The organism is Aeromonas sp. FDAARGOS 1414 (assembly GCF_019047065.1).
Classification (GTDB): Bacteria; Pseudomonadota; Gammaproteobacteria; order Enterobacterales; family Aeromonadaceae; genus Aeromonas; species Aeromonas veronii_A.
Window position 1 is genome coordinate 3,827,672 of the sequence record NZ_CP077210.1, and the last position, 56,803, is coordinate 3,884,474.

Genomic DNA, 56,803 nt, shown 5'->3' on the forward strand with positions numbered 1-56,803 from the left:
CGGCGGCCGCCTTGCCGTTGAAGGGGCCCACCATCACTTTGTAGACGGTACCGTTGGCTGTGTTGACCACCTGCAGGCTGGAAGAGAGACCGGCGGTGAAGGCGATACGTGCCTTTAGCGACTCTGCGGAATCCTGCGAGCGCAGAGCCGCGCACTGCATCATATAGCGACCGCTGTCGGCGGCTGCGGTCTGGGCTGGCGGGTTAGCCGCTTTGGCCTTGGCCGCTTCGGCCCGCTCCCGCTCCAGCTCGGCACGGATCTCCCGCTCCATCCGTTCCCGTTCGGCCTGGCGATCGATCACCTGTTCCCGAGCGCTGGCAACGGGCGCACCGTTGTCAGGCGTTGTCGCCGGATTGGTCTGATAGGGTTTGGACTGGCCGATGGGCGTCCCCGGTTGGGGAATCTCGGTCGGTACCGGTTGCGGCAGCTTTTCCGGCTGCAGTGTCAGAGTATCGGCGGGGGGCGGTGGCAGCACGCCCGGCTGGGGCGGTGGCTCGATAACATCGACCTGCTTGTTCTCAAGCCGTTCGATGTAGCTCCACTTCTCCTGTGGCAACCCGTTGTTCTGTGGTTTTGGCTTGTTGGCCTTTACCTGCTCTTCGATGGTGGGGGCGTCGCTGCCCTTGCCATTGATCATGTAAAGGAAGCCACCAAAGCCTGCCAGCAGTGCCACGACCAGCAGCACTGGAATAACAGGAAAGCGGCGAGGGGCCGCTTTCTTGGTATTGCGGCCACCCGCCCGACGTCGCGGGCGGCTGCCGACATAATCCCGGGTTGCCATCTATTACATGCGCTCCAGGGTATGGATGCCCAGTACGCCGAGGCCCAGTTTCAGTACCTTGGCGGTGGCGGCGCACAGCAGCAGACGGCTCTGACGGGTTGCCTCGTCCACGCCATCCTTGTTGATCGGGCAGGCTTCATAGAAGGTCATGAAGTTGCCTGACAACTCGTACAGGTAGGTACAGAGCAGGTGTGGCATGCCTTTGTCGGCCACGCCGTTGACCGCGTCGGAGAACTGGATCAGCTTCTGGGCCAGCACCTCTTCGGCCTCTTCGTTCAGGGTCACGTTGCCGGTCAGCGTCTCGGCATCGATGTTGGCCTTGCGGAAGATGGACTGGATACGGGTGTAGGCGTACTGCAGGTAAGGGGCAGTGTTGCCTTCAAACGACAGCATCAGATCCCAGTCGAAGATGTAGTCGGTAGTACGGTTCTTGGAGAGATCCGCATACTTGACCGCGCCCATGGCGATGGCGTTGACCACATTGGCCTTCTCTTCGGCAGAGAGGTCGCTGTTGCGGCTCTCCAGCAGGGCAGCGGCGCGCTCTTCGGCTTCGTTGAGCAGGTCAACCAGCTTGACGGTGCCACCAGAGCGGGTCTTGTAGGGACGACCATCCTTGCCCAGCATCATGCCGAAGGCGTGGTGCTCAAGCGGCACGGATTCCGGCACATAGCCCGCCTTGCGGGTGATGGTCCAGGCCTGCATCAGGTGCTGGTGCTGACGGGAGTCGATGAAGTACATGACACGGTCGGCACCCAGGGTTTCATAACGGTATTTGGCACAGGCGATGTCGGTGGTGGTGTAGAGGAAACCGCCATCGCTCTTCTGGATGATGACGCCCATGGCCTCGCCATCCTTGTTCTTGAACTCGTCCAGGAAGACAACGGTGGCGCCTTCGCTTTCGACCGCCAGCCCCTTGGCTTTCAGGTCGGCCACGATCTCCGGCAGCATGTCGTTGTACATGGACTCGCCCATGATGTCCTTGTTGGTCAGGGAGACATTCAGGCGGTCATAGTTGATCTGGTTTTGTTCCATGGTCATGTCGACCAGCTTCTTCCACATGGTACGGCAGTACTCGTCGCCGCCCTGCAGCTTGACCACGTAGTTACGGGCGCGCTCGGCGAAGGCTTCGTCTTCGTCGTAGCAACGCTTGGCCTGGGTATAGAAGGCTTCCAGATCCTTGAGCGCCATGTCGCTGGCATGCTCGTTGGACATCTTCTCCAGATAGGCGATCAGCATGCCGAACTGGGTGCCCCAGTCACCGATGTGGTTGGCACGGATCACTTTGTGGCCGAGGAATTCCAGCGCACGCGCAGCCACGTCACCGAGTACGGTGGAGCGGATGTGGTGCACCGCCATCTCTTTGGCCACGTTGGGGGCGGAGTAGTCCACCACCACGGTTTGTGGTGTGGGCAACCGTACGTTGGCGTTGGCAGAGGTCACCATGGCCTCGACCTGACCGGCCAGCCAGCGCTGGTCGAAGAAGAAGTTGATGAAGCCGGGGCCGGCGATCTCGACCTTGGCGATCAGGTCGGAGGCAGGCAGGTGCTCGATGATGGCCGCCGCCAGCTCACGGGGATTCTTGCGGGCCGGCTTGGCCAGCAGCATGGCCAGGTTGGTGGCCAGGTCACCGTGAGCTTTTTCCTTGCATCGGTCTACTTGCACGCGGGCTTCCAGGTCCGCCGGCAGGACGCCTGCTGACTTGAGATTGGCTACCGTTTGTTCAAGTAGATGATGAATATGCTCTTTCATAACTGACCACCAAGGTTGCGCGTCGAAAAATGACTGATATATAAGGGCGTGAATTTTACCCGCATCGGCTCGAGAAAACTATAGGGATGACCCGCCGCTCGCTGTCGGGCGGATATTTCACTGCGTTTGGCGCCATATTCCAGAATATTGGACGGAAATTATGGTGCTTATCCATTTCTACTGCATATCGAAGCGCCTTGTCCAGGCTATTTTCCCCTGATTGTTAAGGGTTTTTCCTTTCCGCTGACGGGAATGATCTCCTCCCTCTGGCCCGGCGTATCAACAGAGGTTCCCAACCGAGGAGTTTGCGATGCGACTGGCGCTGTTTCCCCTATCTGCCCACCTGCTGCCCGGCGGCGTCATGCCGCTGCGGATCTTCGAACCGAGATACCAGCGGATGATCGCCGAGGCGGGGGAGTCCGGCTTTGCCCTCTGCATGGTGGACCCTCGCCAGCCCGACGCCCTGCGCAACATGCTGCCCATCGCCACCCGGGTCACCATCATCGATTTCGACCGGCTGCCGGACGGCATGCTGGGGATCACGGTGCAGGGGATGGAGCGGGTGCAGATAGAGGATCTGTGGCAGGAGCCCGATGGCCTGCGTATCGGCGAGGTGACGCCGCTGACGGCCTGGCCGCCCCGCCGGCTCCATCCCGATCAGCAGCCGCTGGTCGAGGCGCTGCGGGAGGTGTTTGCCGACTATCCCGACTACGCCGCCCTCTATCCCGCCCCCCGCTGGGATGATGGCAACTGGGTGGCCCAGCGCTGGCTGGAGGTGCTGCCGATCCCCCCCGAGCAGAAGCAGCTGCTGCTAGCCGCCGCCGACAATCAGCCCGCCATCGCCCTGCTCAAGGGGGTACTGGTGGCCAGCCACTGATTTTATCCTGACCCGCTGATCCGCCACTGCCGCAGCGCCGTACAAGTCATCACCACAGCATGTTCGACAGCACACCAAAGGGATGGCGCAATGGCATATACTGGCCAACCACACTCGACCATACGCAGGACCTCGCCCGTGATGGATAACCCGGATGGCGACCTCAAATCTCTGCTGATCAGGGTGGCAGAGCAGGCCGACAAGGCTGCTTTTGCCCGCCTGTTCCAACACTTTGCGCCGCGCATTCGCAGCTACGGCCTGCGCCACCTCGGCAGCGAAGCCAACGCCATGGAGCTGGTGCAGGAGACCATGCTGCTGGTATGGCAAAAGGCGCGTCTCTACCACCCCGAGAAGGGGGCGCCGACCACCTGGATCTACACCGTGATGCGCAACCAGTGCTTCGACATGCTGCGTCGTCGTCGTGCCAGCAAGGAGGATCTCTGTGCCGAGGAGCTGTGGCCCGTGCTGGAGTTTCAGGCCGAAGAGGAGCATCTGAGCGGCGGGGAAGATGCGGTGCTGACCCGTCAGATGGCCCACTATCTGGGCACCCTGCCGGAGCCGCAACAGCAGGTGGTGCGTGGCATCTATCTGCAGGAGTTCTCCCAGCAGGAGCTGGCGGAGCGCCTTGGCGTGCCGCTCGGTACCATCAAGTCCCGCCTCCGGCTGGCGTTACAGAAATTGAAAGAGCAAGTGGAGCAAGGCCATGATTAAAGCCCATCCGACCGACCCTATGCTGCGTGCCTTCGCCGCCGACGAGCTCCCTCTGCCGCTGGCGGTGGGGCTCTCCGCTCACTGTGAACTCTGCCCCGATTGTGCTGCCCGACTGAAGACATTCGAAGAGGAGCTGGCGCAGCAATATCTTGCTTCGCCAGCAGAGCCCGAGCTGGACTCCCGCGATGAAGCGGGACTGGACGCCGGATTCGACGCCATGCTGGCGGATATTCTGGCGCAGCCGCTGGCAGAGCCCCTCTCCGAGCCCCTGTCCGAGCCAACATATGACCAGCCCCGAGCCCAGCCCGGCGAGCTGGAGGTGGCCGGTCACGCCTATCGTTTGCCACGGGTGTTGGCCCGCTACCGTTCGCCCAAGTGGCGCCATATCGGGGCCATTCGTCAGCAGAGTTTGCCGCTGGACGAGATGGGGACGCGCGCCAGCCTGCTCCATATCGAAGCGGGCGGTCGCATCCCCGAGCACACCCATCAGGGCTATGAGCTGACCCTGCTGCTGGCGGGCAATATTCAGGATGGCGATACCCTTTACAAGGCGGGTGATTTCATCTGGCGCGATGCCAGCCATTCCCACAGTCCGCATACGCCGGACGGTTGCCTCTGCTACACGGTGCAGGATGCGCCGGTGCAGTTCACCAAGGGGCTGTCACGGCTGCTCAATGGCATCAGTCAGCACCTCTACTAAACGGTGTGAGCCAATAGAAAAAGGGACCAGTTTGGTCCCTTTTGTCATTTCATTGCTGGTGGCCGGTCAGGCGACAAACACCAGATAGACGGCGAATGCCACGACAAAGCGGTAGATGGCGAACGGGATAAAGTCGATGCGGCGGATCAATGTCAGGAAGGTCTTGATCGCAAACATCGCTACCACGAAGGCGGTGATAAAGCCCACGGCAAACATCGGGAAGTCGGCCATCGAGAGAAAATCGCGGCTCTTGTAGAGATCAAGCCCGCTGGCCGCCACCATCATGGGCACCGCCATGATGAAGGAGAACTCGGCGGCGGCGTGACGGCTGATCCCCATCAGCATGCCACCACTGATGGTGGCGCCGGAGCGGGAGAAGCCGGGCCACAGGGCCAGACACTGGAACAGACCGATGCCGAACGCCTGCTTGTAGCTGATGTCATCCAGGGTTTCAGCAGTGACGGCCGGGCGGAACTTCTCGGCGATGATGAGCAGGATGCCCCCCGCGACCAGCGCGTACATCACGGTCTGTGGACCAAACAGGTTGGCCTTGATCCAGCTGTGGATGGCCAGACCGACCACGATGGCGGGCAGCATGCCGAGGATGACGTGGATCAGCGACAGGGTGGCGTGATCCCGGGACGGCTTCTGGCCGAAGTGGATGCCAATCAGGCCAAACAGGCGTCGCCAGAAGACGGCGACCACGGCGAGAATGGAGCCAAGCTGGATCACCACTTCGAAAGTGGCAGCCTTGAGCCCTTCAAAGCCCAGCAGATGGCCGACGATAATCATGTGGCCGGTGGAGGAGACGGGGAGGAACTCGGTCAGCCCCTCGACGACGCCCAGAATAAAGGCGACCAGCAGGCTATAAATGTCAGTCATCGAACAAACAATCCTTAACTTCGTTGATGTAAAAACGCCCCGGGAGGGTCTCGGGGCGGCTTATCTTGCTCGATAGTGACTGCTGAGGCTATGTAAAAATCATGAAACCTTTAAGTCAGTCGCGGATAAAACGGTAGCGGGTCTGGTGGTGATAACGCCCGCCCGGCAGCAGCCAGGGGTTGCCCAGCTCGGGCCGATTGGGGCTGTCCGGCAGCTGTTGTGTCTCAAGACAGAAGCCGTCGTGATCCCCGAGTGCCAGCCCCAGGTTGTATGAATGCTCATCAGTTCCTTTCGTTACGCAGCTTGAGCATCAGGACGGCGCAGGCCAGAGCGAGAGTGATGCTGTTTGCTATGGTGATGGGCATGTCGTTAGTGCGCAGGCCGTAGATCAACCATAGAAGTACGCCACAGCTGAAGACCAGATACATATTGGTTGAGATGGCCCTGGTTTCTTCGGTCTTTATTATGTGTATAACTTGCAAGGCAAAAGATCCTGTGGTCAGAAAGGCTGCACAGAGACCGAGGTTGGCGGTGTCGAGCCAGAAAACCAGAACGCAGAGAGCGATTGGCACAATAACGATATTGTGCCAGAAATAAACCGACAAATTTGAACTCCTCAAAGACCAATGGAGGCAATGGATATTTATTATCGTGTAATATACTTCAGCAAAAGTTTACCCAGTGGCTTTCGATGATTCATGTAACTTATGTTGATTGCTTTTCCTATGCGCAATGCAACGAAAAAATAATTTATCAATCATTGTAGTTTTCATGTTCTTGAATGGAATTTGCCAGTCAAGTTGAATGGATAGAGGCGCTCAATTCGACTGGCGTATATTTTATGGTAAAGCATTCATTTTTTTATGTTAAAGAGACGAAATGGATCGCCATTTATTTAGAGCATGACGTACTTTGGCGTGCTTATCTTCGGTGAAATTGTAGCGGGTCATGATCATCACCCGTAATATGCTACCCAATATCGGCACAAGTGATATACAGATAAATAGTCCGTCCATCGTAGCCTGAGTCTGTGCCGCATTCGGTTGATAGCCAAGCCAGATCAGCAGGGTACCGGAAATACCACCTGCGATGGCCCAAGCCAGTTTGCCGGTAAAGGTCTGCCCCGAGAACGCGATGGCAGCGCAACGGCGGCCAGACTTTAGTTCTGCATATTCGATGGTCTCACTCAACATGGCCGAGATAAGCGGATTGGTGATGACGTTGGCCGCATGGATCAAGGCGAGGAAGCCGAACACCATTATCAGACTGTCGTAGCCTGTCGTATAGAAACCGATGCGTAATGCAATCTCCAGCAGAGTGAGTAGCAGGAAGAGATCACGTTTCCTGAGCTTGCTGGTCAATATCGGCATCAGCATACAGGCCATAGAGGTTGCCACACCGATAGAGCCCATCACCGAGAGCAGCCCGGCATCACCCATGTTGTAGGTGAAGAAGAAAATGTAGAGCCCGGTGGCCAGATTAAAGAACACGTTACAGAAGAAGGCGCCAAGTACATACGCCAACGGTTTGTTGGAACGCAGGACGCGGAAAGAGTCCCTAATGGTGATCTTGTCATTCGGATTGGGCTTGATGCGCTCTTTCATCTGGCTTGCTCCGAGCACCATCAGTGGCAGGGCGATCAGCATCAGGCAGATGGCACCTTCCATGTAGCCCTTGGTGCTGCTGGTTGCAGCAAACAGTTCGGTGAGCTTCGGGAATATGATGGAAGCACTGCCAATGCCGATATTGACGCCCAACATGGCGACGGTTACGGCCTTGGCTCGCTCCTGTGGCTCTTGGCTCATGACCGATGACATGGTCCAGAAAGGTACATCAGACAAGGTGTATATCATCCCCCACGCGATATAGGTGACTGCTGCATAAGCTACCTTGGTGGTCATGGGTAAATCCATGCCAATGAAGCTGAGAGAGGTGATCCCGGCAATCAAGAAGGGAACGAAAAGCATATATGGCGTGAATTTGCCACGTTTGAAATTAAGAGTGTCCATATAACCAGCGATAATAGGATCGTTGATGGCATCCCATACTCTGGCAATGAGGAAAATAGCCCCAGCTGCAGCGGGCGATATTCCAAGGATATCGGTGTAAAAATAGAGGATAAATGATCCCACCAGGCCGAAACTGAGGCATTGCCCGACGGCATAGCTGAAATATCCCACCAGCTCTCTATTGTGTATCTTTTGATCTGTCATCTGCCAACCTTTCCCAACATGAATGTGTTGTGAGGGGCGCCACTAGGGTGGCGTCCTCTTTTGCGTTATGAACGGGTCAATGTGCGGAGCAGTTCTATTTCACTGGCAGAGTAGGGGGTACCATCCTCCTCCAGCAGGTCGTGAAACCAGACCCTGCGGAAATCGGGGTCGATATTGCGAACGAAAGGCCATGGCAAGTGAGTTTGCGTCTTCCCTTTTACCAGACCCCATTGATAGGCACCTATTTTTAACTCTTTGAAGAGTGGCAGTTGTTGTTCCATCACGCTGCCGACATGCCTGGCCAGCCACTCTGTGCAGAGGAGCGGGCGGCGATATTTGCTGACCACATCCAGAGAGATTTTCAGCCCCTCCATACGCTGATAGGAGTGGAAAGTGATGACATCCGATAGCTCCATAGCGCGCAGGTCGGTCGGATGAGTAAAGGTGTTTTCCGGAGTAAATTCCGAATCCCCCTGACCGATGCTGTAGGGTGCATGCCACGCGCCGACGGTGAGTGGCTGGGAGGGGTTCTCTTCTCGGGCCCAGACAAAAGCCAACTCCATCAGATAGTGGGCATATGTCTCCAGCGACTCATCGAAACGCACCTCGACATCGCCTTCCGAAAAGATGCCCCGGTTGGTCGGCTCATTGTACAGATCCCAGATAAAGATCCGCTCATCCTGTGCAAATGTACGTATCAGGTCGCGAATATAGTGTTCCACTTCGCGCCATTGGGTCGGGTCAATGACGACATTCCGACCGGGACTGGCCGCCGCCTGGCTATTGTGTACATCTTCCCGAGGTGGTTGCTGGCGGCCCAGATAGGGGTGATCGCCGGAGAAGCCACAGTCATCCATCAAGGTCATCATCACGCGGATATTGTGCTTGCTACACAGGCCAAGGAACTGCTCAATGCGCGCGAGCAGGCCATCCCGATCATGCTGCCAGACGATAAAGGGCAGATTGGTTCGCAGGGTGTTGTAGCCCAGTTTGTTGGCCCAACCCAGTTCCTGGTCAATGGTGACTGGGTCGAAGGTTTCTCCCTGCCACATTTCGGTCCAGTTGACCGCTGTGCGGGGGAGATAGTTGAAGCCCAATAGCCAAGGTTGTTTGTTCCACCATTGCCAAGCTCGTTCTGTTGACCACTGTTGTATCGCCATCGGATATCCTTGCAACTAATTATTTAAACTTATAGCAATTAATATTAGCTAATATATTTAGTTGCAAATCATGAAGGACAGAATTCAGGGATTAGTCACAAAATGAACAAATTTAGGGGGTTAACAGGCATAGCTGGCGAGCCATCTGTACTCGGGACGATAACCGAAACCCCTCTATCGTCCTTGCGGGCTGTTGTGCTGCTTGCTCATGTCCGTAATCATGAGTCATGATAAAAGATAAATAATTAATATTATTATCTGGGCGGTACTGCTCAAACTATGGCCATATCAATGAATAGTAAACGCATCACCATGAGCGCCATCGCTGCAGCTGCAGGTGTTTCCCAATCAACGGTTTCACTGGTGCTCAATGGTTCAACCACCATCAAACTGGCGGAGGAAACGCGGCGTAGAGTGCTTGAAAAAGCGGCCGAACTGGGTTACCAGCATAAGCGAGCTGAACATCTACCCAAGGGACCATCTGCTAGAAAAATAGCTTTTGTTTTCAATGGCCTGACTCCATATGACCCTTTTCTGGATGCGATCAATGCTTGCAATGAACGCGCTTGGGAGGCAGATCGCATGCTGGTTACATTCGATTATCGCAACAGCGCGGAGCTCACCAAGTTGATCGAGCAGGAGATCAATCAGGGGGATTATCTGGGGATGATTTTTGCCTCTTCCATGACACGACAACTTGCCGAGATGGAGCTCTCCCCACAGGTGCCTACCGTTTTGCTCAACTGCTACCTGGAGGGCAGTGGCTCGTCCGAGAGTTATTCCATCCTGCCTGCCGATAAGCTGGCGGGTTACAAGGTGACGGCGCACCTGTTGGAGCAAGGCTGCAAACGAGTGGCTCTTATTCAGGGGGAGCCATGGATGGAGGCAAATAGTCTGCGGCTGGAGGGGTATCGTCAGGCGTTGATCAACCACGATTTGATACCGGATCCACAATGGGTGCGTGTGGGCAACTGGTCGCTACATGAGGCTTATGAACAGACTCGGCAACTGCTGGCGCTGCCTCAGCCGCCTGATGGTATCTTCTGTTGCAGTGATTACATGGCTCAGGGTTGTTACCAGGCGATAGCCGAGGCGGGATTGCGCATCCCGGAAGACATTCTGGTGGCGGGCCATGATAACCAGATGCTGGCCTGCGAAATGGAGCCCCCTTTGAGTTCTATCGAACTACCTTACGACGAGATGGGTAAACTGGCGGTGGATACCTTGTTGCAACTGGCCCAAGGAGAGAAGCCCATCGCTTTACTGATGAAGCTGGAAGGGGAGTTGCTGATCCGTGCCTCGACCAGGGGTCAGCCAGTTAACAAAATTTGATCCTCTCTCGATGACCTGCTGCGTAGTGGTTCCTTGTGCCACAGGGCGTGCCGATATGCTCCCGTCATGCCTGCCAAGTTGTGTGGTTGGCGGTAAGAATGTAAAGCACATAATGGGTACTCAATGACTTTACCCGACACGAGCAGGTCAACGCCACTCTGAAAGCCATACACCCATCAGCACTGCACGCGGTGGCTGATATCGTAATGATGCCAAGCCGTAGCATGCTTCTTTCTTGGTTGTGTTGAATAAGCCGGGCGGGAGAGATGCGACAAAGGGGCGCCTTGACGCGCCCCTTCAATGGGTCAAGCCATAACCGGAATGAGCCGATAACGGGTTATGTGCTGATAGCGTTCTCCTGGCTCCAACCATGGGTTACCTAATTCTGGACGGTTCGGACTGTCTGGCACTTGCTGTGCTTCCAGGCAGAGCCCCTGATAGTTGCCCCAATGTCCCCCCCCGCGTTTTGGGGTGCCAGCCAACCAGTTGCCGGTGTAGAGCTGGACGCCTGGCTGATTGGTGTACATCTCCATACACAGGCTGCCATCCCCTGCCATCAGGGTGGCTTGTGGTGAGGGCGAGGCATCAACAAACAAGAAACAGTGGTCGAATCCCAGACATTTTTTTTGCTGCGCATGGGCCATCCACTGTTCTCCGACCCGCTTGCCATGGCGTAGATCGAATACTCCTTCGACCGGCGCAATACCAAGCGGCAGCGAGTGTTCATCGGTTGGCAGATAGCGGTCTGCATTAATGGTGACACGGTGATCACGCACATCACCGCCATCCAGGTTGAAATAGGCATGGCTGGTGAGGTTGACCGGGGTCGGAGCATCTGTGGTGGCGCTCAGTTCGATCACCAGATCGGTCTGCTCCAGCCGGTATTCTACGGTCACGTCCAGATTACCAGGGAAGCCCTGTTCGCCGTCGGCCAGCCGAGTTTGCAGACAGATGCGATCTTCCGCCAGCCCGTCCAGTTGCCACTCCCGGTTGTGCAGAGAGTCACTGCCCCCGTGCAGGCAGGTGGTGCCCTCGTTGGCGTCTAGTTGCCACTCTTGCCCTGCTCGCTCTAGGCGGGCGTTGCCGATGCGATTGGCAAAGCGTCCTACTATCGCCCCTAAATAAGAGCGTTGATTGGGGTAATCCAGCGGATCACAAGACAGCAGCACATTGCGATAGGTGCCATTGATCGGGATCTCGAGGGCGGTGAGCGTAGCCCCGAAATCGAGCACGCTCAACCGCAGGCCGGCTGCATTCTGCAGATGGAACTCTTTCATGCGATGCCCCCTGCACCGGCGCTGGCGCGGCAGACGTAGCAGTTAGCCTTGAGGCCGAAGCGGGTCGGATACTCCGCCTCGACGGCGGCAATCACCTCGGCCACCTTCTCCGGGCGCAGCAGGGCGACCACGCAGCCGCCGAAGCCGCCGCCGGTCATCCGCACGCCGCCATCTGTGCCGATTTTAGCCTTGATGATCTCCACCAGACCATCGATGGCGGGCACTGTGATCTCGAAGTCATCGCGCATGGCGGCGTGCGACTCGGCCATCAGCTCGCCGAGGCGGGTCAGGTCGTGGCTCGCCAGCGCATCGGCGGCCGCCAGGGTGCGGGCGTTTTCACCGACGATGTGGCGGGCACGGCGATAGCAGGCCTCATCCAGCCCGGCTTTGCCCGCTTCCAGTCCGGCCAGATCGAGGTCGCGCAGCGCCTTGACCCCGTAGTGGCGGGCGGCCGCTTCGCACTGCTGGCGGCGGGTGTTGTATTCGCTATCCACCAGACCGCGGCGCACATTGGAGTTGACGATCAGCACCGCCAGATCGGTGGGCATGGGGATGAGGCGAGTCTCCAGCGAGCGGCAGTCGAGCAGCAGGGCGTGGTCGGTTTTGCCGCTGGCGGAGATCATCTGATCCATGATGCCGCAGTTGCAGCCGACGAACTTGTTCTCCGCCTGCTGGCCATTGAGGGCGATCTCGGCTTGAGTGATGCCGAGCCCCAGCGCCTCTTTGAAGGCCTGACCAATGGCCACTTCCAGCGAGGCGGAGGAGGAGAGCCCCGCCCCCTGCGGCACGTTGCCGGAGACCACCAGATCGAGGCCGCGCAGGGCATAACCGCGCTCCTGCAGATATTTCACCACGCCGCGGATGTAGTCGCTCCAGCGCTGGCTGGGGTGGTGCTCGATGGGCTGGTCGAGGTCGAACAGGTCGCGCTGGTTGTCGTAGTCGGCGGCGATCACCTGCACTTGTCGATCATCGCGCAGGCTGATGGCGACGCAGGTCTCGTAGTCGATGGCGCAGGGCAGCACGAAGCCGTCGTTGTAGTCGGTATGTTCACCGATGAGGTTGACGCGGCCGGGGGCGCGCACCAGCAGATCGGGCGCTTTGGCAAATTGCTCGGCAAAAACGGTGCTGACGCGTTGGCTGGGGGTCATTGGGCCTCCTCATTGGTGTGGCTGGTCTGGTTGTAGTGAATGGGGCTCAGGGCGCGCAGCCGCTGGGCGGCCTGCTCGGGGGTAAGGTCGCGCTGGGTTTCGGCCAGCATCTCGAAGCCCACCATGAATTTGCGCACGGTGGCGGAGCGCAGCAGGGGCGGGTAGAAGTGAGCGTGCAGTTGCCACGCCTCGGGGCACTCCGACTTGGGCGGCGCAAAGTGCCAGCCCATGGAGTAGGGGAAGCTGCACTCGAACAGGTTGTCGTAGCGGCTGGTGAGCTCCTTGAGCGCCACCGCCAGATCCTGCTGCTGGGCCTTGGTCAGGTTCAGCATGGAGGGGACGTGCGCCTTGGGCAGCAACAGGGTTTCGAACGGCCAGGCGGCCCAAAAGGGGACTACGGCAAGCCAGTGTTCGGTCTCCACCACGATGCGCGAGCGATCCGCCAGCTCCCGCTCCACATATTCGAGCAGCATGGGGCGGCCATGCTCGGCCAGCCAGTCTCGCTGGTGCTGTTCTTCGCGGGCGATCTCGTTGGGCAGGAAGTCGCTGCCCCAGATCTGGCCGTGGGGGTGCGGGTTGGAGCAGCCCATGACGGCCCCTTTGTTTTCAAAGACCTGCACCCACTCCCACTGAGCCGACAGCTCGGTGACCTGATCCATCCAGGTGGTGATCACTCCTTCGATGGCGGGCAGCGGCAGCTCGGGCAGGGTCTTGCCGTGATCCGGCGAGAAGCAGATGACCCGGCTGGTGCCGCGGGCGGCTTCCAGCTTCAGCAGGGGGTCGCCTGCGTTGTCGGCGGCCGGGGTATCCTGCATCAGGGCAGCGAAGTCGTTGGTAAAAACGAAGGTGCCCTTGTAGTCGGGGTTGATGTCACCGGTGACCCGGGTGTTGCCCGCGCAGAGGAAGCAGTCGGGATCGTGGGCCTGTTTGGGGGCCTGACTCACCTTCTCCACCTGTCCCTGCCAGGGGCGTTTGGCCCGGTGGGGGGAGACCAGCACATACTGGCCGGTCAGCGGGTTGAAGCGGCGATGGGGATGATCGACGGGGTTGAACATCATCTCTCCTGAATAAGGTATGGAAAACTAAAGTCGTTTATTAACAGGGAGCAGGCAGGCCTACTCCTCGTAACCGTTCGGGTTGGCCGATTGCCAGCGCCAGCTGTCGGCGCACATGGCGTCTATGCCCCGGGTCGCCTGCCAGCCGAGTTCCCGCTCTGCCTTGGCCGGATCGGCCCAGCAGGCGGCGATGTCACCAGGGCGACGCGGTTCGATGCGAAACGGCAGCGGCTTGCCACAGGCGGCGGAGAAAGCGGCGACCAGCTGCAACACACTCTGGCCCTGACCTGTGCCCAGGTTGTAGGTGTGCACGCCACCCTTGTTGGCGCAGTGTTGCAGTGCCTTGACGTGACCTTCGGCGAGATCCATCACATGGATGTAGTCGCGCACGCCAGTGCCGTCCGGGGTAGGGTAATCGTTTCCAAAGACCGAGAGGCAGTCGCGACGGCCAATGGCCACCTGAGTGATATAGGGCATCAGGTTGTTGGGGATGCCCTGCGGGTCTTCCCCCATGGTGCCCGATTCGTGGGCGCCGACCGGATTGAAGTAGCGCAGCAGGGTCATGCTCCAGTGGGGCTCGGCCAGCTGCAGATCCTCGAGGATCTCCTCGATGATCAGCTTGGAGCGACCGTAGGGGTTGGTGGCGCTGCGGGGGAAATCCTCGCGGATCGGCAGATTGGCGGGATCGCCGTAGACGGTGGCCGAGGAGCTGAACACCAGATTGTGCACATTGGCCCGCTTCATCGCCTGCAGCAGGGTGAGGGTGCCGCCGAGGTTGTTCTCGTAGTAATCCAGTGGAATGCGGGTCGACTCACCGACCGCTTTCAGGGCGGCAAAGTGGATCACCGCATCGATCTGCTGTTCGGCGAAGATCCTGTCCAGCAGGGCCGCATCGCGAATATCCCCTTGATAAAACACGGGTTGCTGGCCGCTGATCGCCGCGACTCGGGCCAGCACGCTGCGCTTGCTGTTGCCGAGGTTGTCGACCACCACGGGATTCATGCCTGCCGCTTGCAGGGCCAGACAGGTGTGGCTGCCGATATATCCGCAACCGCCGGTGACCAGAACGTTCATCTTGCTCTCCACTGAAAAAGTGTCTGGAAGCAGTCTAGCCGAGGGTGTGGCGACCAAACTGTGAGCTTGCTTGCAAAACAGTGTAAACGATTACACTGTTTTTGTGATCATCCTGACGGCAGATATGCGTTTCACCCCTGTTTTCAATGGGTTTGCTGGGTATAATGGCGCTCTATTGCACAGTGAAATAAGTGAAAACAGTATGAGCACCATCAAGGATGTCGCCCGTTTGGCCAATGTGTCAGTGGCAACGGTTTCACGGGTGATGAACAACTCCCCCAAGGCCAGCGCCGCGTCTCGCGAAGTGGTGCAGAAGGCCATGGCCGAACTGGGCTATACCCCCAACGCCAACGCGCGGGCACTGGTGAGCCAGACTTGCGACACCATGGGGGTGGTGGTCGGTGACGTGGCCGATCCCTTCTTCGGTGCACTGGTGAAGGGGGTCTCCGGCATCGCCGTCGAGCAGAACCTTCACCTGCTGATGGGTAACGGTTTTCACAAGGCACGTCAGGAGCGTGAGGCGATCGAGCTGCTGATCGGCAAGCGCTGCGAGGCGCTGGTGGTGCACAGCAAGGCGCTGAGCGACGAGGAACTGTACGATTACGCCATGCGGGTGCCCGGTATGGTGCTGATCAACCGCGATATTCCGGCCCTCAAGGGGCGCTGCATCGCCCTCAACAACCGGTTGGGTGCGGCTACGGCGACTCGCCACCTGATCGAACTGGGTCACCGCCATATCGCCTTTATCAGCTCGGATCACGCTATCGAGGATGCCACCTTGCGTTTGCAGGGTTATCAGGATGGGCTGATGGAGGCGGGTCTGGCAGCCGATCCCGAGCTTATCGAGAGCGGCACGCCGAACGAGGAGGGGGGGGAGCGCGCCATGCTCAACCTGCTGGCCAAGGGGCTCAAGGTGACTGCCGTGGTGGCTTATAACGATGCCATGGCGGCGGGCGCCATCTCTGTGCTGGCCGACAACGGCCTGCGAGTGCCGGAGGAGGTATCGGTAGTGGGCTTCGATGACATCATCTATGCCAGATATTTGCGCCCCAAGCTCTCCACCATGCGCTATCCCATCGAGCTGATGGCGGCCCAGGCGGCCAAGCTGGCCATTCAGCTGGCGGCGGGGGAGAGTGACGCGACCCAGAGCCGGATCTATACACCCACCCTGATAAATCGCCACTCGGTGGCACCGGTTCGGGCCGGATAGCTCCCTTTTGCGGCCCTGTTCGGGGTCGTTTCTTGCACGGTTATTGTTTTACCTATTTTTAATCATTTTTACTCCGCTTTACTTAACAAAACAAGTGTAATCGTTTACATCTGTGTGAGCGAGATCGCCGTTCCCTGCGTCATACTTCTCTAGACTGAATAGGTTTTCTAATCAGCAGGGAGAGAGTGAATGCTCAGGGAGATAGTGGCGCGTCAGGATTGGCAGACTCAGGCCATTACGTCGGTAAACCGGCTGGCTGCCCATACCCCCATGTTCAGCTGGCGCAGCGAAACGGATGCCAGGGGTGATCTGGCCTCTTCCTCCCGTCTCTTGCTCGATGGCGAGTGGCGCTTCTCCTTCTTTGCCGCTCCCGAATTGGTGCCCGAGAGCTGGCTGGTGCAGGATCTGGCTGATGCCACTCCCATTACCGTGCCGGGCAACTGGCAGCTGGATGCCGCCTATCCAGCTGCGCGGCCGCTCACCGATGGTCCCATCTACACCAATATCAAGTACCCCTTTCCCTGCGATCCGCCCCGAGTGCCAGCAGAGAATCCTACTGGCTGCTACTCCCGCGAGTTCGAGCTGCCCGCCGACTGGCTGGCAAGCGGACAGAGCCGGATCATCTTCGACGGGGTGAGCAGTGCCTTCCACCTGTTCTGCAACGGCCGCTGGGTCGGTTACTCTCAGGACAGCCGCCTGCCCGCCGAATTCGATCTGACCCCATATCTGCAGAGCGGTCGCAACCGGCTGGCGGTGCTGGTGCTGCGCTGGTCCGACGGCTCCTATCTGGAAGATCAGGATATGTGGTGGCTGTCGGGGAGCTTCCGCTCCGTCACCTTGCTGCACAAACCGACCCGCCATCTGATGGATATGCGGGTGACCCCCGAGCTGGATGCCTGCTATCGGGATGGTCGTCTCAAGATTGCCCTGCAAGTCGCCAATGGGGCTGGGCTGTCGGTAGAGGCCAATCTCTATGACGGTGGCGAGCGGGTCGCGACCCTGCGCCAGCCGATCGGCACCCAAGCCATTGATGAAAAAGGGGCGTATGACGATCGCGCCGAGTGCTGGCTCGACGTGGCTGCGCCGCGCAAGTGGAGCGCCGAGACGCCCCATCTCTATCGCCTGACCCTGACCCTGCTGGACGAACAGGGTCAGGCCATCGAGAGCGAGGCGTGCGATGTGGGCTTTAGGGTGGTGGAGATCCGTGGCGGCCTGCTGCGGGTCAACGGTCAGCCGCTGCTGATCCGTGGTGCCAACCGCCATGAACACCACCCCGCCAGGGGTTATGCCATCGATCGTGCCACCATGGAGCGGGATCTGCTGCTGATGAAGCGGCACAACTTCAATGCGGTGCGCTGCTCCCACTATCCCAACCACCCCGACTTCTATCGCCTCTGCGATCGGCTCGGTCTCTATGTGGTGGACGAGGCGAATCTGGAGACTCACGGCATGACCCCCATGGGGCGGCTGGCGCGGGATCCTGCCTGGAGCAACGCCTTTCTGGAGCGGGCGACCCGCATGGTGGCACGGGATTTCAACCACCCCTCCATCATCATCTGGTCGCTGGGCAATGAGTCGGGGTACGGCCCGGCCCACGATGCCATGTATGGCTGGATCAAGCGCAGCGACCCGAGCCGTCCGGTGCAGTACGAGGGGGGCGGGGCCGATACCCCGGCCACCGACATCATCTGCCCCATGTATGCCAGAACCCATCAGGATCAACCCTTCCCGGCGGTGCCAAAGTGGGCGCTGGCCAAGTGGATCGGCCTGCCCGGCGAGCACCGGCCGTTGATCCTCTGCGAATATGCCCACGCCATGGGCAACAGTCTGGGGGGTTATGCCCACTATTGGCAGGCGTTTCGCGATCATCCACGTCTGCAAGGCGGGTTTGTCTGGGATTGGGTCGATCAGGGGCTCGACAAATACACCGCCGATGGTCGCCACTACTGGGGCTATGGCGGCGATTTTGGTGATGTGCAAAACGATCGCCAGTTCTGCTGCAACGGTCTGCTGTTCCCGGATCGCACCCCCCATCCCGCCCTGTGCGAGGCTAAGCGCGCCCAACAGCCGTTCCGCTTTGCCCTGCTCGAGCACACCCCGCTGCGGGTGCGGATCGAGAGCGAATACCTGTTTCGGGAAACCGACAACGAGCGGCTTTGCTGGCTGTTGTGTGAGAACGGCCATGTGCAGCAGCAGGGGGAGTTCTCCCTTGATCTGGCGCCACAGGGGGTGGTCGAGTTGACCCTGAGCGAGACACTGCCCGCCTTTGCGGCAGGCTCACTGGCCTGGCTCGATCTGGCCATCGTTCAGCCGCAGGCTACCCCCTGGTCGCAGGCGGATCACAAGGTCGCCCGTCAGCAGTTCACCCTGCCGACCCCCCTTGCTCTGCCTGCTCCCGCCGCTGCCGCCACCCTGAGCGAGCAGCCGGATGGCTGGTTGGTCACCACCGCAAACAGTCAGTGGCGGCTCGACAAGCAGAGCGGTCGCATCACCAGTTGGCAAAAATCGGGGCAGGAGCAGTTGCTGGCGCCGATCATGGATCACTTTTACCGCGCGCCGCTCGACAACGACATCGGCACCAGCGAAGCGGATCACGCCGACCCCAACTCCTGGATTGCTCGCTGGCAGGCGTGTGGTCTCGGTCAGTGGCAGCACTGCTGTCTGGGGATCGTGGTCGCCGGAGGGGATATCCGGGTCAGTCATGGCTACTTCCACCACGATGAGCTGCTGCTGGTGAGTCACTGGCATCACCGCTTTACCGACGATGGCGCCATGAGCCTGGAGATAGAGACCGAGCTGGCGCAGGTGCTGCCTTCGCTGCCGCGGATCGGTCTGTTGCTCCATCTGGCCGAGGTACCGGCGCGAGCAGAATGGCTGGGGCGTGGCCCGCACGAGAACTATCCGGATCGCCTGCTGGGCGCCGATCTGGGGCGCTGGAGTTTGCCGCTGGAGGCCATGCACACCCCTTATGTTTTCCCGAGTGACAACGGCTTGCGCTGCGATACCCGCCAGTTGCAGTTGGGTAGCACGACGGTGAGCGGCACCTTCCATTTCAGTGCCAGCCGCTTCAGTCAGCAACAGCTGGCCGCTGCTCGTCACCAGAGTGATCTGGTGGCCGAAGCAGGGCTGTGGGTCTGCCTCGATGGCGCCCACATGGGTGTGGGTGGGGATGATTCCTGGAGCCAGAGCGTGCGTCCCGAGTATCAACTGCTTGAGCGTCGTTACCGTTGGGGCTGTACTCTCTGTTAATCCAGCTATTGAGGCGACTGTCGAGCCAGTGCGCCATTTTGACAACAGACCAGTAACGACTAGCCTCAATGCTGTGGGAAAGATTGAGTCTCAAATCTGATTTTAATTTGTATGTATTTGAAAAATAAAAACAAAGTTTCAATGTAACAGAGTGTAATCGTTTTCATTTTGTCGTCATGATCACAGAAGAAATGACAACAAACTGATTACATTGATTGGCGCTTGCTCAATTGCTCGCCACCCTACAACACAGATAGACACATCGGAGCACACATAATGAAAAAACTGACCACAGTTGCCGCCCTGCTGATGGGCATGATGGCTGGAGCCAATGCCCAGGCTGACACCCGTATCGGGGTAACCGTCTACAAGTACGATGACAACTTCATGGCGGTCGTGCGCAAGGCCATCGAGAAGGAGGCGGCAGCCACTCCGGGGGTGGAACTGCTGATGAACGACTCCCAAAACGACCAGTCCAAGCAGAACGACCAGATCGACGTGCTGCTGGCCAAAGGGGTGAAGGCGCTGGCCATTAACCTGGTTGACCCGGCTGCGGCACCGGTGGTGATTGAGAAAGCCCGTGGCGAAGATATCCCGGTTGTCTTCTACAACAAGGAGCCGAGCGCTACCGATCTGGCCAGCTACGACAAGGCCTACTACGTGGGTACCGACTCCAAGGAGTCAGGGATCATCCAGGGTCAGCTGATTGCCAAACACTGGAAAGCCCATCCGGAGTGGGATCTGAACAAGGATGGCGTGATCCAGTTCGTGCTGCTGAAAGGGGAGCCGGGCCACCCGGATGCCGAAGCGCGCACCTCCTACGTGGTCAAGACCCTGAACGATGGCGGCGTCAAGACTGAACAACTGCATATGGATACCGGTATGTGGGATACCGCCATGGCGAAAGACAAGATGGACGCCTGGATCTCCGGCCCCAACGCCAACAAGATCGAAGTGGTCATCGCCAACAACGACGGCATGGCAATGGGCGCAGTCGAATCACTGAAAGCACAGGGCAAGACTGCCATTCCGGTGTTCGGCGTCGATGCGCTGCCGGAAGCGCTGGCCATGGTCAAGAGCGGTGCCATGGCGGGTACCGTGCTGAACGATGCGGCCAACCAGGCCAAAGCCACCTTCGAGCTGACCAAGAACCTGGCTGAAGGCAAACCGGCCGGTGAAGGCACCAAGTGGAATATCGTCGACAAGGTAGTACGTGTTGCCTACGTCGGTGTGGATAAAGACAACCTGTCCAAATTCGAGTAATTCCCTCCTCCAGGGCAAGGGAGATCCCCTTGCCCTTTTTTCAACCAGATGTGATGGCTGATATGACAACACAGCAACAATCAGAATGGCTGTTGGAGATGATTGACGTCAGTAAGAGCTTTCCCGGCGTCAAGGCACTCGATAATGTCAATTTACGGGTCCGTCCTCATTCTGTGCATGCGTTGATGGGCGAGAACGGAGCGGGAAAATCCACACTGCTCAAGTGCCTGTTCGGCATTTACGAGAAGGATCAGGGCAAGATCTTCTTCAAGGGGCAGGAGATCAACTTCACCTCCTCGAAAGAGGCGCTGGAAAATGGCGTCTCCATGGTGCATCAGGAGCTCAACCTGGTGCTGCAGCGTACCGTGATGGACAACATGTGGCTCGGCCGCTACCCCACCAAGGGGTGGTTTATCGACCACGGCAAGATGTATGACGACACCAAGCGCATCTTCGATGAGCTGGATATCGACATCGACCCCAAGGTGAAGGTCGCGACCCTGTCGGTCTCCCAGATGCAGATGATCGAGATCGCCAAGGCGTTCTCCTACGACGCCAAGATCGTCATCATGGATGAACCCACCTCCTCCCTGACCGAGAAAGAGGTGAACCACCTCTTCAAGATCATCAACAAGTTGAAGGAGAAGGGGTGCGGCATCGTCTACATCTCTCACAAGATGGAGGAGATCTTCCAGCTCTGTGACGAGATCACCATATTGCGGGATGGCCAGTGGGTGGCAACCCAGCCGCTCAAGGGCATGACCATGGATCAGATCATCGGGATGATGGTCGGCCGTGAACTGACCCAGCGTTTCCCGGAAAAGACCAACCAGCCGAAAGAGGTGATCCTCGAGATCGAACACCTGACGGCGAAAAACCAGCCCTCCATTCAGGATGTGACCTTCAACCTGCACAAGGGGGAGATCCTCGGCATCGCCGGACTGGTGGGGGCCAAGCGCACCGATATCGTCGAGACCCTGTTCGGTATTCGCGATCGCAGTCAGGGCAGCATCAAGCTGCACGGCAAAGAGGTGGCCAACCACAACGCCCACGAAGCGATCCGCAACGGCTTTGCGCTGGTGACGGAAGAGCGCCGCTCCACCGGTATCTACTCCCGGCTCGATATCGCCTTCAACTCCCTGATCGCCAACATGGACAGCTACAAGGGCTCCATGGGGCTGCTCAGCGACAACAAGATGAAGAGCGATACCCAGTGGGTGATCGACTCCATGCGGGTCAAGACGCCGACCCAGCAGACCCAGATAGGTTCCCTCTCCGGGGGCAACCAGCAGAAGGTGATCATCGGTCGCTGGCTGCTGACCCAGCCGGAGATCCTGATGCTCGACGAGCCCACCCGCGGCATAGACGTCGGGGCCAAGTTCGAGATCTACCAGCTCATCCTGGAGCTGGCGAAGAAGGACAAGGGGATCATCATCATCTCGTCAGAGATGCCGGAATTGCTGGGGATCACCGACCGCATCATGGTGATGAGCAATGGCCGGGTCGCCGGGATCGTCAATACCAAAGAAACTGACCAGAGCGAGATACTGCGCCTGGCATCTCTGTACCTCTAGAGACAGGAAGACATTTATGGAGTCGGCTAAAAATTTCAATCTGATGCAGGCGCTCAAGGAAAACGCCATCTATCTGGTGCTGCTGGTGCTGCTCATGGTCATCGTGATCCAGGAGCCTTCCTTCCTGAGCCTCACCAACTTCAGCAACATTCTGACCCAGTCCTCGGTGCGGGTCATCATAGCGCTGGGGGTGGCGGGCATCATCATCACTCAGGGGACGGATCTCTCGGCCGGTCGTCAGGTCGGTCTAGCGGCACTCATAGCAGCAACCATGTTGCAGGCGCTGACCAACGTCAACAAGGTGTTCCCGACGTTGGGGGAGGTGCCCATTCCTGCGGTGATCCTGCTGGTCTGTGTGGTGGGGGCGCTGATTGGTCTGGTCAACGGTCTGATCGTGGCCTACCTGAACGTTACCCCGTTCATTACCACCCTGGGCACCATGATCATCGTCTACGGTATCAACTCCCTCTACTTTGACTCGGTAGGGGCTTCGCCGGTGGCCGGGTTTGACCCCCGCTTCTCCAGCTTCGCCCAAGGGTTTATCCGGATAGGAGGATTCAAACTCTCCTATCTCACCTTCTATGCGGCCATCGCCAGCGTCTTTGTCTGGGTGCTGTGGAACAAGACCCGCTTTGGCAAAAACATCTTCGCCATCGGCGGCAACCCCGAGGCAGCCAAGGTCTCCGGCGTCAATGTGGCGGTCAATCTGGTAATGATCTATGCGCTGGCGGGGGTCTTCTACGCCTTCGGCGGCATGCTGGAAGCAGGCCGTATCGGTAGCGCCACCAACAACCTCGGCTTCATGTACGAGCTGGATGCCATCGCGGCGTGCGTGGTGGGCGGCGTGTCGTTTGCCGGCGGGGTGGGAACGGTCGCGGGTGTGATCACCGGCGTACTTATCTTCACCCTGATCAACTATGGTTTGACCTATATCGGGGTCAGCCCTTACTGGCAGTTCATCATCAAGGGCGGCATCATCATTCTGGCGGTGGCATTGGATTCCATGAAGTACGCCAAGAAGAAATAACGATTGGCAGGGAGGGTTGGCGCTGCCAGCCCTCTCTTCTGGAGGGAACCCATGCCATTCAAGGTCAAGATTTACCTCTTGCTGCTACTGGCCATTCTGGTCACCATCGGCACCGCTGGGCTCAGCGTGAATCACTTCATCAGTGGTTACATTCGCACTCAGGCCACCCACAACATCACCGAGCAGATCACCCTGGTCAAAGAGAAGCTGGCCAGCGACATCAATCAGAAAATCCTGTTGGCCGCCAACCTCAACTTCGGGGTGACCAACGTCAAGAAGACCCTGCAAGAGACCGGCTTTCACAACATCGTCAAAGTGATCGGCGACATGGCCTTCGACGTGAGCGGGGTCATCAACGACAGTGCCAAAGTCGATGCCCTGCGCAAGCTGATCCCTGCCGCCAACAACCAGATCACCGTCAGCCCGCTGCAACAGGTGGATGGCAAGCCGGTCATCACCATTCTGGTGCCGCGCGGTGCCGATTCCGCCTATCTCTACTACCTCGACATGAGCGAGTTCAAAAGCCTGCTGGAGAAGATGAGTGGCGATGGCCGCTACTTCTCGTTGGCCGACAGTCAGGGCAACAACCTCTATGACAGCAAACCGCAGGGGGAGAGTGAAGCGCGCCCCAACCAGCTGGATATTCGTGGCAGTAGCTGGACGCTGACCAGCTACATCGACCTCGATTACATCCGGGCCATGACCCGGGCCCTCAACGGCCAGATCATCATGGCGTTGTGCGGCGTGGCGATCGTGGTGATGGTGCTGGCGATGCTGGCGCTCAATGTGGCCTATCGCCCCATCCTCTCGCTGCGGGATCTGGTGCTGGAGCTCTCTCGCGGCAGCGGCGATCTCACCCGCCGACTGGCGGTGACCAGCAAGGATGACCTTGGCCAGATCTCGGCCGGTATCAACCGCTTTATCGAGCGGCTGCAGGAGATGATGGGGGAGGTGCGGCAGGCGAGCGGCCAGCTCAACAGCGGCATCGAGGGGCTGGCCAACCAGACCGGCGCCGCCCAGTCTCTGCTGGCGGACCATGTACGCGAGACCGAGCAGGTGGTGACCGCCATCAACGAGATGAGCCGCACCGCGGTCTCCGTCTCCGAGAGTGCGGCCAGCACCGCCCAACTCACCGGCCAGAGCCAGCAGCTGGCGAGCCAGTCTCGTCAGGTGGTGGATCAGGCGATGGCCAGCGTGATGGCGCTTGTGGATGAAGTGGAAGCCACTGCCCGCTCCATCGAGGCGATGCAGCAGGATGTGCAGCAGATTGGCTCAGTGCTGGGGGTGATCGGCAGCATTGCCGAACAGACCAACCTGCTGGCCCTCAACGCCGCCATCGAGGCAGCCCGCGCCGGTGAACAGGGGCGCGGTTTTGCGGTGGTGGCAGACGAGGTGCGCTCCCTCGCTGCCCGCACCCAGCAGAGCACAGCCGAGATCCAGACCATGCTGGCCAGTCTGCAGCGGGGCACCCGAACTGTGGTGGATGCCATGGGCAATACCAAGCAGAGCTGTCAGGGGGCGGCCGAGAACACCACCAGGGTCAACGAGTCGCTGGATCTGATGGCAGGGGAAGTGGTGGAGATCAATGGTCTCATCAGCCATATCGCCACGGCGGCGGAGCAGCAGAGCGCGGTGGCCGAAGAGATCAACCGCAACATGAGCGCCATCGCCGAGGTGATCCGCCAGCTGACCCACAATGGCGAAGCGACGGTTGCCAGCTCCGCGGCGATGCAGCAGACCTACGACCGGCTGCGGGAGATCGTGGGTCACTTCCGGCTGGAGTGAGGCCGATGTTCAGTCAATAACAAAACAGGGCCATCCGGCCCTGTTGTTGTTTTCCTGTCTGCCTGAATCAACCGGCCTTGCGGCGCAGATAGACCCCGGCTTCCATGTGATGGGTCCAGGGGAACTGGTCGAACAAGGCGAAACGGGCGATCTCGTGGGTTTCGCCCAGCACGGCCATGTTGGCCTGCAGTGTCTCGGGGTTGCAGGAGATGTAGAGGATGTTGTCGTACTCCTGCACCAGCTTGACGGTGGCATCATCGAGACCGGCGCGGGGCGGATCGACGAAGATGGTGTTGCACTGGTAGCTCTTGAGGTCGACCCCCTTGAGGCGGTTGAACTCCCGCTCGCCACGCATCGCCATGGTGAACTCCTCGGCTGACATGCGCAAGATGATCAGGTTGTCGACGCCGTTGGCGGCGATATTGAACTGGGCGGAGTCGACGCTCGGCTTGGCGATCTCGGTGGCCAGCACCTTGCGGAAGTTCTGCGCCAGCGCGATGGAGAAGTTGCCGTTGCCGCAATAGAGCTCCAGCAGGTCCCCTTCGCTCCCCTTGGTCACATCCAGCGCCCAGGCCAACATCTGCTCGTTGATGGCGGCATTGGGCTGGGTGAAGCTGTTCTCCACCTGCTTGTAGATGAGCTGGCGACCCGCCACGTTGAGCTGCTCGATGACGAAGTCATCCCCCAGACAGATCTTCTGCTTGTGGGCGCGGCCAATCAGCTGCAGCTCGAACCCCTTGGCGCGCAGATCGGCCTGCAGCACTTCGGCGGCTTGTTGCCATTCGGCCTCCAGCTTGCGGTGATAGAGCAGGCTGACAATGATCTGGCCGGACTGGGTGGAGAGGTAGTCAATCTGGAACAGCTTGCGACGCAGCACCTGATGGGGACGCAGCCCCTCCAGCAGTACCGGCATCAGCTGGTTGATGAGGCGGCTGGCAGTGGGGAAGTGGTCGACCCGGATAATTTCTTTGGTCGCCGGGGCATACATGCAGTGGAAGAGGTCGTCCCCCTCGTGCCAGATGCGAAATTCGGCGCGCATCCGGTAGTACTCTGCCGGTGAGCTGTGTACTTCCAGCACTGGAAGGGTGAAGCCGGCAAACAGCCCGGTGAGGCGAGCGCGCTTTTCGTCGAGTTGGGCCTGATAATCGGCAGGAGTTCGAGGCGCCGGAGCGTTCGCGGAAGGCTGTTGGGACTGGGTCATAAATACCTCACATGCACACCGGCCGGGCCGGGTCGAAATCGGGGGAAGGCAACAGGCCACCCAAAGGGGCCCGATTTTAAAAGCCAGCGGCAGATTGTCCAGTATTTTGTGGTCAAGAAGTGTTCAGTCAGGCCGATAGCTGATCTACAGGCATGGTGGGAGGACACATTATGCAGATCGAAGGCGTGGGCGCAGCCCAACCCAAGGGAGTGGGTGTTTCTCCCAAATCGCCCCAACAGGCGGAGCCGAAACAGGTCAAGAGCGAGGAAGAGGTCTCCTTGCACAAGCCGCCTAAGTGGGCGCAGGTGCTGATCCAGCAGGCGCTGCAGTTTTCGCTGGAGATTAACGGCCAGGGCTATCAGGCTCCCAAAATGAAGGAGCCCGAAGAGATCACTCCGGAGACCCTGTTCGACTTCCAGTCGGTGGCGGACAACGTGCTGCAGTTTGTGACCGGGCGGCTTGGTGCCGCGCGGGCCGATGGCAAATCCGACGACGACCTGACCGGGATGATGGAGCAGGCCCGCAAGGGGGTCGACAAGGGCTTTGAGGAGGCGAAGAAGCAGCTCGGCAAGTGGGCGACTGACAACGACGATATCAAAACCGGTATCGATCAGAGCTACAAGCTGATCCAGAAAGGGCTCGAGGAGTTCGAGAAGGAGTTCTTCGGCAAGGTCTCTCCAACCGACATGGGACAGGCCGAGATGGCCAGTCGCCAGCAGGGGTATCTGGAGATCCAGACCAAGGATGGCGACAAGGTGGTGCTGCGATTCAACGATAGCTGGCAGACCAAGTCCCAGAAGGATGAGAGCGGCAGTCAGCTCAGCCTCAAATCGAGTCAGAGCTTCAGCTTCTCGCTGGAGGGAGATCTCAGCAGCGACGAGATGGAGTCCATCGGCAAGCTGGTCAAGGGGATCGACGAGCTGGCGGGGAGCTTCTTCTCCGGCAACTTCGAGGATCTGCTGGATAAGGCGAATGAACTGAAGCTGGATGACAGTCAGCTGGCCTCCTACTCCCTCAAGCTCAAGCAGAGCGTCAAGCTGAGCCAGACCTATCAGGGGGCGCACTCCCTGCAGGATCTGATCAAGCCATTTGCCGACTACCTGCCCAAGCTGGATCAGGTGCAGAAACAGGCGGATAGCCTGCTGCCACCATCCCAGCAACAGGCGCTGACCCCGGCCGTGCTGGCGGCGAGAGGAGAAGAGGAACCGGCGCAGGTCGATCGCTTCACCAGCTTCAACCAGCGGATGCTGGAGGCGCTGCGGATGATCAACCAGTTCCAGCCCTCCACCGAGCCTGCCAGCAAGCGCGTCTGAGCCACAGCGCGTCACGCAAGTAATGACCTGCCGTTTGCCAGCCCTTCTCGGGGCTGGCAAACTGGCCTTTTATCCAATCCGGTTGCCCCATGAACCCCAAGAAGCCAAGAGACAAGCGCGAGCTCTGCTACCCCTTTATCTTCGAAACCTCGTTCAAATGTGATTTTGAAATCGCCACGGACGAGCTCTGCTGTCAGGTCGGGGCCGTGCTGTCACATCTTGCGCCGGATGCCGATACCGAGCCCATGCTGGCGGATCTCGCGGCGTTGCAGCGGCTTATCTACAATCTCAACGGCTCGGTGCGCGGCAAGCTGGGGATCTTCGATGCAGATCTTGAGTGGCTCAAGGCCCGTTACGACCACTATAACGAGGCGAGTCGCGGCAGCGTCACAGGTTTTGTGCTGCCACAGGGGCCACAGCCCATTCCCACCCTCCATCTGTGCCGCTGCGGCAGCAAGAAGGTGGTGCGGCTGCTGGTCCGGCTGGAAGAGAGCGAGGTGGCCTTCGATCCCATTCTCTATCGCTTCGCCAACCTGTTGGCCAACTTCTTCTTCGTGCTCACCGTCTACCTCAAGCAGCGCTGGCAGGTGCCGGAAGTGCCCTACGTCAGCATCAACTACTGATGGCGGCTGGTTAGGGGCCAGACGTCATGGCGGATTGAACGGAATAAAAAACCGGAGCCTTGGGCTCCGGTTTTGCTTTTCAGCGCGTCAGTTGCCCGCTCAGCTGGAGATCAGCACCCGTGCCGAGTTGGCTGGAATGGTCAGCTGGACCTCGCCCTGCACCACTTCAAACTTCTCGCCGTTGAAGGCGTCGGTGAAGCGGCTGGCCGGGCTCGCGGTCTGCCACAGGGGCAGGCTGATGGTGCGCGGCTCGCTCGGGTGGCGGTTGCAGGCCACCACCACCTGATCGCTTTGCAGGGTACGGGCGAACACATAGCTGTGGGGCCCAGCGTAGAGGGTCTGGATATCGCCACGGCGCAGGGAGGGGCGCTGGCGGCGGATCTGGATCAGCCGACGATAGTGGTCGTGCAGCACATGATTCCAGTCTGTGGTATCCCACGGGAAGCAGCGGCGGCAGTCCGGATCGTTGCCGCCGGAGAGTCCCACTTCATCTCCGTAGTAGATGGACGGCACGCCGATATAGGTGAGCAGCAGGGTGGCGGCCAGCTGCATCCGCTGCTTGTCTTCACCCAGCAGGTGGAGGAAACGGGCGGTATCGTGGCTGTCCAGCAGGTTGAACTGGGCCAGCTGGTTCTTGAACGGGATGTGGGCCCGCGCCAGCTTGAGCCAGCGATCCAGCTCTTCGGCGCTGATCTTGATGGGGTGGTAGGCGATATCCTGCCCCGCCAGGAAGGCGCGGATCGGATGGGCGAAGCCGTAGTAGTTCATGGCGCCATCCTCCTGATCCCCTTGCAGCCACTGGCTCGCCTCGAAGAAGTGTTCGCCGAGCACATAGGCGTCCGGGTTCTCCTGCTTCACTGCCCCGCGAATGGCGCGCACGTGACTGCGATTGCCCTCGGCGGTGCCGCGCTCGCCCAGCATGTGGATGACGTCAAAGCGCCAGCCATCGATCTGGTAGGGGGCGCGCATCCAGTAACGGAGGATGGCGTCGTCGGCCCGATAGACGGCGTCTTGCACCTTCTCGCAGGAGAAGTCGAGCTTGGGCAGGCTGCGAATGCCCTTCCAGCTGACGTAATCCCCTTCTTTATCAAAGGTGTAGAAGCTGCGCCACGGCGAATCCGGGTTGCTCTGGGCGCCCAGTGGCGGGCAGAACCAAGGGTGTTCGGTAGAGGTGTGGTTGACCACCGCATCGAGGATGATCTTCATGCCACGCTGGTGCAGGTTGCGGGTCAGCTCGGCGAACTGCTCGTTGCTGCCGAGGTGGGCGTCCACCTTGAAGTAGTCCTGGGTGTCGTACTTGTGGTTGCTCGGCGAATCGAAGATGGGGTTGAGGTAGAGCGCCGTTACCCCGAGAGATTGCAGATAGTGCAGCTTGGCATCGATCCCCGCCAGATCGCCGCCATAGAATTCGCAGGCGCCGTGGCCCTCTTCATGACGGCTGACCGGCTCGCCCCACGCCTTGCTGATCACCGCTTTGCCACGGTACTCGTACTCGTGATGCTTGACGCTCAGCGACGGATCGCCGTTGCAGAAGCGGTCGGGGAAGATCTGGTAGAACACCTGATCCTGCACCCAGGCCGGTGGCTGGTGCAGGCTGTTGAAGCGAAAATGCTGTTCCCGTGGCGGCATGGACGCGCTGACGCCCGCCCCGTGCAGCCACCACTGCTCCTCGTCGGCGAGGCATTTGAAGCTGTAGAGGTGGATATCCTGTCCCTTGATGAGCGGCAGGGTCGCCTGCCATACCTGCAGCCGATCGCGGGTGGAGACCGCTGTCATCGGGATCAGGTACTCCTCGTTATCCGGCTCGTGGCGTAGCCACACCTCGCGGATCGGTGCATCCAGATCGCTAAAGAGGGTCAATTGCAGTGCGTCGGCGCTCTCTTTGAACCAGGGCGCCACCTGGGGATGAAACAGAAACGGATGGGTCATGATGCTTATTGAGTCAGAAGATCGGCAAGGGCATTACCCTGTTCATGCAGTGTTTCGAGCTGGCCTGCCAGCGACTTGGGATCCAGTCCCAACTGGTCGGCGAGCGGTTTGGGGAAGCGGGCGATGATGGCCTGGGCAGGCACTCCCGCGTTCCAGGCGAAGGAGATAAACACGGCGAGGCGGATCAGCACCGCCTCCTTGCTGACCGGATCGTGGGAGAGGGGATCCAGCTGTTGGGAGATGGCATCGACGAAGGCCTCGGAGAGGTTCCAGCGCCGCGCCAGCTCGGCACCGAGCTGGGCGTAGTCGTAACCCAGCATCTCCCGCTGTGCCTCGACCCGGCTGCTCCCCTTCTGGATCGCCAGATTGATGAGCTCCGCCTCTTCCGGCAAGGTACTCTGGATCAGTAGTTCGCCGATGTTGTGGATAAGAGCACAGGTGAAGGCGGTCTCGGGGTCGAGCACCTTGGCCTCCTGCGCCAGGGTCCGGGCTATGGTGGCGACCTGGAAGGTCTCGGTCCAGAACTTGTTCTTGTCGAAGCTGGGCGGGGCCTTGAAGGTGCCGATGATGCCGGAAGCGACCACCACAGAGCGCAGTCGGTTGAAGCCGAGGCGGATCACCGCCTGTTCGATGGAGGTCACTTCGTTGCCACGGCGCAGGGCGGCCGAGTTGGCCATCTTTAGCACCTTGACGCTGATCACCTGGTCCATGGCGATCTTGGCCGCAATCTGGTCGATGCGGGCATTCTCGTCGTTGAAGCTCTGCATCAACTCGTGCAGCAGCTTGGGAATAGTGGGGAGTTGTTTGATCTTGTCAAACAGGCGATCCATCGACATGGCTGAGGCAGCCTCCGTTGCGAACTCTGCCTCATATTGTGCCACAGCCGGACAACATGTTCCTGTTTGTGATGCGGCTTTGTGAGCGCTAGAACACCCAGTCGCGCAAGGTGTATTCCAAACGGTGCTGTTTGCCCTGCAGGATCAGGTTCTGACTGGTGCCGCTCAAGGTCGCCCCCTCGGTAAGGGTGGTCAGTACAGCCTGTTCGATAGTGTCGAGCGGCGGCATGCAGGCCATTTCGGTGCTGCCCAGACTGGTGATCCACAGTTTGTCATCTTCCAGATGGCCCTGACCGAAGTAGCGGTTGCAACCGGCGATGCCGTTGACGGTGAAGTGCTCGCCGATCTCGAAATCGGGAGGATTGTCGCGGGGGGCCTTGATCGGTTCGCCATCCAGTTTGCTCAGTACCCAGTGGTGGTGTTGCAGATCTTGCTGAACAAAGGCGGTCGAGCTGCAGCCAGCGAGCAGTAACAGGGGGATCAGCAAAAAGGGCAATCTGGGCATGAGGGGGCTCCGGTTGGGGGAGCGTCAAGAATACCCTTTTTGGGCAGTCGGGAGCAGGGCGGGAGAGGGGACGACCGACCGCTTCTGTCGCCCCTTGTCCCGCACGACTGTCGCTTAATGGCAACACACGGGTGATGTTGCCATCGATTTACGCTATCTCAGGGCTCAGTTGGCGAACAGCCGCTCGGCATAACGGGCAAGACCCGCAGCCACCGAGCCAAAGTCATCGCCACCCTCAAGCGGGATGGAGGGGATCTTCTGGCGGATAAAGCTGGCGATCAGCGGCGAGCGGGCGCTACCGCCGGTGACGAAGATGCGGTCGGGTTGCACGCCGGCAGCGGCGATCGCCTCATCCATCAGCTCGCCAATCTTCTCCAGCAGCAGGGCCGAGGCGTTGGCCAGCTGTTCGCGGGTCAGCTCCGCTTCCAACCCTTTTTCCAGCTCGGCCAGCGACTGGCGATTGAGCTCCTGCTCCGAGAGGGCGATCTTGCCCTGCTCGGCACGCCATACCAGCTGGTGGCTCAGCTTGTGGGCCCGCAGGCTGGCCAGACGTCCCAGCTTGCTGCCGGGTTGGCTGTCGAGCTGCAGATCCTGCAGCTGGCGGGCGGTGTCGAGGCTGTAGAAGCGGCTCTGGGCACTTACGTCGTTGATGGCGGCCGCATCCCAGAACAGCGGATGGGGCAGCGGCTTGCCGGTCTTGAGGGTCTCGTGCATGCCGAGCAGCGGCATCATCCCCTCCACCGTCAGGCGGATGTCGAAGTCGTTGCCGCCGATCCGCTGGCCGCTGTGGCCGAGCAGATCGCCGCTGCGATCCAGCTGATCGCGGTAGCTCGGACCCATCCGCAGCATGGAGCAGTCGGTGGTACCGCCGCCGATATCTACTACCAGTACCACGGCGTCTTCGGTGAGGCGCGCCTCGAATTCAAACCCGGCGGCCACCGGCTCATAGAGGAACTCCACCTGCTCGAAACCGGCCAGACGGGCCGCCTCGGTCAGGATAGCGATAGCTTGCTGGTTGCTCTCTTCCCCCGCCAGGCCCTGGAAGTTGACCGGGCGACCGATCACCGCCTGGCGGATCGGGGCGCCGAGCTGCTGTTCCGCCTGCTGACGGACGTGGAGCATCATGGCGCAGACGATGTCTTCAAACAGGGCGATCTGGGGGGCCTTGAGGCCATAGGCGCCGAGAAAGGATTTCGGCGATTTGATGTAGTAGCCGTCGTCCGGCTCTTCCAGATAGCGCTCCAGCGCGGCACCGCCAAAGCTCAGCTCGTCGATCAGCCCCTCTTCCCGCATCTGGCGGCGAACCGTCTGGGCGCGGGTGACCACGGGGCCACGTAGCTTGAGGTACTCCGCCTGCTGGGCGGGTGCCAGCCCTTCGGCCAACAGACCGGCGATAGCATCCCGGTGGGGCGCATGCAGGGTGGAAGGGAGATAGCGGGATGCGCCAAGATTCAGCAGCCTGGGGCTACCTTGTTCCATCACGGCCACGGCACAGTTGGAGGTGCCGTAATCAAATCCGATAAACATGGGCGCCAGACTCCTGAATAAAAAAGGGGGGCTAGCCTACCCGAAGGCGCCGGGTCTCACAACCCGGCGCGTGACGAAGAGAGGGCGAGCCCTTATTCCACTTCGTTGTCGCAGCGGCCCTGGATCTCGATGGCGCGGATATTGCCGAGGGTGGTATCGGCGATGGCGTGCAGCGCCTCGCGGGTCAGGAACGCCTGATGGCCGGTGAACAGCACGTTGTGGCAGGCAGACAGGCGGCGGAACACGTCATCGGTGATCACCTCGTTGGACTTGTCGGAGAAGAAGAGATCCTCTTCCTCCTCGTAGACGTCCAGCCCCAGTGCGCCGATACGGGAGGTCTTGAGCGCCTCGATGGCGGCGTTGGAGTCGAGCAGACCGCCACGGCTGGTGTTGATGATCATCACCCCGTCCTTCATCTTGGCGAACGCCTCCTTGTTCAACAGGTGGTAGTTCTCTTTGAACAGCGGGCAGTGCAGGCTGATGATGTCGGATTGGCGGAACAGGGTATCGAGATCCACGTACTCGGCACCCAGCTCGATGGCTGCCGGATTCTGGTAAGGATCGTTGACCAGCAGGCGAACCCCGAAGCCCTTGAGGATGCGCAGGGCGGCCAGACCGATCTTGCCGGTGCCGATGACGCCAACGGTCTTGCCATGCATGTTGAAGCCGACCAGCCCCTCCAGCGAGAAGTTGGCGTCGCGGGTGCGCTGATAGGCTTTGTGGATGCGGCGGTTGAGGCACATCATCATGCCGACCGCGTGTTCTGCGGTCGCCTCGGGGGAGTAGGCGGGCACCCGCACCACTTTCAGCCCCAGCTCTTTGGCCGCGGCCAGGTCCACGTTGTTGTAACCGGCGCAGCGCAGGGCGATCACCTGGGTGCCGTTGGCAGCCAGTTCGGTCAATACCTCGCGGTCGGCATCGTCATTGACGAACAGACACACCACTGGGAAGCCGTGAGCCAGTCGGGCCGTTTTGGCCTCCAGCCGCACATCGAAAAACTCCAGGTCGAAGCCGTACTGGCTGTTGGCCTGGTTGAAATGCTCTTTGTCATAGCTCTTGGTACTGAATACGGCGACTTTCATGGTATGTGCTCCGCAGCGTGTGTGTCGTCAAATTACAACAAAATGGGTCAGCTATCACCGGACAAACCGGCTGGTTATTGTCCCCACGGCATGATGGGAACGGCGCTGACTGCACTTTTGTACGAACCATCCACCAGTTTGGTGCTGTAGGTCAGGTAAACCAGTGCATTGCGTTTCTTGTCGTAAAAACGCACCACTTTCTGCTCCTTGAACACCAGCGAAGTGCTGACATCGAACACCTCTTCCCCCGCTTTCAGCTTTTCGGGCAGGGTGATGGGGCCGATCTGGTGGCACGACAGGGAGGCGTGGGAGGGATCTTCCGCCAGTCCCAGCCCACCTTTGACGCCACCTGTCTTGGGGCGCGCCAGATAGCAGGCGACACCGTCGATGCGCGGGTCGTCGAATGCCTCCACCAGGATCTTGTGGTTGGGGCCAAACAGCTTGAAGGCGGTGCTCACTTCACCGACCGGGTCGGCCTTGTCGGCCAGCGCCGGGCCGGCAAACAGGGCCCCCAGCAGCAGGGGCAGGGCGCGGCGCAGGGCATTATGTCGCGTGTGGTTATGTGTCATGGTCTCTCCTGTTGGCCCGGCACTCCTCAATAGGGAATGCCCAGGCGACGATAGAGGCTGGCGAGCACCCAGGCGGGGCCTATCAGCAGAAATTGCAGGTCGGCGAGGAAGGAGGGGCGTTTGCCCTCGATCTTGTGGCCGACAAACTGGGCTATCCAGAGAATCACGAACGCCGCCACCGCGGGCCACAGCAGCGGCCCCTGCCACTGGTGGCAGAAGGCCAGCCCGAGCGCGGTCAGCACCGCCATCCCCGCGAACAGCGAAAACGACAGTTGCAGATAGAACAGCAGCACCGGAATGGCCGCCACTGCCGCCCAGTTGAGGGGCTCTGGCAAGGGCCCGAGCGGCAGACACCAGAGCAGCGCCAGCGAGCAGAGATAGATGCCCGGCACCGCCAGTTTGTGGATGGCGACGTTTATCGGATGGCGATGGCTCTGGCCGTACTCCACAAACCACTCCTGGATTCCCTTCATGGCTCCTCCCTGGCGCACTGTGTTCTCGCGGCCTGACCCTCATGGTCAGGCGCTCGGGATGCTTATCCCTGTGGTGGATAATCCCAATATTGGGCCGGAATGGATTTTAGCAACGGGGTCATGTCCGGATTGGGCAGGGCGATGGTGACCCGCTGATCGAGGTTGGCGCTGGCCAGTGCTTCGCGGATCTTGGGGTTGTCATGGAAGAACTTCATAAAGCTGCCATCGGCATAGGCCCGCTCCAACCCGGTCTGAATCGCCTTGGCCAGCTTGGGGTATTCGGGGCTGACGAAGAAGAACTGGGCGAAGGGGTAGCGGATCAGCAGATGTTGCTCGATGGCGAGGTTGGGATACTGCGCCACCAGCTCGCTGCGCTCGGCGAAGATCTCTACCAGGGCGCGCGGGAAGAAGTCGATCTTGTCGCCGTCGTTGATAAGGCGAAACAAGCTGCTGTAGCGGCCGGAGAAGGTCGGGATGCCCGCATTTTCCAGAATTTTGTTATCGGCCCAACCGACCCCTTGCGCCGCCTTCAGCTGTTTGAGGTCGGCCAGAGTATTGATCTGGTTGAACTTCTCTTGGGCATCCGCGTGGATGAACGACAGCCGCAATCCTTCCAGTCCGCGAAACAGCGGAATGGGGACGGCAATCAGGGAGGATTCGAGTGCGCTGGAGGTACCCATCCAGAAGACGTTGATGGTCTTGCCCTTGCTCAGCTGCTGCTGAAGGGTGAACTGGTTGAGGTCGAGTTCGACAGGCTGGATGCGAAAGGGTTGTCCGGAGCGGGTCAGGGCCAGTTCCAGCAGTTTGAGCTGGTACTCCTGATCAAGATTGTTGACGGGACGGCTGGGAACCTTGACCGTCAGAACCTGTGCTTGTGCCAGCAGTGGCAGGCACAAACACAGTTTGATGAGCCATTTCACTCTCTATTCTCCTGTAGATTCCGGAAGGTGTCCGGAGTCTAACAGAACTTGTCACCATCTTGCTGCGAGGCGTTGTGCAAGGTTGAGCGCGGGCCCAGCCTTGCTGGCGTCTGTTGCACCTGAATGGTGACGGTTCTTCGAAGAATCAGGCGACGCGGCGGAACACGTGGGTATCGTTAAATTCCTTGGTGCTCTGGCATTCGACGCAGAAACGGGACTCTGGACGAGCTTGCAGCCGCTTGAGAGAGATCTCGTCACCACAAGATTCACAGTAACCGAAATCTCCATCGTTCATTCGCTTCAATGCGCCCCTCAGCTTGCGCAGGTGCAGCTTGTCGTGCTCGATGCGGTTCAGCTCCAGACGGCGGGCTTCCTCGATACTGGCACGGTCAATTTCATCGGCCATCTCGTTGGTGTCGGTGGCGATGGCCTGGCTGGCCTGGGAGTTCAGGCGCTCTTCGAGCTCGGCGATCTGCCGCTCGATCTGCCCCTTGTAAAAGGCCAGTTGGTCTTCAGTCATGAAATCACACATACGATTTACTACCAGTCAGTTTACTAACCCAATTATCCCTGTTTATGGGGGCTGTCTGCCTGCAGACCAAGCCCTTCTCGTCTGATTTGCACCGTTTTCATGCAAGAGAGTGCAAATCAGGGCGGGCCTTGTACCAAAAAAAAGCAGCCAAGCAAAGCAAATAGGACAGGGATTGTGCGCCTTTGCAAAAAAATGGCCCCTTTAGCGGCTGATCTGACGGGATCTGACATCTGGTTTTGGCCGGTTGGCACCGGCTTTGCACTGGGGAGAGGCGAGACCACGAGTGTTTAGTATTTGGTGCCGACTTGGTCATTATATGCGCCGTTATTTATAGTTTTTTAAACACCACTGCTTGACATTACCCCTGATAGCGGGCTTTTATGGTGGTGTTGATTACAATTTGATAACAAGGGTGTTCCATATATTAGACACCCTTGCCAATGGCAACCGTAGAGTCGGGGTTTAACATGGACAGTATCAAGGGCTGGATGGAGAGCAATCGCATCACGGAAGTGGAGTGTCTCTTCCCTGATTTCACCGGCAACGCCCGGGGCAAGATCATCCCAGCCAACAAGTTTTTGCGAGAAGGGGGCATGCGTCTGCCCGAGGTGATCTTCACCCAGACAGTGACCGGCGAATATCCGGATGACGACAGCATGATCGATCCGCTGGAGCGGGACATGCAGCTCTATCCTGACCCCAACACCATCCGTTTCGTCCCTTGGGCGCTGGAACCTACCGCTCAGGTTATCCATGACTGTTACGACGTCAACGGCAAGCTGATCGACATTGCACCTCGCTCCGTACTGCGTCGGGTTCTGTCATTTTACGAGGCTCAGGGCTGGAAGCCGGTGGTGGCGCCCGAGCTGGAGTTCTATCTGGTCACCCGCAACGAAGACCCCGACTATCCGCTGATGCCGCCGGTAGGGCGCAACGGCCGTCCCGAGACAGCTCGCCAGTCCTTCAGTATCGATGCGGTCAACGAGTTCGATCCCATCTTCGAAGACATGTATGACTACTGCGAAGCGCAGGAGCTGGAGGTGGATACCCTGATCCACGAGTCCGGTGCTGCCCAGATGGAGATCAACTTCCTGCACGGGGATGCCATCGATCTGGCGGATCAGGTGTTCCTTTTCAAGCGCACCATGCGTGAGGCGGCCCATCGCCACGGCATCTACGCCACCTTTATGGCCAAGCCGATGAGCAACGAGCCGGGCTCCGCCATGCACATCCACCAGAGTCTGGAGGATATGAACGGTCGAAATCTGTTCGGTACCCCGGATGGCGGCAACTCCGAACTCTTCATGCATTTCATCGCAGGTCTGCAGAAGTACACCCCGGCGGTGACAGCCCTGCTGGCTCCCAATGTCAACTCCTACCGCCGCCTCACCTTCGGTGAGAGCGCGCCACGCAACGTCCAGTGGGGTGTCGAGAACCGCACCTGTGGTCTGCGGGTACCCTTCTCCGACCCGAGTGCCCGCCGGGTGGAGAACCGCTTCGCCGGTGCCGATGCCAACCCCTATCTGGCGCTGGCCGCCACCCTGGCGTGCGGCTATCTCGGCATGATGGAGAAGCTGGAGCCCATGCAGGAGATGAAATCCAGCGCCTACGACCTGCCCTACAGTCTGCCCCGCTCGCTGGAGGAGGCGCTCAGCCATCTCGAACAGTGCGAGCCGATCAAGGAGATGTTGGGGGAGCGCTTTACACGCGCCTTTGTCGCGGTCAAACGCAAAGAGTACGAGACCTACTTCGGGGTGATCAGCCGCTGGGAGCGAGAGTTCCTGCTGCTGAACGTCTGACCCGGATGCGTGCCGGCCACGCATCGTCCGAATCGGGGAGGCAGGCTGCCTCCCCTGCCTGTAACCGGTAATACGGGATGGAGGAGTGCCTCCGCCTGCGGATGGTTGTGAGCGGAAGTTGGCTCGCCACCGCTCTGGTTGCATGGTTGATAACAGTTTTTGGCTCGAATTGAAGGATGTGAGGAGCAGGCCATGCCGCAGTCCACGCGAAAGTGGCGGTGATTGCGGGAGTGGCAGCCTTCCTGATGATTGACGAACAGAACCAGCTAAATCGAAGGAACCGAGGAGCTAACAATGCAACAGACTACCCGTGAGTGGCAGCAGCAGGATGCCAGCCACCACCTGCACCCCTTTACCGACTTTCAGGCTCTGAACAAGAAGGGCAGCCGTATCATCACCAAAGCCAGTGGCGTCTATCTGGAAGACTCCGAAGGCAAGCGCATTCTGGACGGCATGGCGGGGCTCTGGTGCGTCAACATGGGTTATGGCCGGCAGGAGCTGGTGGATGCCGCGGCCAGACAGATGGAGCAGCTCCCCTACTACAACCTCTTTTTCCAGACCGCTCACCCGCCGGTGATCGAGCTGGCCACCCTGCTGGCCGAAGTGACGCCATCCCATCTCAACCATGTCTTCTTTACCGGCTCCGGCTCCGAGTGCAACGACACCGTGCTGCGGATGGTGCGCCACTACTGGGCCAGCAAGGGGCAACCGGAAAAACAGGTGATCATCAGCCGCCACAACGCCTATCACGGCTCCACCGTGGCGGGGGCGAGTCTGGGTGGCATGAAAGGGATGCATGCCCAGGGTGGTCTGCCCATTCCCGGCATAGTGCACATCGACCAGCCCTACCACTTCGGTGAGGGGCAGGGGATGAGTGCCCACGAGTTTGGGCTGGAGAGGGCCCGTCAGCTGGAGCAGAAGATTCTGGAGCTGGGGGTGGACAAGGTGGCCGCCTTTATCGGCGAGCCGATCCAGGGGGCGGGCGGTGTCATCATTCCGCCTGACAGCTACTGGCCGGAGATCCAGCGCATCTGCGATCACTACGGCATTTTGCTGATAGCCGACGAGGTGATCTGCGGCTTTGGCCGTACCGGCCACTGGTTTGCCAGCGAAGGGTTTGGCATCAAGCCGGATCTGATGTGTCTGGCCAAGGGGATTACCTCCGGTTATCTGCCGCTCGGCGCTGTGATGGTGAGTGACCGGGTTGCCAAGGGGCTGGTGGAAGAGGGGGGCGAGTTCAACCACGGCTTCACCTACTCAGGCCATCCGGTCTCTTGCGCGGTGGCGGTGGCCAATATCCAGCTTATGCAAAAGGAGAGCATAGTTAAGCGGGTGCATGATACCATCGGCCCCTATTTGCAGCGCCGCTGGGCAGAGCTGGCTGACCACCCGCTGGTGGGTGAAACCCGTGGCCGCGGGCTGGTCGCAGCCCTGGAAATCGTCCAGGACAAGCAGACCAACCGGCGTTTCCCGGCCCATGCCAATGCCGGGATGACTTGCCGGGAATTCTGTTTTAACAATGGCTTGGTGATGAGGGCGGTAGGCGATACCATGATCATATCGCCCCCCTTGGTGATCACCGAGGAACAGGTTGATGAATTGGTCAAGCTAGCCAGGCTCAGTCTGGATCTGACGGCTGCAAAGCTGAAGGGATAGCTGCCGCCAGGCAGGTTGGCATGCGCATACAATTTGCTTAGGAGACAAGGATGATGTCTTTCAAAACGGGAGTGATCGCTGCCTCTGTGGCTCTGGTCATGGCAAGTGCCGGAGCAATGGCTGAAGAGAAGGTGTTGCACGTCTACAACTGGAGCGACTATATCGCCCCGGATACCCTGGAAAACTTCCAGAAGGAGACGGGCATCAAGGTGGTTTATGACGTGTTTGACAGCAACGAGGTACTGGAAGCCAAGTTGCTGGCTGGTAAATCCGGCTACGACATCGTGGTGCCGTCCAACCCCTTCCTGGCCAAACAGATCAGGGCTGGCGTGTTCCAGAAGCTGGACAAGTCCAAGCTCTCCAACTGGCAAAATATGGATACCGACCTGCTCAAGGCGCTCGACCCGAGCGATCCGGGCAACCAGTACTCCATCCCCTATCTGTGGGGCACCATCGGTTATGCCTACAATGCCGAGAAGGTGAAGGCCGTACTGGGGGCCGATGCGCCGCTCAACTCCTGGGATCTGGTGTTCAAGCCGGAGAACATGGCCAAGCTGAAGGAGTGCGGCGTCTCCTTCCTCGACTCGCCGACCGAAATGTTACCGGCCGCCCTGCAATATCTGGGCTTCAAACCGGATAGCCAGAAGCCGGACGAGCTGAAGAAGGCCGAGGAGCTGTTCCTCTCCATTCGTCCCTATACCGCCTATTTCCACTCCTCCAAGTACATCTCGGATCTGGCCAACGGCAACTTGTGTGTTGCTGTCGGTTACTCCATGGATTTGCAGCAGTCCAAGGCGCGGGCGGCGGAAGCCAAAAATGGCGTGGCACTTACCTACACCATTCCGAAAGAGGGGGCAGGCAGCTTCTTTGACATGATCGCCATCCCGGCGGATGCCAAGAACGTCGAGGCGGCCCACACCTTCATCAACTATCTGATGAAGCCCGACGTGATCGCCAACATCACCAATCAGGTGCAGGCGCCTAACGGCAACAAGGCTGCGACCCCGCTGGTTGACGAGGCGATCCGTACCGATCCGGGGGTTTATCCGGACTCTGCAACCTTGCAGAAGATCTACACCTTCCCGGATCTGCCGGCCAAGGTGCAGCGTCTGATGACCCGCAGCTGGACCAAGATCAAGTCCGGTAAGTAACGAATACCCCTCCCGGTCCGCAGTTCGGCCGGGAGGGTAGTGATGCCATCCATCCGGATGGGCCGCGCGAATGGATGCGCAGACGGTCAACCACTGAACAGGAGAACTGACACCGTGAATACAACCAGATTGCTAACCATAGCGCTGACCATGGGATTGGCGAATGCAGTCCAGGCAGCCCCTGTGCTCCATTTCTACAACTGGTCTGACTATATCGGCGAGACCACCCTCAGCGATTTCCAGCAGGAGACCGGGATCAAGACCGTCTATGACGTATTTGACTCCAACGAAACCCTGGAAGGCAAGTTGCTGACCGGACGGACCGGTTACGATCTGGTGGTGCCCTCAAATAATTTCCTCTCCAAGCAGATCAAGGCGGGGGCTTTCCAGAAGCTGGACAAGAGCTTGCTGCCCAATCTGGCCAACCTGGATCCCGTGCTGCTCAAGCAGCTCGAGAAGGTGGATCCGGGCCATCAGTACGCGGTGCCCTATCTGTGGGGAACCAACGGCATCGGCTACAACGTCGACAAAATCAAGGCGGTGCTGGGGGTCGACAAGATCGACTCCTGGGCGGCCATCTTCGAGCCGGAAAACATGGAGAAGCTCTCCCGTTGCGGCGTCGCCTTCCTCGACTCGGCAGACGAGATGATCCCGGCTGCCCTCAACTACCTTGGACTGAACCCCAACAGCCAGGACGCGGCCGATATCAAGCGCGCCGAGGCGCAGTTGCTCAAGGTGCGCCCCTATGTGGCCTACTTCCACTCCTCCAAATACATAGGTGATCTCGCCAACGGCGATATCTGTGTGGCAGCGGGCTTTTCCGGCGACATCTTGCAGGCGGCAGCCCGTGCCGACGAGGCCGGCAAGGGGGTGAAGATTGCCTACAGCATTCCTAAAGAGGGGGGCAATCTCTGGTTTGACATGATGGCGATCCCGTCTGATGCCACCAATGTCAAAGAGGCACATGCTCTCATCAACTATGTTCTGCAGCCCGAGGTGATCGCCAAGGTCAGCAATTATGTGGGCTATGCGAATCCCAATGCCAAGGCTGGCGAGTTCATGGATGAGACGGTGCGCAATGATGAGGGGGTTTATCCGCCTCAGGCTGTGCTGGAGCGGCTCTATGTGCAGGAGGCACATTCCCGCGCGGTACAGCGTCAAATCACCCGGAGTTGGAGCAAGATCAAGTCCGGTACCTGACCTTGGTGCCCGCTCTGGGGCGCCAAATCGCTTTTATGGATTGGCCGTGAGGCCAGTATCACGTTAGGGAGTTTGGTAATGGCGATAGCCTCCAGTGCCTACAAGAAAGCCCTTGAGGGCAGCCAGCAACGCAAAGAAGTGCTGGTAAAAATAGACAGGGTTAGCAAGCAGTTCGATGAAACCCTGGCGGTCGATAATGTTTCCCTGAATATTCATAAGGGGGAGATCTTCGCCCTGCTGGGAGGATCCGGTTCCGGTAAATCGACCTTGCTGCGGATGCTGGCCGGGTTCGAGCGCCCGACCGAAGGGCGTCTGTTCCTCGACGGGGTGGATATCACCGACATGCCCCCCTATGAACGCCCCATCAACATGATGTTCCAGTCCTACGCCCTGTTTCCCCATATGACGGTGGCACAGAATATTGCTTTCGGTCTCAAGCAGGATGGCCTGCCCAAGGCCGAGATCGACGCCCGTGTCGAAGAGATGCTCAAGCTGGTACAGATGACCCAGTATGCCCGTCGCAAGCCGCACCAGCTCTCCGGTGGCCAGCGCCAGCGGGTAGCGCTGGCCCGTTCGCTGGCGAAACGTCCCAAGTTGCTGCTGCTTGATGAGCCCATGGGGGCGCTCGACAAGAAGCTGCGCTCCAAGATGCAGCTGGAGCTGGTGGAGATCATCGAGCGGGTCGGGGTTACCTGTGTCATGGTGACCCACGATCAAGAAGAGGCCATGACCATGGCGGAGCGGATCGCCATCATGCATCACGGTTGTATTGAGCAGATCGGTAGCCCGATGGATATCTACGAAACCCCGGCCAGTCGGCTGGTGTGCGAGTTCATCGGCAACGTCAACCTGTTCGACGGCCTGCTGGTGGAGGATGAGCAGGACCACGCCATCATCGCCTGTGCCGATCTGGAGCAGCCCATCTATGTGGGCCACGGCATCAGCTCCCGTGCCGAGAACAAGAAGGTGACCTACGCCCTGCGGCCGGAGAAGCTGCTGATGAGCCTGCAAAAGCCGGCCGAAATCGAGCATCCGGACTTCAACTGGACCAAGGGCGAGGTCTATGACATCGCTTATCTGGGCGGACACTCGGTGTACCACATCCAGCTGCCCTCGGGCAAAATCGTTCAGGCTTTCATCGCCAATGCCGAACGCCACGGCAAGCGGCCAACCTGGGATGACCAGGTGTTCCTCTACTGGGAAGATGACAGCGGCGTGGTGCTGCAATCATGAAGATCTTGCAACGACTGAAGCGGGGCGGAGGGCGCCGGCTGGTGATCGGCATCCCCTTCTTCTGGCTGTTCCTCTTCTTCCTGCTGCCCTTTGTCATAGTGGTAAAGATCAGTTTTGCGGAAGCGGATGTGGCGATCCCGCCCTACACCGACGTGGTGAGCTGGGCCGACAATCAGCTCACCATCCTGCTCAATATGGGGAACTACCTGCTGCTGCAGGAGGATGAGCTCTATATCGCAGCCTATCTGGGCTCCCTCAAGATGGCCTTCGTCAGCACCCTGCTCTGCCTGTTGATTGGCTATCCGATGGCCTACTCCATCGCTCGGGCCAACAAGGAGACCCAGACCGTTCTGCTGTTGCTGATCATGATGCCGACCTGGACCGCCATTCTGATTCGGGTCTATGCGTGGATGGGGATCCTCAGTAACAACGGCCTGCTCAACAGCGTCTTGCTGGGGATCGGGCTGATTGACGAACCGCTGCAGATCCTCAATACCAACCTGGCGGTCTATATCGGCATCGTTTACTCCTATCTGCCCTTCATGGTGCTGCCGCTTTACGCCAATCTGGTCAAACACGATCAGAGCCTGCTGGAGGCGGCCTCCGACCTGGGGGCCCGCAACCTGACCCGTTTCTGGCAGATCACTGTGCCGCTCTCCAAAAACGGCATTATCGCCGGCTGCATGCTGGTGTTTATTCCGGTGGTGGGGGAGTTCGTTATTCCGGAAATGCTGGGCGGCCCGGAGACCCTGATGATCGGTAAGGTGCTATGGCAGGAGTTCTTCAACAACCGCGACTGGCCGGTCGCCTCTGCACTGGCGGTGGTGATGCTGGCGGTGCTGATCATTCCGATCATCCTCTTCAACCGTAACCAGGCCAAAGAGCTGGAGGGCAAGGCATGATGAGACGTTTCGGTTTTGCCAAGCTGATGCTCTGGCTTGGGCTGCTGTTTATCTACCTGCCCATGATCATCATGGTGATCTACTCCTTCAACGCCTCCAAGCTGGTGACGGTGTGGGGCGGTTGGTCGCTCAAGTGGTACTTCGGCCTGCTCGACAACAAGCAGCTGATTGGATCCGTGTTCCGCTCGCTGGAGATCGCTTTTTACACCGCGATCGCCGCGGTGGCGCTGGGGACGGTGGCGGCATTCGTGCTGACCCGAATTCCCCACTTCCGTGGTCGAACCCTGTTCGGTGGCATGGTGACGGCACCGCTGGTGATGCCCGAGGTGATCACCGGTCTGTCGCTGCTGCTGCTGTTCGTGGCGATGGCCCAGCTGGTGGGATGGCCCGCCGAGCGGGGCATGTTGACCATCTGGATCGCGCACACTACCTTCTGTACCGCCTACGTAGCCATCGTTGTGTCGGCGCGGTTGCGGGAGCTGGATCTCTCCATAGAGGAGGCGGCCATGGATCTTGGCGCCAAGCCGTGGAAGGTGTTCTTCCTGATCACTATCCCGATGATCGCCCCCTCGCTGGCGGCTGGCGGCATGATGTCGTTTGCCCTGTCGCTGGATGATCTGGTGCTGGCGAGCTTCGTCTCCGGCCCGGGCTCCACCACCCTGCCGATGGAGGTCTTCTCGGCGGTGCGGCTCGGGGTTAAACCCGAGATCAACGCGGTGGCCAGCCTGATCCTGCTGTCGGTATCGCTCTTTACCTTCGGCAGCTGGTATCTGATGGCCAAGGCGGAGAAGCGCCGTCGCGCCGAGATCGCCATGAGCAACCAGATGCAGGCAGTCGCCTGACTCGTCAGATGATAAGATCCGCCTACTCTCGTCAATCCGGAGGATGAGTATGCGGATCTCCTTTTTCAGTGGTCGTGGCACCGAGCTGGTGCCCGGCCTCACCAGCGCCATTCACAAGCAACCGATCTCTGCACCAGTTCGCTGTACCTTTGCCGGTCTGGAAGGGGATGAGCAGTGTGACACGCGCCACCACGGTGGCCCGGATCGGGCGCTCCACTACTATCCGGCCGATCACTATCTCTGGTGGCAGACCTGGCAAACCGCGCTGGGCTTGCCTGCGCCACGTACAGCCTGGCAACCTGCCGCCTTTGGCGAGAACCTCTCCGGTCTCGGGCTGACCGAGGCGCAAGCCTGCATCGGCGATGTCTATCGGCTCGGTGAGGCGCTGATCCAGATCAGCCAGCCGAGATCCCCCTGTTTCAAGCTCAACCAGCGCTTTGGCTATGGCCAGATGTCGCAGGTGATGCAACTGAATGGCCGTTGTGGCTGGCTGCTGCGGGTTCTGGAGGAGGGGATTGTGTCGCCGGAGTCGGCCATGGAGCTGGTAGACAGACCCTATCCCGAACTGACGGTGAAGCGCACGGCGGATATCCTGTTCAATCAGGTGCGCAATGAAGCGGATCTGCTGATGTTGCTGGAGAATCTGGCCCTCTCCCCCAACTGGCGCCAGCATGCAGCCGACTGGCTGGAGCATGGCACTGTGGCTGACTGGCAGCGCCGTCTGCTGGGACCGGAGTCTTTGCGCTTACCCTGAGGCAGAGTTAGCGGAATGTCACCATCTGGCTGCATTTCGGTAAACGAGGGCTAAGGATGTTGAATAGTTGAGCAAATGGCCCTTTTTTTCTATTTAAATGCAAAAAAGGCTTGTGTCGGATCGGGGCTTTCGGTAAATTCCCGTCCCGCAGACATCGGTGTGTAGCGCAGCTTGGTAGCGCACTTCGTTCGGGACGAAGGGGTCGGAGGTTCGAATCCTCTCACACCGACCAAATTTGAAAAGGCCGCTCAATAGAGCGGCCTTTTTGCATTTATCCTTCCTGTTTTCCTAATTTTCTTTAGCTGCTGACCCTGTTTTCCTAATTTTCTTTAGCTGCTGACCTGTTACCTAGCCAAGTGATCTGACCTGCTGTATGCAGAGTCGAAGTAAGACCACGGACATTAAAAGGGCCACCGCTCGGTGGCCCATCGGTGGAGTCTGATCCTGACTCCGGCACTCTAGATTGTGGCAATCTCGCTATGGGTCTTGTCTATGGTGCCCTCCTTGCGCGCCAGGCGCTTACTCAGATATGCCAGTGCTGATGCCGCAAAGCCTTGAAACTGTGTTGAGGCAGCAAGGCCGCGTGCTTGGGGTACTCACTAATGAAATGTTCTATTCCCTCCATCAGTTGTGCGCGTAATGAAATCACGGGCTCATGCCAAGCTTGCAGACAGAGATGGCCGGGGATCAACTGCTCCTGATAATCTTCCAGCAGCTGTTCTGGCCAGGGTTCAATACCGGAATTGCGTTGCAGCAAATAGTGGGCGGCGGGTTCACGGGCATAAATGAACTGAATTTGGGCCAGATCGCGTTGGCATAGCGTTTGACTGTTGATATGACAGGTCAAATATTTTCCCGTTTTCAGATCCAGAAAGTGACCGCGTTGCCGACAGGGAACGATGCGATACCAAGGCAGGGGTGAGGAGAGAGAATACCCCTCAAGCTCCTGTTCCAACCAGTGGCGACACTCGGGTGTCTGCACCTCGTCGAGCATGGACTCGAGCTGTGTCAACAAGGCTCTGGATGGTTTGATGGCCAGTTTCGCACTCATCGCCTGCAATCCTCCCTCTGCACACAATCCCGACTATCAGTATGGACCTTGTTCGGCCAGAGGGGGTAAGGAATCTAATGATTAAAAGTGGATTAGCCGCGTGGTTTTTATGCACTAACTTGGTTCAACCCACCAGATAGGTACCAGTGCCGAAGGCGATGTGGGTGCCCTCTTCGTTGTGCAGCTCCATCCGGGCGACGGCCACCTTGCTGCCCGCCCGGATGATGTGGGCGGTGGCGATAAACTCGTTGCCGCGCCCCGGGCGCAGGTAGTCCACCCGCAGATCTATGGTGCCGAGGCGAGCGAAGCGCTCCTTGAGATAGCTGGGGGAGAACTCCTCCAGCTCGTCGATGCAGGAGGCGGCGACGATCATGCCGCCCGCCACATCCAGCAGCGTGGCGGTGACACCGCCGTGCAGGATGTTGTGGAAGGGGTTGCCGATCAGCTTGTCGTCCATCTTGATGCGCAGTTCCACCTTGTCGAAGTCGTAGTGGGTCACCTGCATGCCGATCAGCTTGTTGAACGGCATCTTCTCGGCAAACAGGTTGGCAATGCCACTGAGCGCCATCTTCTTGAGCATCTGTTTCATTCTCTGATCCCAATCCTTGTCATCAAAGCCGAGTAAAAACTCCAGCCAGTCTGCAACAGTTCTTTAACAGTCGCAATGGCAGGTTTATTGTGGGCGGCGGCTGCTTTAGAATGGCGACCCCAAAGGAGAGCCCATGACCGCGATTGCCGAAACCCTGCCAGATCCTCAGCCAGAGAGTCCGCTTGCCCTGCTGCAGGCGGTCTTCGGCTATCAGCAGTTTCGGCCGGGCCAGCTCGAGATTATCGAGCAGATCGTCGCGGGGCGCGATGCGCTGGTGCTCAAGCCCACTGGCGGCGGCAAGTCGCTCTGCTATCAGATCCCGGCACTGCTGCGGCCCGGGCTCGGTGTGGTGGTCTCTCCTCTTATTTCGCTGATGAAGGATCAGGTCGACAGCCTGCGCGCCAACGGCGTAGCGGCGGTCTACATCAACTCGGCCCTCAGTCGGGAGGAGATGATCCAGAGCTTTGCCGCCATGCGTCGCGGCGAGATCAAGCTGGTTTATGTCTCCCCCGAGCGCTTGTTGCAGCACGAGTTTATGGATCGACTGGCCGAGCTGCCGCTCGGGCTGTTCGCCATCGACGAGGCGCACTGCGTCTCCCAGTGGGGCCACGATTTCCGGCCTGAGTATGCGGCGCTGGGGCGACTCAAGCAGTGGTTCCCGCAGGTGCCGGTGGTGGCTCTGACCGCCACCGCCGACGAGGCAACCCGCAGCGACATGCTGCACCGGTTGGAACTCAATGATCCCTTTATTCACACCGCCAGCTTCGATCGTCCCAATATCCGCTACAGCCTGGTGGAGAAGTTCAAGGCGGCCGAGCAGCTGCTGCGCTACGTGCAGAGCCAGAAGGGCAACTGCGGCATCGTCTACTGCTCCAGTCGCAACCGGGTGGAGGAGGTGGCCGAGCGGCTATCCCGCCACGGCTGCAAGGCCGCTCCCTATCATGCGGGGCTGCCGCTCGAGCAGCGCCAGCAGACCCAGGATGCTTTCCTCAAGGATGACATCGAGATAGTGGTGGCGACGGTGGCGTTCGGTATGGGCATCGACAAGCCCAATGTGCGCTTCGTGGTGCACTACGACATTCCGAAGAACATCGAATCCTACTATCAGGAGACCGGTCGCGCCGGGCGCGATGGCACCCCCGCCGAGGCGCTGCTGCTCTACGATCCCGCCGACATCGGTCGGGTGCGCCGCCTGCTCGACAACATCGAGAACCCGCAGCAGTTGCAGGTGGAGCAGTACAAGCTCAACGTGATGGCGGCGTTTGCCGAGGCGCAGACCTGCCGCCGTCAGGTGCTGCTCAACTACTTCGGCGAGTACAACGACAAGCCGTGCGGCAACTGCGATATCTGTCTCGATCCGCCCAAGAGCTATGACGGCACTGAAGATGCCCAGAAGGCGCTCTCCTGTGTCTGGCGGGTGGGGCAGAATTTCGGGGTGGGCTATGTGGTGGAGGTGCTGCGCGGTTCCCTCAACCAGCGCATCAAGGATCACGGCCACGACAAGCTCTCGACCTACGGCATCGGCAAGGATCAGAGCCATGAATACTGGATGAGCGTGATCCGCCAGCTGATCCACAAGGGGCTGCTGACCCAGAACATCACTCGCAATCTGGTGTTGCAGCTGACCGAAGCGGCCCGCCCTGTGCTGCGTGGTGATGTGAAGCTGGAGCTGGCGGTGCCCCGCCTGCAGCCTATCTCCAGCCGCAAGGAGAAGCGCAACGGTCTGCTCGATAACGCCAACTACGACAAGCGGTTGTTCAAGGAGCTGCGCGGCCTGCGCAAACAGATTGCCGAGGATGAAGAGGTGCCGCCCTACGTGGTGTTCAACGATGCGACCCTGGTGGAGATGGCTCAACTGATGCCGATGACTGAAGACGAGATGCTGGCTATCAACGGCGTCGGTCACCGCAAGCTGGAACGCTTCGGTGAAGCCTTTATGGATCTGATCATCGACTACTGCCGTCGTTAGGGTCGATTAGGCTGCCTAATCGACCACGGTAAGCGCGGCTCGAAAGAACCTGGGGTCAGACGCGAGGTTATTTCAGGCTGGCGTAGAAGGCCGCCAGATTGTCGATATCCGCATCTGTCAGCGGCGCCATGAAGGGGTCCATCAAGGGCTCTTTGCGAGTGCCATCCTTGAACGCTTTCAACTGTTTCACCAGATAGGCGGCATTCTGACCCGCCAGATGGGGATAGTTGGGGATCATCGCCTTGCCTTCCACGCCGTGACAGGCGGCACAGACCGCAGCCTTGGCTTTGCCTGCCTCGATATCTGCAGCCTTGGCCTGATGACCCCACGCCAGTGCCAGCAAGGGCAGGGCATATACCCATTTTTGCATCTTCTTCTCCTTGAATTGAAAAATGATGGTCGCCAGTTAGCGCAAGCATGGCTGACGGCAGTATAAAGAGTGACACGAGCATACGCAGGGACGAATGGCACAACCATGAAGTTGATCAACACTTTTGCGACCGAGCTGCCTTGGGCCTGTGAACCCGTGGTCCCCCAGCCGCTGCAGCAACCCCGGTTGCTTCATCTCAACCGGACTTTGCTGGGTGAGCTGGGATTGGGAGGCGTCAGCGAGGCTGACTGGATCGCCTGTTGTGGCGAGGGAAAAGTGCTGCCCGGTATGCAGCCGGTAGCGCAGGTCTATGCGGGCCATCAGTTCGGGGGTTATAGCCCCCGGCTTGGGGATGGTCGCGCGCTGCTGTTGGGTGAGCAGCTGGCGCCGGATGGCCAGCGCTGGGATCTCCACCTGAAGGGGGCAGGGAAGACGCCGTTCTCCCGTTTTGGTGACGGTCGCGCCGTGCTGCGCTCCAGTATCCGTGAGTATCTCGCCTCCGAAGCGCTCCATGCTCTCGGCATCCCGACCACGCGAGCGCTGGTGCTGGTGGGCAGTCAGGAGCCTGTTTATCGCGAGCAGGTTGAGAGCGGGGCGACCGTGCTGCGCACCGCCCCCAGCCATCTGCGCTTCGGCCATATCGAGTATTTCGCCTGGAGCGGGCAGGGAGAGAAGATCCCGCCACTCATCGACTATCTGCTGCGCCACCACTTCCCCGAGCTGGAGAGTGGCGCCGAACTGTTTGCCGAAGTGGTGCGCCGCACCGCGCGGTTGATTGCCAAATGGCAGGCTGCGGGGTTCTGTCACGGGGTAATGAATACCGACAACATGTCGCTGCTCGGCTTGACGCTGGATTACGGCCCCTACGGCTTTATCGATTCCTACGTGCCCGATTTTGTCTGCAACCACTCGGACCCTGCGGGCCGCTACGCGCTGGATCAGCAGCCCGCGGTCGGTTACTGGAATCTGCAAAAACTGGCGCAGGCGCTGGCTGGCCATGTAGACGGTGATGCGCTGGCTGCAGCGTTGGCCCAGTACGAGCAACAGCTGATGCTGCACTACTCCGAACTGATGCGGGCCAAACTCGGGCTGGCGGTGTGGGAGGAGGATGACCCGGCTCTGTTCCGCGAGCTGTTCCGGTTGCTGGCGGCTAACAAAGTGGATTACCACCTGTTCCTTCGCCGTCTCGGTGAGGTGACGCAAGAGGGGGGGGGGCCTGCATCTCTGCTGGCCCTGTTGCCTGAACCAGTGGGTTGGCAGGCGTGGCTGGAACGCTATCGGGCGCGGCTGATGCGCGAAGGCAGCGAGGATGCCGTGCGCAAGGCGCAGATGGATGCCATCAACCCCAAGTATGTGCTGCGCAATGCGCTGGCCCAGCAGGTGATAGACGCCGCCGACGCAGGGGATATGCAGCCGTTCGAGCGGCTGTTCGCCGCCTTGCAGCACCCCTATGATGAACAACCCGAATATGAGGATCTCGCCACCCCGACTCCGGCATGGTATTGCGGTGGTGAGCTCTCCTGCAGCAGCTGAGAGACAGGGAATGAGTTGGCAAATCAAACAGGTAGATAACGAAGCTGGCGTGGTGACGCTGGATTGTCCGGCTCTCGACTGGGACACGTTCCCGCTGTTGGCGCAGGCCTTGCTGCGAGAGTGGGAGCTGCAGCCGCTCGAGCAGGATGCGGGGGCCGACCGCCATAGCTGGTTGCTGGCGTTTGAAGAGAGCCAGTTTCGGCTGGAGTATGAACACTACAGCGGCTGCTGGCTGGAGGCGGTGCGCCCGGCGGATCGGGAGGCGCTGCTCTGGCTCGCCAGACAGCACAAGGCGTGACTATCGCCCACAAGGCCTGCTTTGTCGCAGGCCAACCTGGACAAGCGTAATCGCATAAAGATTGAACTATCGGTTTTGGGGCGTATAATCTCGCCCCTCGATTATCGCCAATGGTGGCGATATGGGTTCCCTAACCCCATTAACCAAAAAGGTCACAAGATGAATCTGACCCCTGCGCAGTACCAAACGGCGCTCGTTCGCCTGTCGTTGTTCCACATCCTGATCATTGCCAGCAGCAACTATCTGGTGCAGCTGCCGATCACCGTGTTTGGCTTCCATACCACCTGGGGCGCGTTCAGCTTCCCGTTTATCTTCCTGGCCACTGACCTGACGGTGCGGATCTTCGGTGCCGGTCTGGCACGCAAGATTATCCAGACCGTGATGCTGCCTGCGCTGGCAGTCTCCTATGCGCTCTCCGTGCTCTTCTTCGAAGGGAGCTTCCAGGGCGTTGGTCATCTGGCCGAGTTCAACCTGTTCGTAGCGCGTATCGCGCTGGCCAGCTTTATGGCCTATCTGGTAGGGCAGTTCATGGATGTGGTGGTGTTCAACCGGCTGCGTCTGCTCAAGCAGTGGTGGATTGCACCTGCGGCCTCTACCCTGTTCGGTAATCTGGTTGATACCATCGCTTTCTTCAGTGTGGCCTTCTGGCGCACCACAGATCCTTTCATGGCAGAGCACTGGGTCGAGATCGCAACCGTCGATTACGTATTCAAGTTGCTGATAAGCCTTGGTTTGTTCGTGCCGCTCTACGGTGTCTTGCTGCGCTACCTCAGCCGCAAGCTGGTGGGCGAGGCCGGATTATCCAGCCTGCAAACGGCCACCCGGCAAGCCTGACCAGATTGACCACCCTTCGCGGTGGTCAATTTTTTTGCACTTTCTGCAAATAGCGCTTGCCTAGTTAAATGAGAATGATTATTGTTAACTTGTTTTCCGGGAAAGACTTCATTCGTTCCAACGTGATGGACTTCTTGTGAAGGCACGACATTGCTCACATTGCTTCCAGTTAAGGGCCAGTTTATCTGGCCCTCTTTTTTTGTCATTTTTCAGCAAGTTGCAGGCATAAAAAACGGGAGCCAAGGCTCCCGTCATCACGCTGTCTGTGGCTTACTCGATATCGAGTGCCTCGGGGGAGAGGATTACCCCTGTGGTATCGGCGTAGAGGTGGTCGTCAGGCAGGAAGGTCACGCCACCGAAGTTGACCGGCAGATCGGTCTCCCCTACATCCTTGCTGTCGGCACCGACCGGAATGGCTGCCAGTGCCTGAATGCCGATATCCAGATCTTCCAGAATATCGACTTCGCGGACGCAGCCGTAGCAGACAATCCCTTCCCAATCATTCTCTGCTGCTGTTGTGGCGATGTCGCTGTCGATCAGAGCTCGGCGCATGGAGCCACCGCCATCGATCAGCAAGACGCGTCCCAGTCCGTTCTCTTTGACGAGTTCACGGATAAGACCATTCGATTCGAAGCATTTGACGGTGGTGATGACGCCGCCGAAAGAGGCGCGGCCGCCGAAGGAGCAGAGCATGGGTTCAAGCACATCCACCATGTCCTGATAGATGTCGCACAGTTCAGAAGTATTGTATTCCATAGTGTCAAATCCACGGCTGGAAACAGGTGCAACCAGTATAAGGAGTGGGTGTGGCATTTCAATGAATATTCCTTGCACAGATCACCTGTCGCCGCTTTTCTGCATAAGCTCAATGCAGTTCACTGCCAGTTTGCGAGAGGTCCATCGTGCTTATCCGTCATAAGTTGATCCTGAATACCGTGCTGGTTGCCGTTGCCATGCTGGTACTGAGCGGCCTGTTTATCTACTCCAGCCAGGTGCACCGTCATCTGACCGAAGCCCAGCGTAATATCGACCAGCTGGAGATCGCCATGCTCAACCTGCGGCGGGCCGAGAAGGATTTTCTGATCCGCAAGGATATGACCTTCGTCGAGCGCTTCAATCAGGGGCTCTCAGACTTTCACCAGCACAACCGGGAGCTGGTGACCGATGACAATCTGGCGGCTGTCGAGGGGGAGCTGACCAGACTGGATCAGCAGATCAGCGGCTATGGCAAAGCCTTCAACGATCTGGTGGCCCAGCAGCAGAAGATTGGTCTGGGGCCGGAGGAGGGGCTCTATGGCAAGCTGAGGGCGGCGGTGCATGAGGTGGAGAATGGGCTCAAGCAGCTGGATCAGCAGGGGTTGCTCATCACCATGTTGCAGCTGAGGCGGGCGGAGAAAGATTTCATGCTGCGCTCCGATATCCAGTATCTGGAGCGTTTCGAGACCTTGCACAAAAGTTTTCAGGATAGTCTTGCCACCTTGCCGGAGGGGGATCGCGGCAGGTTGGAGCAGGCCAGCAAGCAGTACCGGCAGGACTTTGTGGCGCTGGTGCAGGGGATGCAGGTACTGGGGCTGAAAGAGGATGAGGGGCTGCGCAACCAGATGCGGGATCTGGTGCATCATACCGAACAGGGGTTTGCCGCCGTCGATCAACACATTGTCGCTGAGCTGGAGAGGCAGAGCGCTCGCCTCAACAGCCTGATGCTGGTCTGTGGCGGGGTGATTGTGGTGCTGATCGGCATCATGAGCGTGCTGCTGGGGCGCAGCATCGACCGTCCCATTACTCAGGTGAATGACACCGTCAACCGCATTCGTCAGGATAATGACCTGCGCCTGAAGATAGAGTTGCGCGGGGCAGATGAAATGGCCCAGCTGGCAGGCAATCTCGACGTGATGCTGGGCGGGTTTCGCAACCTGATTGGCGATGTGAAGCAGAGCGTGCATACCCTGACCGAAGCGGCGGATCACCTTTCTGCCAACGTCAAGCGCACCAGTGAAGGGGCGGCGCGTCAGCTGCAAGAGACCGATATGGTGGCGACCGCTTCCACCGAGATGGGCTCCACCATCGAAGAGATCGCCCGCAACACCGAGCAGGCGGCAAACAATGCGCAGGCGACCAACAACAAGGCGATGGAGGGGCGGGCTGCGGTCGAGAATACTGTCGAGCAGATCCGCTCGCTGGCGGGCAATCTGGAGAGTTCATCCCGCGAGGTGAGCCAGCTGCAAAAAGAGAGCGAGACCATCGGCTCCGTGCTCGATGTGATCCGCGGCATTGCCGAGCAGACCAACCTGCTGGCCCTCAATGCGGCCATTGAAGCAGCCAGGGCAGGGGATCAGGGACGTGGCTTTGCGGTAGTGGCCGATGAGGTGCGCAATCTGGCCATCCGTACCCAGAAATCGACCCAGGAGATTGCCGGCATCATCAGCTCGCTGCAGAAACAGACCGGCAGCATCGTCGAGGTAATGGCGACCTGCCGCGAGCAGGGCAACCGCAGCTCGGATCAGGCCAGTACCGCAGGGGAGTTGCTGGGGCAGATCACTCAGGATGTTACCAACATCATGGATATGAGCACCCAGATTGCGGCAGCCATCGAACAGCAGAGTCTGGTGGCCAACGAGGTGAACCGCAACGTCAACAACATCCGCGACATCGCCCAGGAGTCGAGCATCATGGCGGAGGAAAATGCGAGATCCAGCGAGGGTCTCAACGAGCAGGCCCAGCTGCTCAACAAGGCGGTGGCAAAATATCGGGTTTAGTGAGCGGACTGGCATCCTTATGAGGTTTTTGCACCAGAGTGGCAATGATTTGATCGTAATGGCTGTTATTGGAGAAATTCGCTCATATAATCGCCGCCACTATGATGATTCGGAAGGATTCGATGGCAAAGTTGCTGGTGGCCGTATTCGGGCTGCTCTGTTCCTGCCTGGTGTTGGCAGGGGCGGCGCCCCAGGATACCCCACTCAAGCCCGGTATGGAGCCGCTACTCAGCTGGTTCAACGGGGCCTTTACGAGCCGGGAGCAGGCCAGTTACGACAGCCGCTTTACCAGTGCCGAGCTGCGCCTGATGGAGATCTGGCCCGGCTATCAGGGCTATCGCTGGGTCTATGCCGAGCAGTACCTGAGTCTGCGCTCCGTCCGTCCTTTCCGCCAGCGCATCTATCGCTTCTCACCCGCCCCTGACGGGCGGATCCTGATGGCCGAACTGACCATGCCCCGTGCCACCGATTTTGCCGGTGCCTGGCATGATTCCGCCCTGCTCGACAGTCTGACCCCGCAGCAGCTCTCCTTGCGCCACGGATGCGAGATCTGGTTGACCCGTACCCCCTCCGGCGAATATGCCGGTCACACCCGGGTGGGCCACTGCTCCACCGATTTTGGTGGTGCCACGACGCTGGTGCAGCATATCTGGATTGGCCCCGACAGCGTCAGACTGCTGGATCGAGCCTATGACAACGCAGGGAGCCCGCGCTGGGGTAGCCCGGGTGAGGGGTATGTCTATTTGCGTCGTTCCAAAGGGTTTGGCCAGTAGGGGAGAGTGCGTCTGGCTGCGGGAACATGAAGGATGAAAAACAGGGATCGTAAAAAAGGCGCCCATTGGGCGCCTTTTTCAGAATTCTTCAGAAGTAAAATTACTTCTTGGTGGTCATCGCACCGAAACGCTTGTTGAACTTGTCTACGCGGCCGCCGCTAGAAACTTCTTTCTGCTTGCCGGTGTAGAACGGGTGGCACTCGGAGCACACGTCCAAGTTCAGATCTTTACCGATGGTAGAGAAAGTGTTGATGACGTTACCGCAAGAGCACTTGGCGGTGATGGCTACGTAGTCAGGATGGATACCAGCTTTCATGGACAACCTCAATTAATAGGCCGTGTCGCCATCCGATCTCTTGTCGGACACCACACGATTGTTGAACACAGTTTCAAAGGCTGCGAATAATATAGGAAATGCCTGAGATCAGGCAAGTGGCTTCGCAGAAAAAATAGGCAACCCCTGGTGAATTCTTCCCAAACGCTGGATCTGGTTCGTGTCGCTGTCCCGGTACCGTT

General features: G+C 59.2%; 52 protein-coding genes, 1 tRNA gene and 1 pseudogene (2 of these 54 cut by a window edge). 28 read left to right on the forward strand and 26 right to left on the reverse strand.

The window, feature by feature from the left end; all coding sequences use genetic code 11:
• Positions 1–781, reverse strand: partial view of an SPOR domain-containing protein gene (locus tag I6L44_RS17320; protein WP_216952632.1) — the 5' portion only. 62 nt of this gene lie to the left of the window's left edge; only the first 781 of its 843 coding nucleotides appear in the window; it begins with the start codon at positions 779–781; the stop codon falls past the left edge of the window.
• Between the two features lie 3 nt (positions 782–784).
• Positions 785–2,530, reverse strand: a complete 1,746-nt coding sequence (gene argS, locus I6L44_RS17325; protein WP_139433474.1) for an arginine--tRNA ligase — start codon at positions 2,528–2,530, stop codon at positions 785–787.
• A gap of 310 nt (positions 2,531–2,840) precedes the next feature.
• Between argS and I6L44_RS17330 the strand changes: the two genes are divergently transcribed.
• The 3 genes from I6L44_RS17330 (at position 2,841) to I6L44_RS17340 (ending at position 4,818) form a co-directional block, all read left to right on the forward strand.
• A complete protein-coding gene (locus I6L44_RS17330) occupies positions 2,841–3,407 on the forward strand; it encodes an LON peptidase substrate-binding domain-containing protein (RefSeq protein WP_005356978.1) in 567 nt (188 codons plus the stop codon).
• A 141-nt stretch (positions 3,408–3,548) separates the two neighbouring features.
• Positions 3,549–4,118: a sigma-70 family RNA polymerase sigma factor gene (locus tag I6L44_RS17335; RefSeq protein ID WP_005355542.1), complete on the forward strand. Its 570-nt coding sequence runs from the start codon at positions 3,549–3,551 to the stop codon at positions 4,116–4,118.
• Positions 4,111–4,818, forward strand: a complete 708-nt coding sequence (locus tag I6L44_RS17340; protein ID WP_216952633.1) for a ChrR family anti-sigma-E factor — start codon at positions 4,111–4,113, stop codon at positions 4,816–4,818. The genes I6L44_RS17335 and I6L44_RS17340 overlap by 8 nt, the downstream gene beginning before the upstream one ends.
• A gap of 66 nt (positions 4,819–4,884) precedes the next feature.
• Here the strand turns inward: I6L44_RS17340 and bacA are convergent, their stop codons facing one another.
• From bacA to I6L44_RS17365, 5 genes and pseudogenes are all read right to left on the reverse strand, one after another.
• Positions 4,885–5,700: an undecaprenyl-diphosphate phosphatase gene (gene bacA, locus I6L44_RS17345; RefSeq protein WP_216952634.1), complete on the reverse strand. Its 816-nt coding sequence runs from the start codon at positions 5,698–5,700 to the stop codon at positions 4,885–4,887.
• Positions 5,701–5,815: 115 nt separating this feature from the next.
• Positions 5,816–5,947 (reverse strand): annotated as a pseudogene (locus tag I6L44_RS17350) (galactose-1-epimerase); the annotation flags it as partial.
• Positions 5,948–5,981: 34 nt separating this feature from the next.
• Entirely contained in the window at positions 5,982–6,305 is a 324-nt protein-coding gene (locus tag I6L44_RS17355; protein ID WP_216952635.1) for a SemiSWEET transporter, read from the reverse strand.
• Between the two features lie 261 nt (positions 6,306–6,566).
• The gene (locus I6L44_RS17360; protein WP_216952636.1) at positions 6,567–7,913 is read right to left on the reverse strand and encodes an MFS transporter; all 1,347 of its coding nucleotides are present in this window, start codon (positions 7,911–7,913) and stop codon (positions 6,567–6,569) included.
• 65 nt (positions 7,914–7,978) lie between these two features.
• Positions 7,979–9,073 carry a cellulase family glycosylhydrolase gene (locus I6L44_RS17365; protein ID WP_139408884.1) on the reverse strand — a complete coding sequence of 365 codons (1,095 nt, stop codon included), beginning with the start codon at positions 9,071–9,073 and terminating at the stop codon, positions 7,979–7,981.
• 291 nt (positions 9,074–9,364) lie between these two features.
• Here I6L44_RS17365 and I6L44_RS17370 point away from each other — a divergent pair, with 291 nt between their 5' ends.
• Positions 9,365–10,405: a LacI family DNA-binding transcriptional regulator gene (locus I6L44_RS17370; protein ID WP_139408882.1), complete on the forward strand. Its 1,041-nt coding sequence runs from the start codon at positions 9,365–9,367 to the stop codon at positions 10,403–10,405.
• A gap of 305 nt (positions 10,406–10,710) precedes the next feature.
• On the opposite strand, the gene I6L44_RS17375 is transcribed toward I6L44_RS17370, so the two are convergent.
• From I6L44_RS17375 to galE, 4 genes are read right to left on the reverse strand one after another with little or no spacing between them, the layout of a single operon-like run.
• A complete protein-coding gene (locus tag I6L44_RS17375) occupies positions 10,711–11,682 on the reverse strand; it encodes an aldose epimerase family protein (protein ID WP_216952637.1) in 972 nt (323 codons plus the stop codon).
• The gene (gene galK / locus I6L44_RS17380; RefSeq protein ID WP_216952638.1) at positions 11,679–12,830 is read right to left on the reverse strand and encodes a galactokinase; all 1,152 of its coding nucleotides are present in this window, start codon (positions 12,828–12,830) and stop codon (positions 11,679–11,681) included. The genes I6L44_RS17375 and galK overlap by 4 nt, the downstream gene beginning before the upstream one ends.
• Positions 12,827–13,885, reverse strand: a complete 1,059-nt coding sequence (locus tag I6L44_RS17385; protein ID WP_216954486.1) for a UDP-glucose--hexose-1-phosphate uridylyltransferase — start codon at positions 13,883–13,885, stop codon at positions 12,827–12,829. Before I6L44_RS17385 ends, galK begins: the two co-directional genes overlap by 4 nt.
• A gap of 60 nt (positions 13,886–13,945) precedes the next feature.
• Entirely contained in the window at positions 13,946–14,959 is a 1,014-nt protein-coding gene (gene galE, locus I6L44_RS17390) for a UDP-glucose 4-epimerase GalE (protein WP_216952639.1), read from the reverse strand.
• Between the two features lie 202 nt (positions 14,960–15,161).
• Between galE and I6L44_RS17395 the strand changes: the two genes are divergently transcribed.
• The 6 genes from I6L44_RS17395 (at position 15,162) to I6L44_RS17420 (ending at position 25,067) form a co-directional block, all read left to right on the forward strand.
• Complete coding sequence (locus I6L44_RS17395; protein ID WP_041915397.1) at positions 15,162–16,169, forward strand: substrate-binding domain-containing protein; 1,008 nt, start codon at positions 15,162–15,164, stop codon at positions 16,167–16,169.
• 189 nt (positions 16,170–16,358) lie between these two features.
• Positions 16,359–19,418: a beta-galactosidase gene (locus tag I6L44_RS17400; RefSeq protein WP_216952640.1), complete on the forward strand. Its 3,060-nt coding sequence runs from the start codon at positions 16,359–16,361 to the stop codon at positions 19,416–19,418.
• A 276-nt stretch (positions 19,419–19,694) separates the two neighbouring features.
• On the forward strand, positions 19,695–20,681 hold the full coding sequence (mglB, locus tag I6L44_RS17405) for a galactose/glucose ABC transporter substrate-binding protein MglB (protein WP_216952641.1): 987 nt from the start codon (positions 19,695–19,697) through the stop codon (positions 20,679–20,681).
• A gap of 53 nt (positions 20,682–20,734) precedes the next feature.
• Positions 20,735–22,255 carry a galactose/methyl galactoside ABC transporter ATP-binding protein MglA gene (gene mglA / locus I6L44_RS17410; protein ID WP_041234376.1) on the forward strand — a complete coding sequence of 507 codons (1,521 nt, stop codon included), beginning with the start codon at positions 20,735–20,737 and terminating at the stop codon, positions 22,253–22,255.
• A 16-nt stretch (positions 22,256–22,271) separates the two neighbouring features.
• Positions 22,272–23,282, forward strand: coding sequence for a galactose/methyl galactoside ABC transporter permease MglC (mglC, locus tag I6L44_RS17415; RefSeq protein WP_005342585.1), 1,011 nt, complete (start codon positions 22,272–22,274; stop codon positions 23,280–23,282).
• A gap of 51 nt (positions 23,283–23,333) precedes the next feature.
• Positions 23,334–25,067 (forward strand): methyl-accepting chemotaxis protein, encoded by a 1,734-nt coding sequence (locus I6L44_RS17420; RefSeq protein WP_216952642.1) that lies wholly within the window; start codon positions 23,334–23,336, stop codon positions 25,065–25,067.
• Positions 25,068–25,134: 67 nt separating this feature from the next.
• Here the strand turns inward: I6L44_RS17420 and trmA are convergent, their stop codons facing one another.
• Positions 25,135–26,268 (reverse strand): tRNA (uridine(54)-C5)-methyltransferase TrmA, encoded by a 1,134-nt coding sequence (trmA, locus tag I6L44_RS17425; RefSeq protein WP_216952643.1) that lies wholly within the window; start codon positions 26,266–26,268, stop codon positions 25,135–25,137.
• A 170-nt stretch (positions 26,269–26,438) separates the two neighbouring features.
• On the opposite strand from trmA, the gene I6L44_RS17430 reads away from it, so the two are divergent.
• Positions 26,439–27,581: a DUF5610 domain-containing protein gene (locus tag I6L44_RS17430; RefSeq protein WP_216952644.1), complete on the forward strand. Its 1,143-nt coding sequence runs from the start codon at positions 26,439–26,441 to the stop codon at positions 27,579–27,581.
• A gap of 89 nt (positions 27,582–27,670) precedes the next feature.
• Positions 27,671–28,204: a cobalamin adenosyltransferase gene (locus tag I6L44_RS17435; RefSeq protein WP_058059398.1), complete on the forward strand. Its 534-nt coding sequence runs from the start codon at positions 27,671–27,673 to the stop codon at positions 28,202–28,204.
• A 99-nt stretch (positions 28,205–28,303) separates the two neighbouring features.
• On the opposite strand, the gene malZ is transcribed toward I6L44_RS17435, so the two are convergent.
• The 9 genes from malZ to I6L44_RS17480 form a co-directional block, all read right to left on the reverse strand.
• The gene (malZ, locus tag I6L44_RS17440; RefSeq protein ID WP_216952645.1) at positions 28,304–30,133 is read right to left on the reverse strand and encodes a maltodextrin glucosidase; all 1,830 of its coding nucleotides are present in this window, start codon (positions 30,131–30,133) and stop codon (positions 28,304–28,306) included.
• Positions 30,134–30,138: 5 nt separating this feature from the next.
• A complete protein-coding gene (locus I6L44_RS17445; protein WP_216952646.1) occupies positions 30,139–30,969 on the reverse strand; it encodes an HDOD domain-containing protein in 831 nt (276 codons plus the stop codon).
• 88 nt (positions 30,970–31,057) lie between these two features.
• A complete protein-coding gene (locus tag I6L44_RS17450; RefSeq protein ID WP_064341033.1) occupies positions 31,058–31,474 on the reverse strand; it encodes an META domain-containing protein in 417 nt (138 codons plus the stop codon).
• A gap of 165 nt (positions 31,475–31,639) precedes the next feature.
• Positions 31,640–33,001 (reverse strand): molecular chaperone, encoded by a 1,362-nt coding sequence (gene yegD / locus I6L44_RS17455; RefSeq protein ID WP_216952647.1) that lies wholly within the window; start codon positions 32,999–33,001, stop codon positions 31,640–31,642.
• Positions 33,002–33,093: 92 nt separating this feature from the next.
• Positions 33,094–34,083: a 2-hydroxyacid dehydrogenase gene (locus tag I6L44_RS17460; RefSeq protein ID WP_064341035.1), complete on the reverse strand. Its 990-nt coding sequence runs from the start codon at positions 34,081–34,083 to the stop codon at positions 33,094–33,096.
• Positions 34,084–34,157: 74 nt separating this feature from the next.
• Positions 34,158–34,652: a CreA family protein gene (locus I6L44_RS17465; RefSeq protein ID WP_005355485.1), complete on the reverse strand. Its 495-nt coding sequence runs from the start codon at positions 34,650–34,652 to the stop codon at positions 34,158–34,160.
• Positions 34,653–34,678: 26 nt separating this feature from the next.
• Positions 34,679–35,125 carry a DUF962 domain-containing protein gene (locus I6L44_RS17470; protein ID WP_216952648.1) on the reverse strand — a complete coding sequence of 149 codons (447 nt, stop codon included), beginning with the start codon at positions 35,123–35,125 and terminating at the stop codon, positions 34,679–34,681.
• Positions 35,126–35,187: 62 nt separating this feature from the next.
• The gene (locus I6L44_RS17475; RefSeq protein ID WP_216952649.1) at positions 35,188–36,045 is read right to left on the reverse strand and encodes a hypothetical protein; all 858 of its coding nucleotides are present in this window, start codon (positions 36,043–36,045) and stop codon (positions 35,188–35,190) included.
• Between the two features lie 145 nt (positions 36,046–36,190).
• Entirely contained in the window at positions 36,191–36,577 is a 387-nt protein-coding gene (locus I6L44_RS17480) for a TraR/DksA C4-type zinc finger protein (RefSeq protein WP_216952650.1), read from the reverse strand.
• 467 nt (positions 36,578–37,044) lie between these two features.
• Here I6L44_RS17480 and I6L44_RS17485 point away from each other — a divergent pair, with 467 nt between their 5' ends.
• From I6L44_RS17485 to I6L44_RS17525, 9 genes are all read left to right on the forward strand, one after another.
• Positions 37,045–38,376 (forward strand): glutamine synthetase family protein, encoded by a 1,332-nt coding sequence (locus I6L44_RS17485; protein WP_005342613.1) that lies wholly within the window; start codon positions 37,045–37,047, stop codon positions 38,374–38,376.
• Between the two features lie 294 nt (positions 38,377–38,670).
• Positions 38,671–40,032: an aspartate aminotransferase family protein gene (locus I6L44_RS17490; protein ID WP_216952651.1), complete on the forward strand. Its 1,362-nt coding sequence runs from the start codon at positions 38,671–38,673 to the stop codon at positions 40,030–40,032.
• Positions 40,033–40,085: 53 nt separating this feature from the next.
• Positions 40,086–41,183 (forward strand): extracellular solute-binding protein, encoded by a 1,098-nt coding sequence (locus I6L44_RS17495; RefSeq protein ID WP_201937706.1) that lies wholly within the window; start codon positions 40,086–40,088, stop codon positions 41,181–41,183.
• A gap of 114 nt (positions 41,184–41,297) precedes the next feature.
• Complete coding sequence (locus tag I6L44_RS17500) at positions 41,298–42,383, forward strand: polyamine ABC transporter substrate-binding protein (RefSeq protein ID WP_201937656.1); 1,086 nt, start codon at positions 41,298–41,300, stop codon at positions 42,381–42,383.
• A 78-nt stretch (positions 42,384–42,461) separates the two neighbouring features.
• Positions 42,462–43,616: a polyamine ABC transporter ATP-binding protein gene (gene potA / locus I6L44_RS17505; protein WP_216952652.1), complete on the forward strand. Its 1,155-nt coding sequence runs from the start codon at positions 42,462–42,464 to the stop codon at positions 43,614–43,616.
• Entirely contained in the window at positions 43,613–44,518 is a 906-nt protein-coding gene (locus tag I6L44_RS17510; protein WP_216952653.1) for an ABC transporter permease subunit, read from the forward strand. The genes potA and I6L44_RS17510 overlap by 4 nt, the downstream gene beginning before the upstream one ends.
• Positions 44,518–45,360, forward strand: coding sequence for an ABC transporter permease subunit (locus tag I6L44_RS17515; protein ID WP_058059408.1), 843 nt, complete (start codon positions 44,518–44,520; stop codon positions 45,358–45,360). The genes I6L44_RS17510 and I6L44_RS17515 overlap by 1 nt, the downstream gene beginning before the upstream one ends.
• A 49-nt stretch (positions 45,361–45,409) precedes the next feature.
• Positions 45,410–46,114 (forward strand): MOSC domain-containing protein, encoded by a 705-nt coding sequence (locus I6L44_RS17520; protein ID WP_216952654.1) that lies wholly within the window; start codon positions 45,410–45,412, stop codon positions 46,112–46,114.
• A 155-nt stretch (positions 46,115–46,269) separates the two neighbouring features.
• Positions 46,270–46,346, forward strand: a tRNA-Pro gene (locus I6L44_RS17525).
• Positions 46,347–46,637: 291 nt separating this feature from the next.
• Here I6L44_RS17525 and I6L44_RS17530 read toward each other — a convergent pair.
• Both I6L44_RS17530 and I6L44_RS17535 read right to left on the reverse strand, forming a co-directional pair.
• Positions 46,638–47,165 (reverse strand): hypothetical protein, encoded by a 528-nt coding sequence (locus I6L44_RS17530; RefSeq protein WP_005356927.1) that lies wholly within the window; start codon positions 47,163–47,165, stop codon positions 46,638–46,640.
• Between the two features lie 124 nt (positions 47,166–47,289).
• Positions 47,290–47,754 (reverse strand): thioesterase family protein, encoded by a 465-nt coding sequence (locus tag I6L44_RS17535; protein WP_042054246.1) that lies wholly within the window; start codon positions 47,752–47,754, stop codon positions 47,290–47,292.
• A 133-nt stretch (positions 47,755–47,887) separates the two neighbouring features.
• Here I6L44_RS17535 and recQ point away from each other — a divergent pair, with 133 nt between their 5' ends.
• Positions 47,888–49,723, forward strand: coding sequence for an ATP-dependent DNA helicase RecQ (gene recQ / locus I6L44_RS17540; protein WP_216952655.1), 1,836 nt, complete (start codon positions 47,888–47,890; stop codon positions 49,721–49,723).
• A 67-nt stretch (positions 49,724–49,790) separates the two neighbouring features.
• Here the strand turns inward: recQ and I6L44_RS17545 are convergent, their stop codons facing one another.
• On the reverse strand, positions 49,791–50,093 hold the full coding sequence (locus I6L44_RS17545; protein WP_005340687.1) for a cytochrome c: 303 nt from the start codon (positions 50,091–50,093) through the stop codon (positions 49,791–49,793).
• A gap of 105 nt (positions 50,094–50,198) precedes the next feature.
• On the opposite strand from I6L44_RS17545, the gene I6L44_RS17550 reads away from it, so the two are divergent.
• The 3 genes from I6L44_RS17550 (at position 50,199) to I6L44_RS17560 (ending at position 52,758) form a co-directional block, all read left to right on the forward strand.
• Complete coding sequence (locus I6L44_RS17550; protein ID WP_216952656.1) at positions 50,199–51,626, forward strand: YdiU family protein; 1,428 nt, start codon at positions 50,199–50,201, stop codon at positions 51,624–51,626.
• A gap of 10 nt (positions 51,627–51,636) precedes the next feature.
• The gene (locus tag I6L44_RS17555; protein ID WP_216952657.1) at positions 51,637–51,924 is read left to right on the forward strand and encodes a DUF3630 family protein; all 288 of its coding nucleotides are present in this window, start codon (positions 51,637–51,639) and stop codon (positions 51,922–51,924) included.
• A gap of 159 nt (positions 51,925–52,083) precedes the next feature.
• Entirely contained in the window at positions 52,084–52,758 is a 675-nt protein-coding gene (locus I6L44_RS17560) for a 7-cyano-7-deazaguanine/7-aminomethyl-7-deazaguanine transporter (RefSeq protein ID WP_005340680.1), read from the forward strand.
• 270 nt (positions 52,759–53,028) lie between these two features.
• Here the strand turns inward: I6L44_RS17560 and rraA are convergent, their stop codons facing one another.
• Positions 53,029–53,514 carry a ribonuclease E activity regulator RraA gene (gene rraA / locus I6L44_RS17565; protein ID WP_005340678.1) on the reverse strand — a complete coding sequence of 162 codons (486 nt, stop codon included), beginning with the start codon at positions 53,512–53,514 and terminating at the stop codon, positions 53,029–53,031.
• 146 nt (positions 53,515–53,660) lie between these two features.
• Here rraA and I6L44_RS17570 point away from each other — a divergent pair, with 146 nt between their 5' ends.
• Both I6L44_RS17570 and I6L44_RS17575 read left to right on the forward strand, forming a co-directional pair.
• The gene (locus tag I6L44_RS17570; protein ID WP_216952658.1) at positions 53,661–55,514 is read left to right on the forward strand and encodes a methyl-accepting chemotaxis protein; all 1,854 of its coding nucleotides are present in this window, start codon (positions 53,661–53,663) and stop codon (positions 55,512–55,514) included.
• A 122-nt stretch (positions 55,515–55,636) separates the two neighbouring features.
• Complete coding sequence (locus I6L44_RS17575; RefSeq protein WP_216952659.1) at positions 55,637–56,287, forward strand: chromophore lyase CpcT/CpeT; 651 nt, start codon at positions 55,637–55,639, stop codon at positions 56,285–56,287.
• A gap of 100 nt (positions 56,288–56,387) precedes the next feature.
• On the opposite strand, the gene rpmE is transcribed toward I6L44_RS17575, so the two are convergent.
• Positions 56,388–56,603 carry a 50S ribosomal protein L31 gene (gene rpmE, locus I6L44_RS17580; protein ID WP_005340673.1) on the reverse strand — a complete coding sequence of 72 codons (216 nt, stop codon included), beginning with the start codon at positions 56,601–56,603 and terminating at the stop codon, positions 56,388–56,390.
• Positions 56,604–56,750: 147 nt separating this feature from the next.
• Here rpmE and priA point away from each other — a divergent pair, with 147 nt between their 5' ends.
• Positions 56,751–56,803 carry the 5' portion of a primosomal protein N' gene (gene priA / locus I6L44_RS17585; protein WP_216952660.1) on the forward strand. Its footprint extends 2,155 nt past the window's final position, so only the first 53 of its 2,208 coding nucleotides appear in the window; its start codon is at positions 56,751–56,753; its stop codon lies off the right edge, out of view.

Coding starts and splice junctions, on each gene's coding strand:
- I6L44_RS17520 (WP_216952654.1), top strand. CDS start 45,410: ATGCGGATCTCCTTTTTCAGTGGTCGTGGCACCGAGCTGGTGCCCGGC.
- I6L44_RS17510 (WP_216952653.1), top strand. CDS start 43,613: ATGAAGATCTTGCAACGACTGAAGCGGGGCGGAGGGCGCCGGCTGGTG.
- I6L44_RS17335 (WP_005355542.1), top strand. CDS start 3,549: ATGGATAACCCGGATGGCGACCTCAAATCTCTGCTGATCAGGGTGGCA.
- I6L44_RS17465 (WP_005355485.1), bottom strand. CDS start 34,652: ATGACACATAACCACACGCGACATAATGCCCTGCGCCGCGCCCTGCCC.
- I6L44_RS17515 (WP_058059408.1), top strand. CDS start 44,518: ATGAGACGTTTCGGTTTTGCCAAGCTGATGCTCTGGCTTGGGCTGCTG.
- galE (WP_216952639.1), bottom strand. CDS start 14,959: ATGAACGTTCTGGTCACCGGCGGTTGCGGATATATCGGCAGCCACACC.
- I6L44_RS17400 (WP_216952640.1), top strand. CDS start 16,359: ATGCTCAGGGAGATAGTGGCGCGTCAGGATTGGCAGACTCAGGCCATT.
- I6L44_RS17575 (WP_216952659.1), top strand. CDS start 55,637: ATGGCAAAGTTGCTGGTGGCCGTATTCGGGCTGCTCTGTTCCTGCCTG.
- I6L44_RS17445 (WP_216952646.1), bottom strand. CDS start 30,969: ATGTCGATGGATCGCCTGTTTGACAAGATCAAACAACTCCCCACTATT.
- I6L44_RS17530 (WP_005356927.1), bottom strand. CDS start 47,165: ATGAGTGCGAAACTGGCCATCAAACCATCCAGAGCCTTGTTGACACAG.
- galK (WP_216952638.1), bottom strand. CDS start 12,830: ATGACCCCCAGCCAACGCGTCAGCACCGTTTTTGCCGAGCAATTTGCC.
- rraA (WP_005340678.1), bottom strand. CDS start 53,514: ATGGAATACAATACTTCTGAACTGTGCGACATCTATCAGGACATGGTG.
- yegD (WP_216952647.1), bottom strand. CDS start 33,001: ATGTTTATCGGATTTGATTACGGCACCTCCAACTGTGCCGTGGCCGTG.
- mglA (WP_041234376.1), top strand. CDS start 20,735: ATGGCTGATATGACAACACAGCAACAATCAGAATGGCTGTTGGAGATG.
- mglB (WP_216952641.1), top strand. CDS start 19,695: ATGAAAAAACTGACCACAGTTGCCGCCCTGCTGATGGGCATGATGGCT.
- I6L44_RS17495 (WP_201937706.1), top strand. CDS start 40,086: ATGTCTTTCAAAACGGGAGTGATCGCTGCCTCTGTGGCTCTGGTCATG.
- I6L44_RS17435 (WP_058059398.1), top strand. CDS start 27,671: ATGAACCCCAAGAAGCCAAGAGACAAGCGCGAGCTCTGCTACCCCTTT.
- argS (WP_139433474.1), bottom strand. CDS start 2,530: ATGAAAGAGCATATTCATCATCTACTTGAACAAACGGTAGCCAATCTC.
- I6L44_RS17395 (WP_041915397.1), top strand. CDS start 15,162: ATGAGCACCATCAAGGATGTCGCCCGTTTGGCCAATGTGTCAGTGGCA.
- I6L44_RS17370 (WP_139408882.1), top strand. CDS start 9,365: ATGAATAGTAAACGCATCACCATGAGCGCCATCGCTGCAGCTGCAGGT.
- I6L44_RS17560 (WP_005340680.1), top strand. CDS start 52,084: ATGAATCTGACCCCTGCGCAGTACCAAACGGCGCTCGTTCGCCTGTCG.
- trmA (WP_216952643.1), bottom strand. CDS start 26,268: ATGACCCAGTCCCAACAGCCTTCCGCGAACGCTCCGGCGCCTCGAACT.
- I6L44_RS17430 (WP_216952644.1), top strand. CDS start 26,439: ATGCAGATCGAAGGCGTGGGCGCAGCCCAACCCAAGGGAGTGGGTGTT.
- I6L44_RS17420 (WP_216952642.1), top strand. CDS start 23,334: ATGCCATTCAAGGTCAAGATTTACCTCTTGCTGCTACTGGCCATTCTG.
- recQ (WP_216952655.1), top strand. CDS start 47,888: ATGACCGCGATTGCCGAAACCCTGCCAGATCCTCAGCCAGAGAGTCCG.
- bacA (WP_216952634.1), bottom strand. CDS start 5,700: ATGACTGACATTTATAGCCTGCTGGTCGCCTTTATTCTGGGCGTCGTC.
- I6L44_RS17545 (WP_005340687.1), bottom strand. CDS start 50,093: ATGCAAAAATGGGTATATGCCCTGCCCTTGCTGGCACTGGCGTGGGGT.
- rpmE (WP_005340673.1), bottom strand. CDS start 56,603: ATGAAAGCTGGTATCCATCCTGACTACGTAGCCATCACCGCCAAGTGC.
- I6L44_RS17360 (WP_216952636.1), bottom strand. CDS start 7,913: ATGACAGATCAAAAGATACACAATAGAGAGCTGGTGGGATATTTCAGC.
- mglC (WP_005342585.1), top strand. CDS start 22,272: ATGGAGTCGGCTAAAAATTTCAATCTGATGCAGGCGCTCAAGGAAAAC.
- malZ (WP_216952645.1), bottom strand. CDS start 30,133: ATGACCCATCCGTTTCTGTTTCATCCCCAGGTGGCGCCCTGGTTCAAA.
- I6L44_RS17470 (WP_216952648.1), bottom strand. CDS start 35,125: ATGAAGGGAATCCAGGAGTGGTTTGTGGAGTACGGCCAGAGCCATCGC.
- I6L44_RS17450 (WP_064341033.1), bottom strand. CDS start 31,474: ATGCCCAGATTGCCCTTTTTGCTGATCCCCCTGTTACTGCTCGCTGGC.
- I6L44_RS17535 (WP_042054246.1), bottom strand. CDS start 47,754: ATGAAACAGATGCTCAAGAAGATGGCGCTCAGTGGCATTGCCAACCTG.
- I6L44_RS17555 (WP_216952657.1), top strand. CDS start 51,637: ATGAGTTGGCAAATCAAACAGGTAGATAACGAAGCTGGCGTGGTGACG.
- I6L44_RS17480 (WP_216952650.1), bottom strand. CDS start 36,577: ATGTGTGATTTCATGACTGAAGACCAACTGGCCTTTTACAAGGGGCAG.
- I6L44_RS17385 (WP_216954486.1), bottom strand. CDS start 13,885: ATGTTCAACCCCGTCGATCATCCCCATCGCCGCTTCAACCCGCTGACC.
- I6L44_RS17460 (WP_064341035.1), bottom strand. CDS start 34,083: ATGAAAGTCGCCGTATTCAGTACCAAGAGCTATGACAAAGAGCATTTC.
- I6L44_RS17340 (WP_216952633.1), top strand. CDS start 4,111: ATGATTAAAGCCCATCCGACCGACCCTATGCTGCGTGCCTTCGCCGCC.
- I6L44_RS17330 (WP_005356978.1), top strand. CDS start 2,841: ATGCGACTGGCGCTGTTTCCCCTATCTGCCCACCTGCTGCCCGGCGGC.
- I6L44_RS17550 (WP_216952656.1), top strand. CDS start 50,199: ATGAAGTTGATCAACACTTTTGCGACCGAGCTGCCTTGGGCCTGTGAA.
- I6L44_RS17375 (WP_216952637.1), bottom strand. CDS start 11,682: ATGAAAGAGTTCCATCTGCAGAATGCAGCCGGCCTGCGGTTGAGCGTG.
- I6L44_RS17485 (WP_005342613.1), top strand. CDS start 37,045: ATGGACAGTATCAAGGGCTGGATGGAGAGCAATCGCATCACGGAAGTG.
- I6L44_RS17490 (WP_216952651.1), top strand. CDS start 38,671: ATGCAACAGACTACCCGTGAGTGGCAGCAGCAGGATGCCAGCCACCAC.
- I6L44_RS17365 (WP_139408884.1), bottom strand. CDS start 9,073: ATGGCGATACAACAGTGGTCAACAGAACGAGCTTGGCAATGGTGGAAC.
- potA (WP_216952652.1), top strand. CDS start 42,462: ATGGCGATAGCCTCCAGTGCCTACAAGAAAGCCCTTGAGGGCAGCCAG.